38 protein-coding genes and 2 rRNA genes are annotated in these 41,891 nt (G+C 72.7%); 31 read left to right on the forward strand and 9 right to left on the reverse strand.

The features are described 5' to 3' along the window. From K4G64_RS16115 to K4G64_RS16130, 4 genes are all read left to right on the forward strand, one after another. A 23S ribosomal RNA gene (locus K4G64_RS16115) occupies positions 1–105 on the forward strand; the annotation flags it as partial. 105 nt (positions 106–210) lie between these two features. Beyond that, positions 211–327: ribosomal RNA gene (gene rrf, locus K4G64_RS16120) — 5S ribosomal RNA — on the forward strand. Between the two features lie 17 nt (positions 328–344). Then, positions 345–2,012 carry a hypothetical protein gene (locus tag K4G64_RS16125; protein ID WP_221756764.1) on the forward strand — a complete coding sequence of 556 codons (1,668 nt, stop codon included), beginning with the start codon at positions 345–347 and terminating at the stop codon, positions 2,010–2,012. Further along, positions 1,904–2,707, forward strand: coding sequence for a tetratricopeptide repeat protein (locus K4G64_RS16130; RefSeq protein WP_221756759.1), 804 nt, complete (start codon positions 1,904–1,906; stop codon positions 2,705–2,707). Before K4G64_RS16125 ends, K4G64_RS16130 begins: the two co-directional genes overlap by 109 nt. Positions 2,708–2,791: 84 nt before the next feature. Here the strand turns inward: K4G64_RS16130 and K4G64_RS16135 are convergent, their stop codons facing one another. Next, positions 2,792–4,084, reverse strand: coding sequence for a DUF1015 domain-containing protein (locus tag K4G64_RS16135; RefSeq protein WP_221756730.1), 1,293 nt, complete (start codon positions 4,082–4,084; stop codon positions 2,792–2,794). Between the two features lie 72 nt (positions 4,085–4,156). Here K4G64_RS16135 and K4G64_RS16140 point away from each other — a divergent pair, with 72 nt between their 5' ends. From K4G64_RS16140 to K4G64_RS16155, 4 genes are all read left to right on the forward strand, one after another. Next, complete coding sequence (locus K4G64_RS16140) at positions 4,157–5,188, forward strand: HAD hydrolase-like protein (protein WP_221756731.1); 1,032 nt, start codon at positions 4,157–4,159, stop codon at positions 5,186–5,188. Positions 5,189–5,272: 84 nt separating this feature from the next. Beyond that, the gene (locus tag K4G64_RS16145; RefSeq protein WP_221756732.1) at positions 5,273–6,316 is read left to right on the forward strand and encodes an iron ABC transporter permease; all 1,044 of its coding nucleotides are present in this window, start codon (positions 5,273–5,275) and stop codon (positions 6,314–6,316) included. Then, the gene (locus K4G64_RS16150) at positions 6,313–7,353 is read left to right on the forward strand and encodes an iron chelate uptake ABC transporter family permease subunit (protein WP_221756733.1); all 1,041 of its coding nucleotides are present in this window, start codon (positions 6,313–6,315) and stop codon (positions 7,351–7,353) included. The genes K4G64_RS16145 and K4G64_RS16150 overlap by 4 nt, the downstream gene beginning before the upstream one ends. After that, positions 7,350–8,243, forward strand: coding sequence for an ABC transporter ATP-binding protein (locus K4G64_RS16155; protein ID WP_221756734.1), 894 nt, complete (start codon positions 7,350–7,352; stop codon positions 8,241–8,243). The genes K4G64_RS16150 and K4G64_RS16155 overlap by 4 nt, the downstream gene beginning before the upstream one ends. Here the strand turns inward: K4G64_RS16155 and K4G64_RS16160 are convergent. Further along, entirely contained in the window at positions 8,227–8,574 is a 348-nt protein-coding gene (locus K4G64_RS16160; protein ID WP_221756735.1) for a sterol-binding protein, read from the reverse strand. The two genes, K4G64_RS16155 and K4G64_RS16160, sit on opposite strands and share 17 nt — an antisense overlap. Before the next feature lie 42 nt (positions 8,575–8,616). Here K4G64_RS16160 and K4G64_RS16165 point away from each other — a divergent pair, with 42 nt between their 5' ends. The 5 genes from K4G64_RS16165 to K4G64_RS16185 all read left to right on the forward strand — a co-directional run bounded on the left by K4G64_RS16165 (position 8,617) and on the right by K4G64_RS16185 (position 13,884). Beyond that, positions 8,617–8,892: a hypothetical protein gene (locus tag K4G64_RS16165; RefSeq protein WP_221756736.1), complete on the forward strand. Its 276-nt coding sequence runs from the start codon at positions 8,617–8,619 to the stop codon at positions 8,890–8,892. 6 nt (positions 8,893–8,898) lie between these two features. After that, positions 8,899–9,714: a TlyA family RNA methyltransferase gene (locus K4G64_RS16170; protein ID WP_221756737.1), complete on the forward strand. Its 816-nt coding sequence runs from the start codon at positions 8,899–8,901 to the stop codon at positions 9,712–9,714. After that, positions 9,711–10,616 (forward strand): NAD kinase, encoded by a 906-nt coding sequence (locus K4G64_RS16175; RefSeq protein WP_031112347.1) that lies wholly within the window; start codon positions 9,711–9,713, stop codon positions 10,614–10,616. The genes K4G64_RS16170 and K4G64_RS16175 overlap by 4 nt, the downstream gene beginning before the upstream one ends. A gap of 182 nt (positions 10,617–10,798) precedes the next feature. Continuing rightward, positions 10,799–12,517 (forward strand): DNA repair protein RecN, encoded by a 1,719-nt coding sequence (recN, locus tag K4G64_RS16180; protein WP_221756760.1) that lies wholly within the window; start codon positions 10,799–10,801, stop codon positions 12,515–12,517. 224 nt (positions 12,518–12,741) lie between these two features. Continuing rightward, positions 12,742–13,884, forward strand: coding sequence for a glycosyltransferase family 4 protein (locus K4G64_RS16185; protein ID WP_221756738.1), 1,143 nt, complete (start codon positions 12,742–12,744; stop codon positions 13,882–13,884). 35 nt (positions 13,885–13,919) lie between these two features. Here the strand turns inward: K4G64_RS16185 and K4G64_RS16190 are convergent, their stop codons facing one another. Beyond that, positions 13,920–15,563: a PucR family transcriptional regulator gene (locus K4G64_RS16190; RefSeq protein WP_221756739.1), complete on the reverse strand. Its 1,644-nt coding sequence runs from the start codon at positions 15,561–15,563 to the stop codon at positions 13,920–13,922. A gap of 128 nt (positions 15,564–15,691) precedes the next feature. On the opposite strand from K4G64_RS16190, the gene K4G64_RS16195 reads away from it, so the two are divergent. Continuing rightward, a complete protein-coding gene (locus K4G64_RS16195) occupies positions 15,692–16,648 on the forward strand; it encodes an LLM class F420-dependent oxidoreductase (protein ID WP_221756740.1) in 957 nt (318 codons plus the stop codon). 523 nt (positions 16,649–17,171) lie between these two features. Here the strand turns inward: K4G64_RS16195 and K4G64_RS16200 are convergent. Beyond that, the gene (locus tag K4G64_RS16200) at positions 17,172–18,974 is read right to left on the reverse strand and encodes a glycoside hydrolase family 15 protein (protein ID WP_221756761.1); all 1,803 of its coding nucleotides are present in this window, start codon (positions 18,972–18,974) and stop codon (positions 17,172–17,174) included. A gap of 528 nt (positions 18,975–19,502) precedes the next feature. Between K4G64_RS16200 and K4G64_RS16205 the strand changes: the two genes are divergently transcribed. From K4G64_RS16205 to K4G64_RS16255, 11 genes are all read left to right on the forward strand, one after another. Continuing rightward, the gene (locus tag K4G64_RS16205) at positions 19,503–21,161 is read left to right on the forward strand and encodes a CTP synthase (protein ID WP_221756762.1); all 1,659 of its coding nucleotides are present in this window, start codon (positions 19,503–19,505) and stop codon (positions 21,159–21,161) included. A gap of 94 nt (positions 21,162–21,255) precedes the next feature. Further along, complete coding sequence (locus K4G64_RS16210; protein WP_221756741.1) at positions 21,256–21,882, forward strand: NUDIX hydrolase; 627 nt, start codon at positions 21,256–21,258, stop codon at positions 21,880–21,882. A gap of 276 nt (positions 21,883–22,158) precedes the next feature. After that, a complete protein-coding gene (locus tag K4G64_RS16215; RefSeq protein ID WP_221756742.1) occupies positions 22,159–24,198 on the forward strand; it encodes a tetratricopeptide repeat protein in 2,040 nt (679 codons plus the stop codon). A gap of 140 nt (positions 24,199–24,338) precedes the next feature. Further along, a complete protein-coding gene (gene ald / locus K4G64_RS16220; protein WP_221756743.1) occupies positions 24,339–25,463 on the forward strand; it encodes an alanine dehydrogenase in 1,125 nt (374 codons plus the stop codon). A gap of 413 nt (positions 25,464–25,876) precedes the next feature. Then, complete coding sequence (locus tag K4G64_RS16225; RefSeq protein ID WP_221756744.1) at positions 25,877–27,004, forward strand: ParA family protein; 1,128 nt, start codon at positions 25,877–25,879, stop codon at positions 27,002–27,004. Continuing rightward, positions 26,989–27,573 (forward strand): hypothetical protein, encoded by a 585-nt coding sequence (locus K4G64_RS16230; protein ID WP_221756745.1) that lies wholly within the window; start codon positions 26,989–26,991, stop codon positions 27,571–27,573. Before K4G64_RS16225 ends, K4G64_RS16230 begins: the two co-directional genes overlap by 16 nt. A 579-nt stretch (positions 27,574–28,152) precedes the next feature. Continuing rightward, complete coding sequence (locus tag K4G64_RS16235; RefSeq protein ID WP_260460520.1) at positions 28,153–29,340, forward strand: ScpA family protein; 1,188 nt, start codon at positions 28,153–28,155, stop codon at positions 29,338–29,340. After that, on the forward strand, positions 29,337–30,023 hold the full coding sequence (gene scpB / locus K4G64_RS16240) for an SMC-Scp complex subunit ScpB (protein ID WP_221756746.1): 687 nt from the start codon (positions 29,337–29,339) through the stop codon (positions 30,021–30,023). The genes K4G64_RS16235 and scpB overlap by 4 nt, the downstream gene beginning before the upstream one ends. Further along, complete coding sequence (locus K4G64_RS16245; protein ID WP_221756747.1) at positions 30,023–31,141, forward strand: pseudouridine synthase; 1,119 nt, start codon at positions 30,023–30,025, stop codon at positions 31,139–31,141. Before scpB ends, K4G64_RS16245 begins: the two co-directional genes overlap by 1 nt. A gap of 59 nt (positions 31,142–31,200) precedes the next feature. Next, the gene (locus tag K4G64_RS16250; RefSeq protein ID WP_221756748.1) at positions 31,201–31,929 is read left to right on the forward strand and encodes an NUDIX domain-containing protein; all 729 of its coding nucleotides are present in this window, start codon (positions 31,201–31,203) and stop codon (positions 31,927–31,929) included. Then, the gene (locus tag K4G64_RS16255) at positions 31,926–32,945 is read left to right on the forward strand and encodes an ADP-ribosylglycohydrolase family protein (protein ID WP_221756749.1); all 1,020 of its coding nucleotides are present in this window, start codon (positions 31,926–31,928) and stop codon (positions 32,943–32,945) included. Before K4G64_RS16250 ends, K4G64_RS16255 begins: the two co-directional genes overlap by 4 nt. A 24-nt stretch (positions 32,946–32,969) precedes the next feature. Here the strand turns inward: K4G64_RS16255 and K4G64_RS16260 are convergent, their stop codons facing one another. Further along, positions 32,970–33,413, reverse strand: coding sequence for a Rieske (2Fe-2S) protein (locus tag K4G64_RS16260; RefSeq protein ID WP_221756750.1), 444 nt, complete (start codon positions 33,411–33,413; stop codon positions 32,970–32,972). Positions 33,414–33,592: 179 nt separating this feature from the next. Between K4G64_RS16260 and aroH the strand changes: the two genes are divergently transcribed. The 5 genes from aroH (at position 33,593) to der (ending at position 38,051) form a co-directional block, all read left to right on the forward strand. Further along, on the forward strand, positions 33,593–33,955 hold the full coding sequence (gene aroH, locus K4G64_RS16265; RefSeq protein WP_031106761.1) for a chorismate mutase: 363 nt from the start codon (positions 33,593–33,595) through the stop codon (positions 33,953–33,955). After that, the gene (locus K4G64_RS16270) at positions 33,952–35,037 is read left to right on the forward strand and encodes a prephenate dehydrogenase (RefSeq protein ID WP_221756751.1); all 1,086 of its coding nucleotides are present in this window, start codon (positions 33,952–33,954) and stop codon (positions 35,035–35,037) included. The genes aroH and K4G64_RS16270 overlap by 4 nt, the downstream gene beginning before the upstream one ends. Positions 35,038–35,172: 135 nt before the next feature. Next, positions 35,173–35,835, forward strand: a complete 663-nt coding sequence (gene cmk / locus K4G64_RS16275) for a (d)CMP kinase (protein ID WP_374206416.1) — start codon at positions 35,173–35,175, stop codon at positions 35,833–35,835. Next, entirely contained in the window at positions 35,832–36,479 is a 648-nt protein-coding gene (locus K4G64_RS16280; protein ID WP_221756753.1) for a 1-acyl-sn-glycerol-3-phosphate acyltransferase, read from the forward strand. The genes cmk and K4G64_RS16280 overlap by 4 nt, the downstream gene beginning before the upstream one ends. Positions 36,480–36,557: 78 nt before the next feature. Further along, positions 36,558–38,051 carry a ribosome biogenesis GTPase Der gene (gene der, locus K4G64_RS16285; protein WP_221756754.1) on the forward strand — a complete coding sequence of 498 codons (1,494 nt, stop codon included), beginning with the start codon at positions 36,558–36,560 and terminating at the stop codon, positions 38,049–38,051. Positions 38,052–38,112: 61 nt separating this feature from the next. Here der and K4G64_RS16290 read toward each other — a convergent pair whose 3' ends face one another. Together K4G64_RS16290 and K4G64_RS16295 are read right to left on the reverse strand one after the other, a co-directional pair. Further along, positions 38,113–38,502, reverse strand: a complete 390-nt coding sequence (locus K4G64_RS16290; RefSeq protein ID WP_221756755.1) for a hypothetical protein — start codon at positions 38,500–38,502, stop codon at positions 38,113–38,115. 85 nt (positions 38,503–38,587) lie between these two features. After that, positions 38,588–39,370, reverse strand: coding sequence for a hypothetical protein (locus K4G64_RS16295; protein ID WP_221756756.1), 783 nt, complete (start codon positions 39,368–39,370; stop codon positions 38,588–38,590). A gap of 544 nt (positions 39,371–39,914) precedes the next feature. Between K4G64_RS16295 and K4G64_RS16300 the strand changes: the two genes are divergently transcribed. After that, positions 39,915–40,547: a transglycosylase family protein gene (locus K4G64_RS16300; RefSeq protein WP_221756757.1), complete on the forward strand. Its 633-nt coding sequence runs from the start codon at positions 39,915–39,917 to the stop codon at positions 40,545–40,547. A gap of 72 nt (positions 40,548–40,619) precedes the next feature. Here the strand turns inward: K4G64_RS16300 and K4G64_RS16305 are convergent, their stop codons facing one another. Both K4G64_RS16305 and K4G64_RS16310 read right to left on the reverse strand, forming a co-directional pair. Next, positions 40,620–41,261, reverse strand: coding sequence for an ATP-binding cassette domain-containing protein (locus K4G64_RS16305; protein ID WP_221756758.1), 642 nt, complete (start codon positions 41,259–41,261; stop codon positions 40,620–40,622). Beyond that, the coding region (locus tag K4G64_RS16310; RefSeq protein WP_260460522.1) for an ATP-binding cassette domain-containing protein at positions 41,258–41,891 on the reverse strand (634 nt) is incomplete at its 5' end. The genes K4G64_RS16305 and K4G64_RS16310, both read right to left, overlap by 4 nt.

A 41,891-nucleotide genomic window follows, 5' to 3' on the forward strand; every position in this document is an offset into this window, starting at 1 on the left:
TTGAGAGGGTAAGGCTCCCAGTAGACGACTGGGTTGATAGGCCGGATATGGAAGCACGGTAACGTGTGGAGTTGACCGGTACTAATAGGCCGAGGGCTTGTCCTCAGTTGCTCGCGTCCACTGTGTTAGTTCTGAGACAACGAACAGTTGTCGGCTTTGAGTAGAACAAACAATTGAAGAGTGTGCTTGTTCGCTCGAAACCATTAGGGTTTCGGTGGTTATAGCGTAGGGGAAACGCCCGGTTACATTCCGAACCCGGAAGCTAAGCCTTACAGCGCCGATGGTACTGCAGGGGGGACCCTGTGGGAGAGTAGGACGCCGCCGAACAATCTTTGGAAGGACCCTTGGTCCCAGCGTTCAGCTGGGGCCAAGGGTCCTTTTTGTTTTTGCAGTGCGCGCTGGGCACCCGGCTGCGCGAGAATGACTTGCGGTACCGAAGACAGGAGTCACCATGTCCACCAACTCTCCCGAAGACCGACCGGAGCGCGACCAGCGGCGACGGGAGGGGGACCGGAGCGACCGCAACGACCGCGGCGGTCAGCGTGGGGGCCGCGGGGACCGTGGTGGCTTCCGTCGCGACGACCGCGGCGGCAACGACCGTGGTGGCTACGGACGTCGTGAAGGCGACCGGGGGGACCGCGGCGACCGCGGTGACCGTCCCGACCGCGGTGAGCGTGGTGGTTTCCGTCGCGATGACAGCCGTGGCGGTGACAACCGTGGTGGTGGGTACGGCCGGCGTGACGACCGTGACCGCGGACCGCGCAGGGACGACCGCGACCGCGGCGGCTTCCGTGGCCGTGACGATCGCGGCGACCGCCCCGCCTTCCGCCGTGACGACCGCGACGACCGCGGTGAGCGTGGTGGTTTCCGTCGCGATGACAGCCGTGGCGGTGACAACCGTGGTGGTGGGTACGGCCGGCGTGACGACCGTGACCGCGGACCGCGCAGGGACGACCGCGACCGCGGCGGCTTCCGTGGCCGTGACGATCGCGGCGACCGCCCCGCCTTCCGCCGTGACGACCGCGACGACCGCGGTGAGCGTGGTGGTTTCCGTCGCGATGACAGCCGTGGCGGTGACAACCGTGGTGGTGGGTACGGCCGGCGTGACGACCGTGACCGCGGACCGCGCAGGGACGACCGCGACCGCGGCGGCTTCCGTGGCCGTGACGATCGCGGCGACCGCCCCGCCTTCCGCCGTGACGACCGCGACGACCGCCCTGCCTTCCGCCGTGACGATCGAGGCGACCGCCCTGCCTTCCGACGCGACGACCGTCGGGATGACAGGCGGGACGACAGGCGGGACGACCGGCGCGATGACCGTCGTGGCGAGAGGCGTGACGGCGATCGCGGTGGGTTCCCCCGCCGTGACGACCGCCGTGACGACCGTGGCGGCTTCCGTCGCGACGACAACCGGGACCGTGGTTTCCGTGGTGACGACCGGGACCGTCCCAGGGACGGCGACCGCGGCGGCTTCCGGCGTGACGACCGTGGTGGTTTCCGCGGCCGCGACGACCGACGCGACGACCGTCGTGATGACCGACGCGATGAGCGCCGTGGCGACGACCGTGGGGAGCGCGGTGGATTCCGGCGCGACGACGCGGGTCGGGGCGGACGTCCCGGCTTCCGTCGCGACGACGGCCCTCGCAGCGACCGTGGTGACTTCCGGCGGGACGACAACCGTGGCGACCGCGGCGGTGACCGCGGTGGCTTCCGCGGCCGTGACGACCGCCGTGACGACCGCGGCGGACGCGGTCCCCGACGGGACGACCGAGGCGACCGCGGCTTCCGGCGTGACGGCGACCGGCGTGACGGTGACCGGGGTGGCTTCCGGGGTCGGGACGACCGTCGTGGCCCCGGCCGGTTCCGTGAGGAGCGGGAGCGGGACAGGGAGCCCATCAAGCGGCTGCCGATCCCCGAGGACGTCACGGGCGAGGAGATCGACAAGGACGTACGGCAGGAGCTGCAGAGCCTGCCCAAGACGCTCGCGGAGGACGTCGCCAGGAACCTGGTGATGGTCGCGCGGCTCCTCGACGAGGACCCCGAGGGCGCGTACGGCTATTCCAGGGTGGCGCTGCGGCTGGCGTCGCGTGTCGCCGCCGTGCGGGAGGCCGCCGGGTTCGCCGCGTACGCCAACCAGAAGTACGGCGAGGCGCTGGCCGAGTTCCGGGCCGCTAAGCGGATGACCGGGAACATCGACCTGTGGCCGGTCATGGCCGACTGCGAGCGTGGGCTCGAGCGGCCGGAGAAGGCGCTCGACATGGCCGGGGCGCCCGAGGTGCACAAGCTCGACAAGGCCGGGCAGGTCGAGATGCGGCTCGTCGCGGCCGGTGCGCGGCGGGACCTGGGGCAGCTGGACGCGGCCATCGTGACGCTGCAGAGCCCGGAGCTGGCCGCCAACTCCGTGCAGCCGTGGACCGCGCGCCTGCGGTACGCCTACGCCGACGCGCTGCTCGCCGCCGGGCGGGAGAGCGAGGCGCGGGAGTGGTTCGCCAAGGCCGTCGAGGCCGACCGCGACGGCAGCACCGACGCCTCGGACCGGCTCGCCGAGCTGGACGGCGTGGAGTTCGTGGACGCCATGGCCGGCGACGCGGACGAGGGCGAGAACGACCAGGTCCCGGCTTCCGACACGCCTGAGGCTGACGAGGCCGAGGCCGAGGCCGAGTCCGAGGTCGAGGCCCAGGGCGAGGGCGAGAACGACAAGGACTGACGTCCGTAGACGCAGGGGCGGGATCCCGGCCGTGAGGCCTGGGGATCCCGCCCCTGCGTCGTGTCGGCGCCGAGTCTCGTCCTGTCAGAGGTCCAGCGCCCGCAGCACCAGACCCGTCGCCGGTTTCGGGCCGAACGACGTCGACTTGCGGGGCATCGTGACGCCCTGGCGGGCCAGGTCGCGGACGACCTCCTCGCGGACCGGGTGCATCAGGACGGCCGTGCCGCCGTCGCGCTCCGCCTTCTCCACCGTGGCCGCCGTGTCGTGGATGTAGGCGATGTGGGCCGGGGAGTCCTCGGGGACGCGCCAGACGTGCTCGAGGAGCGTTGCGTGCAGGACCGTCGCGTCCAGGGTGCGCCAGGCGGCGGGGCGGTGGGCGGGGATCGTACGGGCCAGCAGACCCGGGTCCGGCCGGTCGACCAGATGGAAGGCGCCGTCGCCGGCCAGCAGGAACGCGTTGCCGGCGCAGGCCGCGTCGGCGAGCGTGTCGAGGGCCTCGGCCAGCGGGACCTCGAGGCGGCGCACGCGGAAGTTGCCTTCCAGGGCGGCCACGGCGTCACCGACCGGCAGACCGTGCAGGAGGCGGTGGATGGCGCGGACCCGCAGGGGGTAGCGGGCCGTGTCGACGAGGAGGACCAGGCCGTGGTCCCACGGGCTGGGCGAGGGGTGCTCGGTGCGGAGACGGCGGTAGGTCGCCCAGCGGTGGTGGCCGTCGGCGATGAGGGCCTGGTGCCGTGCCAGGTCAGACTGGATCGCGGCCAGGTCGTCGGGGTCGGTGACCGACCACAGACGATGGCTGAAACCGTCCTCCGTGGTGGTCGCGAGCAGCGGGGGCCGGTCGGCGGTGCGCTCGATCAGGTCCGCAGTGGTGGTCGTCGAGCTGTCGCCCCGGTAGGTGAGCAGCAGGGGTTCGAGGTTGGCCGAGGTGGCGCGCATGAGGGCGGCGCGGTCGGCGACGATGTGCGGCATGACGTCCTCGTGCGGCAGCACCACCTGCTCGGCGGGCTCCGAGACGCGCAGGGCGCCGATGATGCCGCGTTGCAGCATGCCGTTGCCGTCCTGCTGTTCGTAGACGTAGAGGCCCGGTTCCGGGTCGGTGGTCAGGACGCCCTCGGACAGCCAGCGGCGCAGGGTGTCGGCGGCCCGTTCGTTGCGGGCGCTGGGCGTCGCGGCCTGGGGGAGGATCAGGCGGACGATGTTGTGCGGGTCGGCGGACTCGAGGTGGTGCAGGCCGTCGGGACGCACCACGACGTCGTAGGGCGGGGATGTGACGGCGGCAAGGCTGCCGACCCGGTCGGGGTCGTAACGAAGGCCTCGGAACGGGGTGAGTTCCAGGCCTCGGTGCGCCGTTGCCTCCGAGTGACCTGCTGTCTTCATCAGGGCATCGTACGGCTGTCGGTGGCATGGGGGATGATCGGGGGAAAGCCGTCGAACGAGGAGCGATGCGGGATGAGCCGGAGCGTCAGGACGAGGCCCGAGGCCAGTGGGCAGGCCCTGAGCGAGGCGTACGACACGGCCCTGCTCGATCTGGACGGCGTGGTGTACGCGGGCGGGAACGCGATTGCCCACGCGGTCGAGTCGCTGGCCACGGCCCGTAAGGGCGGTATGCGCCTGGCGTACGTGACGAACAACGCGCTGCGGACCCCGGACACCGTGGCCGGGCATCTGACGGAGCTCGGGATACCGACGGGTGCGGAGGACGTCATCACCTCGGCGCAGGCGGTCGCGCGGCTGATCAGCGAGCAGGTGCCGCAGGGCGCGCGTGTGCTGGTGATCGGCGGTGAGGGGCTGCGGGTCGCGCTGCGCGAGCGCGGGCTGGTGCCCGTGGAGTCCGCGGACGATGATCCGGCGGCGGTGGTGCAGGGATTCGGCGGGCCCGATCTGCCGTGGGGCCGGTTCGCCGAGGCGTCCTACGCGGTGGCGCGCGGTGTGCCGTGGTTCGCCTCCAACACCGACCTGACGATCCCGAGCGGGCGCGGGATCGCCCCGGGCAACGGAGCCGCGGTGGAGGTCGTGCGGATCGCCACGGGCGCGGAGCCGCAGGTCGCGGGCAAGCCGTTGCCTCCCATGCACCGGGAGACCATCCTGCGCACCGGAGCACAGCGGCCGCTGGTGGTCGGGGACCGGCTGGACACGGACATCGAGGGCGCGTTCAACGGGGAGGTCGACTCGCTGCTCGTCCTGACCGGCGTGACCGACGGCGCGCAGTTGCTGGCCGCGCCGCCGCAGCACCGGCCGACGTATGTGGACGCCGATCTGCGCGGGATGCTCGGCGGTCAGCCGGACGTCGTCGAGACCAGCGAGGGCGGGTTCCGGTGCGGTGGCTGGACGGCGACGGCCGGGGCGGACCGGCTGGAGCTCGACGGAGAGGGGGAGGCCCTGGACGGGCTGCGCGCGCTGTGTGCCGCGGCGTGGACGGCAGCCGGTGAGGGTGTGTGCGAGCTGGACGGGGAGAAGGCGCTGGCGCGGCTGGGGCTCTGAGTGCCTGTCAGGGCAGGCCGGACCCGAGGGCAGGGGCGGGCATCCGAATCTTGCTCGAATGCGAGGGTAGGCTAACCTAACTGCGTGTTGGTCGAGAGTCCCCCCGAACAGCGCGCGGAGACCGCCCCCGCGCCCCCGACCCGACGGGTGGTCCGAGCCTTCGGGCTCCTGCTGTCCGTGGTGATCCTGGTGCTCGTCGCGCTGGCGAGCATCGCGATCGGAGCGAAAGAGCTGTCGCTCGGGCAGGTCTGGCACGGCCTGTTCGAGGACTCGGGGACCTACGGCGACGTCGTCGTGGCGGAGCGGGTGTCGCGGACGCTGCTCGGGCTGCTCACCGGCGCCGCCCTCGGCCTGGCCGGGGCGGTGCTGCAGGCCCTCACGCGTAACCCGCTGGCCGATCCCGGGCTGCTCGGCATCAACGCGGGAGCGTCCGCCGCGGTCGTCACGGCCATCACGTACTTCGGGGTCACCTCGCTCAGCGGCTACGTCTGGTTCGCGTTCTTCGGCGCGGCAGCGGTCGGGGCGCTGGTCTGGTTCCTCGGCGGCAGCCGAGGTGCGACGCCGGTGCGGCTCGCGCTCGCCGGCACGGCCATCAGCGCCGCGCTGTACGGCTACCTCCAGGCCGTGATGATCATGGACGAGGCGGCGCTCGGCAGGATGCGCTTCTGGACGGTCGGTTCGCTGTCCTCGGCCACGAACTCGACCATCACGCAGGTCCTGCCGTTCCTGCTGGCCGGCACGCTGCTGGCCCTCGCCCTGGCGCGGCCGCTCAACGCCATGGCCATGGGCGACGACACCGCCAAGGCCCTGGGTGCCGACCTCAACCGCACGCGGGCGCTGTCCATGCTGGCCGCGACCGTGCTGTGCGGGGCCGCGACCGCCGCCTGCGGGCCGATCGTGTTCGTCGGGCTGATGGTGCCGCACGTCGTGCGCTCCTTCACCGGGCCCGACCTGCGCTGGATCCTGCCGTACGCGGCGATCCTGGCGCCCGTGCTGCTGCTCGGCGCGGATGTCCTCGGCCGGATCGTGGCCCGGCCCTCGGAGCTCCAGGTGGGCATCGTCACCGCGATCCTCGGCGGACCGGTGTTCATCCTTCTCGTACGACGGCGGAGGACGGCGCAGCTGTGAAGACCACCAACCGTGCCGTGCGGACCCCGGGCGGGCTCTCGATACGCCTGGACGTACGGGCCGTCACCGTCGTGCTCCTGCTGCTCCTCGCGGCGCTCGCGGCGAGTGTCGTGCTCGTCGGCACAGGCGACTTCCCGATCCCGGCCGCCGACGTGCTGCGGACGCTGGTCGGCGAGGGCAATCCGGGCCAGGAGTTCATCGTCAACGAGCTGCGGCTGCCACGGGTCCTGGTCGGGCTGCTGGTCGGCGCCTCGCTCGGCCTCGGGGGCGCGCTGTTCCAGGCCATCTCCCGCAACCCGCTGGGCAGTCCGGACGTGCTCGGCCTCGGGCAGGGGGCGACGGCCGGCGCCCTCGCGGTGATCGTGCTGACCTCCGGCAGCGCCAACCAGGTCGCGGCCGGGGCACTGGCGGGCGGCCTGGTGACCGGCCTCGCCATCTACGTGCTCGCCTGGAAGCGGGGGGTGCACGGCTACCGGCTCGTCCTGGTCGGCATCGGCGTCTCGGCGATCGTCACGGCCGTCAACGGCTATCTGCTCACCAAGTCGGACATCGTGGACGCCGCCCGCGCGGTGGTGTGGATGACCGGGTCCCTCGACGGCCGGGACTGGGCGCAGGTGTGGCCGCTGCTCGCACTGACCGCCGTGCTGGTGCCGCTCGTCCTCGTCAACGCGCGCGGGCTGCGGATGATGGAGATGGGCGATGACGTGTCGTACGCCCTCGGGGTGCGCGTCGAGCGGGTGCGGCTGCTGTTGATGGTGGCGGCGGTGCTGCTCACCGCGTCCGCCACCGCCGCGGCCGGTCCTGTCAGCTTCGTCGCGCTCACCGCGCCGCAGCTGGCCCGGCGCCTGACCCGCTCGCCCGGACCGAACCTGCTGGCCTCGCTGTGCATGGGCGCCACCCTGCTGATCGTCGCCGACTGGGTCTCGCAGCGGGCGTTCGGCTCCGAGCAGCTGCCCGTGGGCGTGGTCACCGGCGTGCTCGGCGGGGTCTACCTGCTGTGGCTGCTGGTCAGCGAGCGCAGGGCGGGCCGGATATGAGGGCCGGCAAGAGCGCCGAGAGCGGCACCACCAGCGGACTGAACTACCGAAGGAGCCCCGTGAACCGCCTGTCCGCCGAGAAGGTCACCCTCGCCTACGATCAGCGGGTCATCGCCGAGCAACTCTCGGTGGAGATACCCGACCAGTCGTTCACGGTGATCGTCGGGCCCAACGCCTGCGGCAAGTCGACGCTGCTGCGGGCGCTGTCGCGGATGCTCAAGCCGAGCGAGGGCCGGGTGCTGCTGGACGGCAACGTCATCCAGTCGATGCCCGCGAAGAAGGTCGCGCGGACCCTCGGGCTGCTGCCCCAGTCGTCCGTCGCGCCCGACGGCATCACGGTCGCCGACCTCGTCGGCCGCGGCCGCTACCCGCATCAGGGCATCCTGCGCCAGTGGTCGACGCAGGACGAGCGGGTCGTCCAGGAGTCCATGCGGCAGACGGGCGTCGCCGAACTCGCAGACCGGTACGTCGACGAGCTCTCCGGCGGTCAGCGTCAGCGCGTGTGGATCGCCATGGCCCTCGCCCAGCAGACGCCGTTGCTGCTGCTCGACGAGCCGACGACGTACCTGGACATCCAGCACCAGATCGACGTCCTGGACCTGTGCGCCGAGCTGCACGAGGAGCAGGGGCGCACGCTCGTCGCGGTGCTGCACGACCTGAACCACGCCGCCCGCTACGCCACCCACCTCATCGCCCTGCGCGGGGGCCGGGTCATCGCCGAGGGCGCGCCGAAGGACATCGTCACGGCGGAGCTGGTCGAGGAGGTCTTCGGGCTGCGCTGCCAGGTCATCGACGACCCGGAGACGGGCACACCGCTGGTCGTGCCGGCGGCCCGCAAGGCCCGGGCCGGTACCGCGGTCGGGAAGGCCGCGGCTACAGAAGCTTCCTGAGCTGGAGCAGGTCCCGCACGCCCGCGTGCAGCTTCACCCGGCCGGAGCCCCAGGCCTTGGCGAAGTGCAGCTCGCCGCCGACCAGGGCCACCAGGTCGTCGCCCGTCATGGCGAGTCTGATCTCGGCCCTGCCGGGCGGCGGCCCCGGCACGGTGTCGTGCACCTCGATCCGCCCGCCGCGCATCCGGCCGGCGAAGGTGACGTCGAGGTCCGTGATGTGGCAGCTCACCGAGCGGTCCAGGACCGCGGCGTCGCGGACGTCTCCTTCGGCGCGCTGCATGTTGTCCGAAAGCTTGTCGAGTGCGCTGCGGCACTCCTCGATCGTGGCCATCGCGGTCGACGGTACCGCAGCGGTTCGCGGTAGCGTCGGGGCATGGACGACGCAGTTCCCGAGGCCCCTCCGGCGGCGGAGGAGGAGCCGGCGCACGACCCCGCCGCCCCCGCTCCCCTGAACGTGCCCCGCACGCCCACCGGCGACGCCGAGGTGGACGCCGCTCTGGGCCGGCTCGGCGATGCGGACCACCTCGCCACGGACGGGCATGTGGAGGTGTACGAGGATGTACACCGGGGGCTGCGCGACGCGCTCACCGCGCTCGACGCCCGCCCGGGACCTCCGGTGCCCCCGCGGCCGTACGAGAGCAGGAGCTGACCGAACGTGGCAGGAGTCGCACGTCGCCGTCTGGACGCGGAGCTGGTCCGCCGGAAGCTCGCGCGTTCGCGTGAGCACGCCGCGCAGCTGATCGCCGCGGGGCGGGTCTCCGTCGGCAAGACCGTCGCGACCAAACCCGCCACGCAGGTGGAGACCGCGGCCGCGATCCTGGTGGCCCAGGACGACAACGACCCGGACTACGTCTCGCGCGGCGGCCACAAGCTAGCTGGTGCGCTCGCGGTGTTCGGTCCGCAGGGGCTGCCCGTCGAGGGGCGCAGGGCGCTCGACGCGGGCGCCTCCACCGGCGGTTTCACCGACGTCCTGCTGCGGGCGGGCGCCGCCCACGTCGTCGCCGTGGACGTCGGATACGGACAACTCGCGTGGTCCCTCCAGAAGGATGAACGCGTCACCGTCAAGGACCGTACGAACGTACGCGAGTTGACGCTTGAAGCGATCGATGGGGAGCCAGTGGATCTTGTCGTGGGGGATCTGTCCTTCATCCCGCTCGGGCTGGTCCTGCCCGCCTTGGTGCGGTGCGTGAAACCGGACGCCGACCTGGTGATGATGGTCAAGCCGCAGTTCGAGGTGGGGAAGGAGCGCCTCGGCAGCGGGGGAGTGGTACGCAGCACCCAGCTGCGGGCCGAAGCGGTACGGGGGGTGGCCGAGAAGGCCTGGGGGCTGGGGCTCGGGGTGAAGGGCGTGACGGCCAGTCCGCTGCCCGGGCCGTCGGGGAATGTCGAATACTTCTTGTGGCTGCGGTCCGGGGCACCGGCTCTGGACCCGGCCGAGGCAGACCGTGCAGTGGCGGAGGGGCCGCGTTGACCGAGAACCGAGCTCGTACTGTTTTCCTGCTCGCCCACACGGGCCGGCCCGCGGCCGTGCGCAGTGCCGAGCTCGTGGTGAAGGGGCTGCTGCGCTCCGGCCTCGGCGTGCGCGTCCTGGAGGCCGAGGCGCGCGACCTGCCCCTGCCGGCGGAGGTGGAGCTGGTCAAGGAGGCCACTCCGCAGTGCCTCGACGGGTGCGAGCTGCTCATCGTGCTGGGCGGCGACGGCACGCTGCTGCGCGGCGCCGAGTTCGCGCGGGCGTCGGGCGTGCCGATGCTCGGCGTCAACCTCGGGCGCGTCGGGTTCCTCGCGGAGGCCGAGCGCGACGACCTCGACAAGGTCGTCGACCGGGTGGTCACCAAGGCGTACGAGGTCGAGGAGCGGATGACCGTCGACGTCGTCGTGCACCGCAACGGCGACATCGTGCACACGGACTGGGCGCTGAACGAGGCGGCCGTGCAGAAGGTGTCCGCCGAGCGGATGCTGGAGATCGTCCTGGAGATCGACGGGCGGCCGGTGACGGGGTTCGGCTGCGACGGGATCGTCTGCGCCACGCCCACGGGGTCGACGGCGTACGCCTTCTCGGCGGGCGGGCCGGTGGTGTGGCCGGAGGTCGAGGCGCTGCTGATGGTGCCGATCTCCGCGCACGCGCTGTTCGCGAAGCCGCTCGTGACATCGCCGGATTCCGTGTTGGCTGTGGAGGTTCTGCCTCACATTCCGCCGGGTGTGCTGTGGTGCGACGGGCGGCGGACGGTGGAGTTGCCGCCGGGGGCGAGGGTCGAGGTGCGGCGGGGAGCGGTGCCGGTGCGGTTGGCTCGGCTGCACCACGCGTCCTTCACGGACCGGCTGGTGGCGAAGTTCGCGCTGCCTGTTTCCGGGTGGAGGGGCGCACCTCATTAGGGGTGGGTGCTCGTCGTCGGCGGATGCGGGTGCTCTGTGGCTTGTCGCGCCCACGCGGCGGAGCCGCATATCGATACAGCCCCGCGCCCCTGACGGGGCGCCGCCACACTCGTGGGTGACAAGAGTGGGCCGGTCGCAATCCCCCGCCCCGACCTCGTAAGGTCGTGTCCGTGTTGGAGGAGATGCGGATACGGTCGCTGGGCGTGATTGACGACGCCGTGGTCGAGCTGTCGCCCGGGTTCACCGCGGTCACCGGTGAGACGGGTGCGGGCAAGACGATGGTGGTCACCAGCCTGGGGTTGCTGCTGGGAGGGCGGGCCGACCCCGCGCTCGTGCGGATCGGGGCCGGCAAGGCCGTCGTGGAGGGTCGGATCACCGTGCCCCGCGACGCCGCGGCCGCGGTACGCGCCGAGGAGGCCGGTGCCGAGCTCGACGACGGGGCCCTGCTGATCAGCCGTACCGTTTCCGCCGAGGGGCGCTCGCGGGCGCACCTGGGCGGGCGCAGCGTGCCCGTGGGCGTCCTGGCCGAGCTCGCCGACGAGCTGGTGGCCGTGCACGGGCAGACCGACCAGCAGGGGCTGCTCAAGCTGTCCCGGCAGCGGCAGGCGCTCGACCGGTACGCGGGCGACGCGGTCGGCGGGCCGCTGGCCAAGTACGGCGAGGCGTACAAGCGGCTGCGGGCCGTCTCCGCCGAACTCGACGAGATCACCACCCGGGCGCGTGAACGGGCCCAGGAGGCCGACCTGCTGCGCTTCGGGCTCGACGAGATCGCCGCCGTCGAACCCCGCGCCGGTGAGGACGTGGAGCTGGCCGAGGAAGCCGAGCGGCTCGGGCACGCCGAGGCGCTGGCGTCCGCCGCCGCGGCCGCGCACGCCGCCCTCGCGGGCAACCCCGAGGACCCCGAGGGCGTCGACGCCGGGACGCTCGTCGCGGGCGCCCAGCGGGCCCTGGACGCCGTACGGTCGCACGATCCGGCGCTGGCCGCGCTCGCGGACCGCATCGGGGAGATCGGGATCCTGCTGCGTGACGCGGCAGGGGACCTGGCGGGGTACGCCGACGACCTGGACGCCGATCCGCTGCGGCTTTCGGCCGTCGAGGAGCGGCGGGCCGCGCTCACGGGGCTGACGCGCAAGTACGGCGAGGACATCGCCACCGTGCTGGCGTGGGCCGAGCAGAGTGCCGCCCGGCTGACCGAACTCGACGGCGACGACGAGCGGATCGGGGAGCTGACCGCCGAGCGGGACGCCCTGCGCTCGGAACTGGGCGGGCTTGCGCAGGCGTTGACGGACGCCCGGACGGAGGCCGCCGAGCGGTTCGCCGCCGCCGTGACCGCCGAGCTGGCCTCGCTCGCCATGCCGCACGCGCGCGTGTCCTTCGACATCCGGCAGACCGAGGACCCCGAAGGCGTCGAGGTCGGCGGCCGTCCGGTCGCCTACGGCCCCGCCGGCGCCGACGAGGTCGAGCTGCTGCTCGCCCCGCACCCGGGCGCGCCGCCCCGGCCGATCGCCAAGGGCGCGTCCGGCGGCGAACTGTCGCGGGTGATGCTGGCCGTGGAGGTCGTGTTCGCGGGGACGGATCCCGTGCCGACGTACCTCTTCGACGAGGTCGACGCCGGGGTCGGCGGCAAGGCGGCGGTCGAGATCGGCCGGCGGCTCGCACGGCTGGCGAAGAGCGCACAGGTCGTGGTCGTCACGCACCTGCCCCAGGTGGCCGCCTTCGCCGACCGGCAGCTGCTGGTCGAGAAGACCAACGACGGGTCCGTGACCCGCTCGGGCGTCAAGGTCCTCGAGGGTGAGGACCGGGTGCGGGAGCTGTCCCGCATGCTCGCCGGCCAGGAGGACTCCGAGACGGCCCGCGCGCACGCGGAGGAGCTGCTCGCGGCGGCCCGGGCGGACGGATAGCAGTCGGCGGCGCACCGGCGGCGGCGCACCGGCGCTGGTGCGGCAAGGCCGGGCGGGTCGCCCGATTTCACTCGTGTGGGTGACCCGGCCCGGCGCATTCCCCCGCTGCCGCGCCCCGCTGTCGCGCTGCGGGGGTCCGGGCGTTCCCGGAACCCCCGTATGTCCTGGCATCCTTGGCGGAGTACGCGTCGTGACCGCCCGACCCGAACCAGGAGCCCGGCCACGTGACCCCCGTGAGCAGCCCCTCACCGCACGGCCAGTTGCCGCTGCGCACCGTGCAGGTGCTGGGCGGCGGCAATGCCGCCAGCAGTGCGCATGTGCGCTCGCTGGCCGCGGGGCTCGTCGCACGGGGCGTGAAAGTCACGGTGTGCGCCCCCTACGAGGCCGACCGCGCCTATGACTTCAGCGGTGTAGGGGCCGACCACGTGCACGTGCCGCGCAGCAGCGACCCGGTGTCGGTGGCGGCCCTGCGGGCGGCCTGCGCCAACGCCGATCTGGTGCACGCGCACGGACTGCACGCCTCCTTCCGCACCGTGATGGCCCTCAGCGGACGGCGGGTGCGGACCCCGCTGGTCGTGACGTGGCACGACCGGGCGCACGCCGACGGGGCACGTGCCCACATGCTGCGGGTCCTGGAGCGCAGGGTCGTGAAGGCGGCCACCGTCGTGCTGGGCACGACCTCGCCGCTCGTGGACCGGGCCCGGCTCACCGGCGCCCGGGACGCCCGGCTCGCGGCCGTCGCGCTGCCCGGCCCCCGCAGGTCCCTCGAACCCGACGATCCCGACCGGCTGCGGCCCAAGGTGCGCGCCGAACTCGGCGCCATCGGAGGGCCCTTGCTGATCGCCGTCGGCTCCCTGGAACGGCACCGCGGATACGACGTGCTGCTGGACGCCGCGCGCGCCTGGCGCCGGCTCGATCCCGTGCCCCTGGTCGTGATCGCGGGGGAGGGGCCGCTGCGCGGTGAACTCCAGGGGCGTATCGAGGAGGAAGGGCTGCCGGTCCGGCTCATCGGGCGGCGCGACGACGTCACCGACCTGCTCGCCGCCGCCGACCTCGCCCTGCTGCCGAGCCGTTGGGAGGCGCGCTCCGTCCTCGCCCAGGAGGCCCTGCATGCGCGCGTGCCGCTCGTCGCGACGAACGTCGGCGGCATCCCCGAACTCGTCGGCGACGCGGCCGAACTCGTCCCGTACGGGGACGCGAAGGCCCTCGCCGAATCCGTCGTACGGCTCCTGGGCGACCGGGCCCGCCGGGACGCGCTGACCGCCAAGGGCGCCCGGCAGGCGGCCAGCTGGCCGACCGAGGACGAGACGGTCGCCCAAGTGCTCAGCGTGTACGACGAGTTGACCCAGCCCCGGCCCCTCCCGTAACAGCCCCGGCCCCTTCCATAACAACCCCGGCAGCCCTACGGGACGTGCCTGCGGGCCCGCAGGGCCAGACTCAGGGCCAGGACCGTCTGCGGGTCGTCCAGGTCCGTGCCCAGCAACTCCCCGATGCGCGCCAGCCGGTTGTACAGCGTCTGCCGGTTCAGATGCAGCTCCCGGGCCGTCTCCGCCTTGCGTCCGGCGTGGGCGAGGTAGGTCGTCAGCGTGGGCAGCAGCGGCGGCCGGGAACGACGGTCGTGCTCCAGGAGCGGGCCGAGGGCCCGGTCGACGAAGGCCGCCAGGTCCGGATGGTCGCGCAACCGCCACAGCAGCAGGTCGATGTCGAGGCGCCGGGCGTCGTGCCAGGGCCGGTCCGGCAGGCCCTGCGCCGCCGTGGCCGTCTCGGCCGCGTGCCGCAGCCCCGAGGCCGCGCCCGGCCAGCCCCCTGCCGTCCCCACGACCACCACCGGCGGCTGCCCGCCCGGCCGCGGCATCCCCGCCCGGTCCACACCGGCCCGCAGCGCCGCCGCGACCCGATCCGCGACCGCCGTCCGCTCCGACTCCGCGCGCAGCCCGAGCAGCACCAGCACCCGGCCCTCCACCGGCCGCACGCCGAGCAGCACCGGCAGCCCCACCGACGCCAGCTCCTCCGAGAGCGCCCGGGCCAGCACCGCCCAGCCGCCACCGGGCGACAGGGTGTCCCCGAGCCGCATCACCACCGGCAGCAGCGGCCCCTCACCCGGCCGGAAGCCCAGCACACGTGCCTGCGCCGGGGCGTCCTCGGCCGTCACCCGGCCCTCGGCGAGGTCGGTGAGGAAGTCGCCCCGCCCGCGCGCCGCCAGCTCCTCCTCCTGGCGGGCCTGCATCAGTACCACGGCCAGGATGCCCGCCGCCCGCTCGGCCGCCATCCGGTGCACCGGCGCCAGGGGCGCGCGCACGGGCAGCAGGACCAGACGCGCCCGTACGCCCCCGCTGCCGGGCCCACCGCCCGGCACGTCCACCAGCACCGAACCCGCGAGCGGCGGCTCGTCCTTGTGCTGGCCGCGCAGCCCCTCCCACACCTGGAGCGGGTCCGCGCCCTCGGGACCGGCCCCGGCCGCGTACAGCAACTGCCCGTCCGCCGTCTCCAGGAACACCGGGTTTCCGGCGAAGTCGGCCAGAATGCCCAGCACTTGGGGCGCACCGCCGCCGCCCAGCACGGCCTGCGTGCACTGCCGGTGCACCTCCTCGGCCCGCTGGAGCAGGGCGTAGTGGCCGTTGACGATCTCGGTGTGGACCTCCTCCGTGACCGTCACGAACGGCACCTCGCGGTGCAGCTGGACCAGCGGCAGCCCGGCCGCGCGGGCCGTGTCGACGAGGGCCGCGGGCAGCCGGGCGAAGCGCGGACCGAGCTCCACGACCAGGGCCGCGATGCCGCGCTCGGCCAGGGTGCGCACGAAGGCCCGCTGCTCGGCGGGGCGGGTGCCCAGGCCGTAACCGGTGGTCAGCAGGAGCTCGCCGCCCTTGAGGAGGGAGGCGATGTGCGGCACCTCTCCGGCGTGCACCCAGCGCACGGTCCGCCCGAGCCGCTCGGCGCCCGCCAGCACCTCGGGCAGCCCGCTGCGCAGCCCCGGCAGCTCCAGCGCCCGCTGCACGGTGATCCCGGCGCCCTGAGTGTCGTAACCGCTGTCCGTCCCGCTGTCCATGTGCCGGACGCTACCCGCGCGGGTGCCTCCCGGACATCTCCGGAAGAGCACCGGGACGATCACTTCCCGGATCCGGCCGTGGATCCCCCCCCGGATTACGGTGTGTTCGACCGGGTACGGGCGCCCCCATGGACATGAGCGTGGTCGCGGTGGGGCGGGAGGACGACAGTCCGGTCGAGGAGCCGTTGCGGGTCGCGCAGCTCGCCGACCGGCTCGGCTACCGGGAGGTGTGGGCGGGCGAGGGACCCACGTGGGACTCGTTCGTCCTGGCGACGGCCATCGGCGCCGCCACCGAGCAGGTCGCGCTGACCGCCGGACCCGTGCCGGTGTCGGTGCGCGACCCGCTGACCATCGTCCGGGGCGCGGCCTCCACCGCGGCCGTCACCGGCCGGCCCGTCGGCGTGGCCCTGGGCACCTCCAGCAAGCGCGTCGTCGAGGGAGTGCACGGCCGGCCCCGCACCCGGCCCGCCGCTGCCCTCGGGGAGTCTGCGGCGGCCGTACGGGCGCTGATGCACAGCCTGCCCGGTGAGCCGATCGTGCCCGGCAGCGGCTTCCCGCGCCGGCTGCCGCCGCCCGGCGGCACGGTCACCGTCGCGGCCTTCGGGGAGCGGGCGGTCGCCGCGGCCGTCGCGCACGCCGACCGGATGCTGCTCGACATCGTCTCGCCCGAGCAGGTCCGGATGCTGCGGGCCCGGATGCTGGCCGCCGCGGAGAAGGCGGGCCGTACGCCGCCACGGCTCGCCGCCTGGCTGCCGGCCGCCGTGGACCCGGAGCCGGAGTCGCTCACCCAGGTCCTGCGCAGCGTCGTCGGCTATCTCGCCGTGCCGGGCTACAGCGACATGTTCGTCGACGCGGGGTTCGCCGAGGTCGTCGAACTGGCCGCCAAGGGCGCCGACCCGGAGACCCTGCTGCGGGCCCTGCCGCCCGAGGCCGCCGGCACGGTCGCCCTCGTCGGCGACACGGACACCGTCCGCGCCCGCATCGCCGCCTACGCCGAGGCCGGACTCGACGAGATAGGCCTCGTCCCGGCCACGGCAGGCGACCCGGCGGGAGAACGCACACTGACGGCTCTCAGGCCGGAGTGAGGCCGGGCGAAGTGCTCGCCGACCTGGCCCCGCCCGCCGACCACGCCGCCGGGTGCGCAGCGGTGAGGCCCCACGAGGCCCGGAGGGGCGCGTTTGTGAGGGCCGAGGTGAGGCCTCGTTCAGGCCGTGGTGGGCCCCCACGAGGGCAGTGGCGTGGCCCCCGCAAGGGCCGGGGCGAAGGCAGCGGTGAGGCCCCACAAGGGCCGGAGTGGCGCATCCGCGCGGGCCGAGGGTGAGGTCTCGATCAAGGCCGCGGCGGGCCCTCACGAAGGCGGCGGTGAGGCCCCCGCAAGGGCCGGGGCAGGCCCCCCACGATGGGCGGCGGTGAGGCCCCCGCAAGGGCCGGAGCGGCACTCCCGCGAGGGCCAGGGCGGGGCCTCGTTCAAGGCCGCCGTGGGCCCCGGTGAGGGGCGGGGCCCACGGTGAGGGCCGGAGCGAGGCTCCGGAAGCCCGCGGGGGCCCTGCGAGCGTGGGCGTGACCCGCCCGCGACGTCTGGGACGAAGCCCCCTCGGGCCGCCCCGCTCAGCCGCCGTACGCGCCCGAGGCCGTCAGACGCAGCGCCGTGTCGATGAGCGGCACGTGGCTGAACGCCTGCGGGAAGTTGCCCACCTGGCGCTGCAGGCGCGGGTCCCACTCCTCGGCCAGCAGACCGAGGTCGTTGCGCAGGGACAGCAGCTTCTCGAACAGCTTGCGGGCCTCGTCCACGCGGCCGATCATCGCCAGGTCGTCGGCCATCCAGAACGAGCAGGCCAGGAACGCGCCCTCGTCGCCGGGGAGACCGTCGACGTTCTCGTCGCCGCTGGTGGTCGGGTAGCGCAGGATGAACCCGTCCGACGTGGACAGCTCACGCTGGATCGCCTCGATCGTGCCGATGACCCGCTTGTCGTCCGGCGGCAGGAAGCCCATTTGCGGGATCAGCAGCAGGGAGGCGTCCAGCTCCTTCGAGCCGTACGACTGCGTGAAGGTGTTGCGCTCCTTGTCGTAGCCCCGCTCGCACACGTCCCGGTGGATGTCGTCGCGCAGCTCGCGCCAGCGCTCCAGCGGGCCGTCCGCGTCACCGGACTCGATCAGCTTGATCGTGCGGTCGACGGCGACCCAGGCCATCACCTTGGAGTGCACGAAGTGGCGGCGCGGGCCGCGCACCTCCCAGATGCCCTCGTCCGGCTCCTGCCAGTGGTCCTCCAGGTAGCGGATCAGCTTCAGCTGGAGCAGCGAGGCGTAGTCGTTGCGCGCGAGGCCCGTCATGTGGGCCAGGTGCAGGGCCTCGGTGACCTCGCCGTACACGTCCAGCTGGAGCTGGTGGGCCGCGCCGTTGCCGACCCGGACCGGGCCGGAGTTCTCGTAGCCCGGCAGCCAGTCCAGCTCCGCCTCGCCGAGCTCGCGCTCGCCGGCGATGCCGTACATGATCTGCAGGTTCTCCGGGTCGCCCGCGACCGCCCGGAGCAGCCACTCGCGCCAGGCGCGGGCCTCCTCGCGGTAGCCGGTGCGCAGCAGCGAGGACAGCGTGATCGCCGCGTCGCGCAGCCAGGTGTAGCGGTAGTCCCAGTTGCGGACGCCGCCGACGTCCTCCGGCAGGGAGGTGGTCGGCGCGGCGACGATGCCGCCGGTCGGGGCGTACGTCAGGGCCTTCAGTGTGATCAGCGAGCGGACCACGGCCTCCCGGTAGGGGCCGTGGTACGTACAGTGGTCGACCCACTCGCGCCAGAAGTCCTCCGTCGCCTCCAGCGACTGCTCCGGCTCGGGCAGCGGCGGCGGCTCCTTGTGCGAGGGCTGCCAGGAGATCGTGAACGCGATCCGGTCACCCGGCGCGACCGTGAAGTCCGCGTAGGTCGTCAGCGACTTGCCGTAGGTCTCCGCGGATGTGTCGAACCACACGGAGTCGGGGCCCGCCACGGCCACCGTGCGCCCCTCGTGCTTGTGCACCCACGGCACCACCCGCCCGTAGGAGAACCGCATCCTGAGCGCCGAGCGCATCGGCACCCGGCCCGAGACGCCCTCCACGATCCGGATCAGCTGCGGGGCGCCGTCACGCGGCGGCATGAAGTCCGTGACCCGGACCGTGCCCCGCTGGGTGTCCCACTCGGACTCCAGGATCAGCGAGTCGCCCCGGTAGCTGCGCCGCGCGGCGGTGGGGGGCTCCTGGTCGGAGGCGTACGCGGGCCCCAGCCGCCAGAAGCCGTGCTCCTCGGTGCCCAGCAGGCCGGCGAAGATGGCGTGCGAGTCGAAGCGGGGCAGGCACAGCCAGTCGACTGTGCCGTCCCGGCAGACCAGGGCAGCGGTCTGCATGTCTCCGATGAGTGCGTAGTCTTCGATGCGCCCGGCCACGTGCAACTCCAGTCGAACGGCCACGTCACCCCACGAGGGGGCTGTCGCTAGTGCGGTCAAGGGGGGGTTTCAGCAGGTCTTGCAATGCGTCATTGAGCGATGAAGCAAAACAGGTCGCCCAGCCGTGATGCAAAGCGCCAATTGTTGCTCAACGAACTGACGAGCTCACGTTGTTCCGGTGCTTACGGGCGGGGGGTGGTGCCGTTGGGCCGGACGGGCTCGGCAGCGAGTGTCCGAGCAGGATACGACGCACGCAGATGATCCGGGTGCTCGTCCCGGCAACGCGGGTACGCCGAACGAGTGAGCAGCGGGTGAGGGACCGGTGACCGTGACCGCCTCCGTGTCGGGATGTGTGCGGAGCGTGGCCGGAAGCCGCCGCCCCGCGGCGCTGATACGCTGGTAGCCCGTGGACCGGTGGGCCCCTTCCCGACAGGAAACCCCCGAACCGCAGCGACGGCGCCCCGGAGCTTTCCGGAGGGCAGCCGCACCGCACCCCCAGACCGCGACCACGGGAGCCCCGTCTTGGCCATGCCGCCCGCCGCTTTTCGTAATTCGACGACCAAGCACATCTTCGTCACCGGGGGTGTCGCCTCCTCGCTCGGCAAGGGCCTGACGGCCTCCAGCCTCGGCATGCTGCTCAAGGCCCGCGGTCTGCGTGTCGTGATGCAGAAGCTCGACCCGTATCTGAACGTCGACCCCGGCACGATGAACCCCTTCCAGCACGGTGAGGTGTTCGTCACGAACGACGGCGCCGAGACCGACCTGGACATCGGCCACTACGAGCGCTTCCTCGACCGCGACCTCGACGGCTCCGCCAACGTCACCACCGGTCAGGTGTACAACACCGTGATCGCCAAGGAGCGGCGCGGCGAGTACCTGGGTGACACCGTGCAGGTCATCCCGCACATCACCAACGAGATCAAGCACCGCATCCGCCGCATGGCGACGGACGAGGTCGACGTCGTGATCACCGAGGTCGGCGGCACGGTCGGCGACATCGAGTCGCTGCCGTTCCTGGAGACCGTCCGTCAGGTCCGTCACGAGGTCGGTCGTGACAACGTCTTCGTCGTCCATATCTCGCTCCTGCCGTACATCGGCCCCTCGGGTGAGCTGAAGACGAAGCCCACCCAGCACTCGGTTGCGGCCCTGCGCAACATCGGTATCCAGCCGGACGCGATCGTGCTGCGCTGCGACCGCGAGGTGCCCACCGCGATCAAGCGGAAGATCTCGCTGATGTGCGACGTCGACGAGGCCGCCGTCGTGGCCTGCCCCGACGCCCGCTCGATCTACGACATCCCGAAGACCGTGCACGGCGAGGGCCTGGACGCCTACGTCGTCCGCAAGCTGGACCTGCCGTTCCGCGACGTGGACTGGACGACCTGGGACGACCTGCTCGACCGCGTCCACAACCCCGACCACGAGATCACCCTCGCGCTGGTCGGCAAGTACATCGACCTGCCCGACGCCTATCTGTCGGTCACCGAGGCGCTGCGCGCCGGCGGTTTCGCCAACCGGGCCCGCGTCAAGATCAAGTGGGTCACCTCCGACGACTGCAAGACCCCGGCGGGCGCGGCCCAGCAGCTCGGCGACGTCGACGGCATCTGTATCCCCGGCGGCTTCGGCGACCGCGGTGTGCTCGGCAAGGTCGGCGCGATCAAGTACGCCCGCGAGAACAAGATCCCGCTGCTCGGCCTCTGCCTCGGCCTGCAGTGCATCGTGATCGAGGCCGCGCGCAACCTGGCCGACATCACCGACGCCAACTCCACCGAGTTCGACCCGGCCACCGGCCACCCCGTCATCTCCACCATGGCCGAGCAGCTCGACATCGTCGCCGGTGAGGGTGACATGGGCGGCACCATGCGGCTCGGCATGTACCCGGCGAAGCTGGCCGAGGGCTCGATCGTGCGCGAGGTGTACGACGGCAAGGAGTACGTCGAGGAGCGCCACCGGCACCGCTACGAGGTGAACAACGCCTACCGGGCCGAGCTGGAGAAGAAGGCGGGCATCCAGTTCTCCGGCACCTCTCCGGACGGCAAGCTCGTCGAGTACGTCGAGTACCCGCGCGACGTCCACCCGTACCTGGTCGCCACGCAGGCCCACCCGGAGCTGCGCTCCCGGCCGACGCGTCCGCACCCGCTGTTCGCCGGTCTCGTCAAGGCCTCGGTCGAGCGGAAGACTTCTAAGTAACACACCAGTTGTACGGTGGCCGGGGTGCATCCCTTCAAAGGGTGTGCACCCCGGTTTCGTTTCGGCAGGTCGCACGGCACGTGGAAGGACAGGCATGACGATCAAGGACACCCCGGAGGAGTGGGAGATCCGGGCGACGGCGACCCCCTTCACGGGCAACAAGACCTCCGTCCGCACCGACGACGTGGTCATGCCCGACGGCACCGTGGTCGGGCGTGACTACCAGGTCCACCCCGGCTCCGTGGCCGTCCTCGCCCTCGACGAGGCCGACCGTGTGCTGGTGCTGCGCCAGTACCGCCACCCCGTGCGTCACAAGCTGTGGGAGATCCCGGCCGGACTGCTCGACGTCCCCGGCGAGAACCCGCTGCATGCCGCGCAGCGCGAGCTGTACGAGGAGGCGCACGTCAAGGCCGAGGACTGGCGGGTGCTGACCGACGTCTACACCACGCCCGGCGGGTGCGACGAGGCCGTCCGGATCTTCCTCGCGCGCGAACTGTCCGAGGCCGAGGGCGAGCGCTTCGCGGTCGAGGAGGAAGAGGCCGACATGGAACTCGACCGGGTTCCGGTCGAGGACCTGGTGAGGGGCGTGCTGGCGGGCGAGCTCCACAACAACTGCCTCGTCGTGGGCGTGCTCTCCCTGGTCGCTGCGCGCGACGGCGACGGTCTGGACGCGCTGCGTCCCGCCCAGGCGCCGTGGCCGGCGCGTCCTTTCGAGGCGTAGCGCTCCGCGAGGGGGCGCGCGTGTTGTCGGTGGGGTGCGGCACCGTCGTGGCTGGTCGCGCCCGCGCGGCGGAGCCGCATGTCAGGCACAGCCCCGCGCCCCTTCCGGCGCGCCCGCACCCGTCGGTCCTACGATCTGCTGATCCGATCGGGGGAAGTGGTCGTCCCGCCCGTCGTGCTCCACCCGGGACGTTGCAGAGCGTGAACTAGGCTCTGTGGCACGCCCGAACCGGAGTCCCGGCGGGCTCGCGTGTGCGGTGGGACGGGAGTGTGGCCCGTGACGGATCAGGTCGTGGAGACAGGCGACGTGCGGCCGGCCGGGCGCGCTGCCGGGGACATCGAGTTCCTGGGCCGCACAAGGGAGTTGAAGGAACTGCGCGCCGACATCGAGCGCGCCGGACTGGACACCCTGGCCGGCCGCAAAGCACCCCGCGCACGCGTGCTGCTCATCGCCGGCCGACCCGGATCGGGCCGCACCGCACTCGCCGAGGAACTCGTCCGGCAGGTAGCGGACCGTTACCCCGACGGGGTACTGCGCGCAAGCCTCTCCGAACCCGACGGCACCCCCGTCCCCGTCGGACGCGCCGCCCGGGATCTCCTCACCGCCCTGGACGAGCAGGCGCCGGCCGGGGCCTGCGAGGACGACCTCACCGACACCCTGCGCACCGCCCTGGCCGACCGCCGGGTCCTGCTCCTGCTGGACGACGCGGCCGACGCCGAACAGGTCGACGCCCTGCTGCCCGACACTCCGGACTGCCTCGTCGTCGCGGTCTCCGAAGGCCCGCTGACCGGCATCCTGGACGTCCGCCCCTGCACCCTGGGCGGCCTGGACGCCAAGTCCGGGGTGGAGCTGCTGGCCCGCCACACCGGCTCGGTCCGCATCACCGTCGACCCCCGGGCCGCCGAGGGCCTCGCCGAGGAGTGCCAGGGGCAGCCCGCCGCGCTGATGCTGGCGGGCGGCTGGCTCGCGGCCCGCCCCAAGGCCGCCGTCTCCGACCTCGCCAAGCAGCTGCGGGCCGAGGACACCGAGGGCAGCGCCCTGACCCGGGTCTTCCGGCTCGCCCACGCCGCCCTGCCCGCGACCGCGGCCCGGATGCTGCGCCTGCTCGCCCTCGCCCCGGCCGGGCTGGTGGACCCGCAGACCGCCTCCGCGCTCGTCGGCTCCTCGGTCGGCAGCGCCCGCACCCTCCTCGACGACTTCGTCGACCTGGGCTTCCTGCACCGGGTGGACTCCCCGCTTCCGCAGTACCGGGTGCCCGGCTGCCTGCACCCGCACCTGCGGATCCTCGCCGAGCACCACGAGCGCCCCGCCGAGCTCCAGCTGGCCCGCGCCCGCATGCTGGAGCGCACCGTACGGCTGCTCCAGGCCTGCCGGGCCATCACCGAGACCGACAGCCCCCAGGCCCGCCAGAAGCTCCTCGACATGCCGCGCGCCCTGCGCTTCCCCACCCCGCGGGCCGCCGCGGACTGGCTGCGCCTGACCCGGCCCGCCCTGCTCGCCTCGGCCCGGCTGGCGGTCGCCGACGGCGAGCTCGACACCCTGGCACGACGGCTCATGTCCCAGCTCGTCCGGGCGATGGCGGCCCACATCGGCACCCAGGCCGCCGCGCCCGACCTCTACGACATCCACCGCATGGTCCTCGGCGTCGCCGAGCGCCGGAACCTCCCCCGCGAGCGCGCCGCCGCCCTGCTGAACCTCGGCGACCTCGACGCCCGCACCGGCCGTACGGCCGACGCGCTGACGCGCTACCGGGCCGCGCTGGACGCCGGGCGTGAGGTGAACGACCCGTACGCGACCGGCCGCGCGATGGAATCCGTAGGCGGCGCGTACCAGGACCTCGACGACTTCGACCGGGCCGCCGACTGGTTCGGCCGCGCCCTGGTCGAGCGGCTCGCCCGGGACGAGCGCGCGGAGGCCGCGCGGCTCTACGGGCGGATCGCCGCGGCCCACACCTTCGCCGGCCGCTACGGCGAGGCCGTGCGGAACTGGCGCGCGGCGATCGCCGGACACCGCAAGAACGGCGACGTGGCCGCCCAGGCGCGGGCCCTGAGCGAGCTGGGGCGGGTCCAGGAGTACGCGGGCCGCCCGGAGGAGTCGCTGCGCACCTGCCGGGAGGCCGTGGAATGGGCCCGGCGCGCGGAGGATCCACGGTTGCAGGCCGCCCTGCATCTGCGGGTCGCCGACACCCTCGAACACCTCGGTGACCCGGCCTCGGCGGCGCTGCACCGGGGCGCCGCCGAGCGGATTCTCGGCGAGTCAAACCTTCAAAATGACCCTGACGCCTGCGAAATCCGTACCGCATCAGTCGAAGATTGATGCAATGAAAGGCTAGACAGCGAGAACACCTTCATTAGACTGGCTCTGCCGCACGTTCTCCTGCGGTCTCTCCCGGTGTGCCCGTGCGTGCCCGGGTATGTCTTAGTAAGACCCCCCTCATACCCTCTGAGCCAAGGACCGTGATCGACGTGAAGGTCGGCATCCCCCGCGAGGTCAAGAACAACGAGTTCCGGGTGGCCATCACCCCCGCCGGCGTGCACGAGCTGGTGCGCCACGGCCACCAGGTCGTCATCGAGCGTGGCGCCGGCGTCGGCTCCTCGATCCCCGACACCGAGTACGTCGCCGCCGGTGCGCAGATCCTGGACACCGCCGACGAGGTGTGGGCCGCCGCCGACCTGCTGCTGAAGGTCAAGGAGCCCGTCGCCGAGGAGTACCACCGCCTCCGCAAGGACCAGACGCTCTTCACCTACCTGCACCTGGCCGCCTCCAAGGAGTGCACGGACGCCCTCCTGGAGTCCGGCACCACCGCCATCGCCTACGAGACCGTCGAGCTGCCCAGCCGCGCGCTGCCGCTGCTCGCCCCGATGTCCGAGGTCGCGGGCCGGCTCGCCCCGCAGGTCGGCGCCTACCACCTGATGCGCGCCAACGGTGGCCGCGGTGTGCTGCCCGGCGGTGTCCCCGGCGTGCTGGCCGGCCGCGCCGTCGTGATCGGCGGCGGTGTCTCCGGCTGGAACGCCGCGCAGATCGCCATCGGCATGGGCTTCCACGTGACCCTGCTCGACAAGGACATCAACAAGCTCCGCGAGGCGGACAAGATCTTCGGCACGAAGATCCAGACCGTCGTCTCCAACGCCTTCGAGCTGGAGAAGGCCTGTCTGGAGGCCGACCTCGTCATCGGCGCCGTGCTGATCCCGGGCGCCAAGGCCCCGAAGCTGGTCACCAACGAGCTCGTCTCGCGGATGAAGCCCGGAAGTGTCCTTGTCGACATCGCGATCGACCAGGGCGGCTGCTTCGAGGACTCCCGTCCGACCACCCACGCCGAGCCGACCTTCCCGGTGCACAACTCGGTCTTCTACTGCGTCGCCAACATGCCCGGCGCGGTGCCGAACACCTCCACCTACGCGCTGACCAACGCGACGCTGCCGTACATCGTCGAGCTGGCCAATCACGGCTGGGCGGACGCGCTGCGCCGTGACCCGGCGCTGGCCAAGGGTCTCAACACGCATGACGGCAAGGTCGTTTACCGCGAGGTCGCCGAGGCGCACGGCGTGGAGCACGTGGAGCTGACCTCGCTGCTCGGCTGAGCCCCTCCAGCCGGAAAGTCGGCTAAGTGACCAACAGGCAAAGGCGATACGTCAACCCAGCTCGTCAACGCCGCGCATCCGGCCGGACCTTGCCCGACAAGGTCCGGCCGGATGTGTGTATGGTCACTTCGCGATTCTCGCGCAACTCGCCTCGAACGTAACCCTTCAACCGATTCGCACACCGGTGAAACCTGCCGTGCGACGGCCGTACGCCCTTGACAGCGGGATGTTTCATTGCCGACACATCGGGCCGGGTCCGGCGGATTGTGTTGCTGCGGACGCCCGACACGCCATAGAGTCGCCAGCTGTCGGCATGGTGCCACGCTGACCTGTCTAGAAGTTTCCTGGTCACCAAGGAGGTAAGACGACTTGTGAATGAGTCGACATTTACTCCCGGGGGTGGCCAACCAGGAATGCCTGCACGGGACCAGGAGCCCGCGGGGTACGCGGCCGTCGGCTCCGTCGCTGTGCGCACCTTCGCAGCCCACCAGAGTCAGCAGGCGACTCACACAGCACACCAGAAGATGGATGGCCATCACGTGAACGCCATGGCCGGCGACGGAAGTGGCGCGCCCCACAACCACTTCGCCGACTACGACGAACTGCCCGAGGGGCACTTCTACGACCCCGACGCGGAGTACGAGCCCGATCCCGAGTACGCGGCCACCCTCGCGCCCGACGCGGCCAGACAGCGCCGCGAGCGCGTCGGCCCGACCGGGCGCCCGCTGCCGTACTTCCCGATCCCGGGCCCGCTGCCCGAGCACGGACCCGCGAAGATCATCGCTATGTGCAACCAGAAGGGCGGCGTCGGCAAGACCACGTCGACCATCAACCTGGGTGCCGCGCTCGCGGAGTACGGACGCCGGGTCCTGCTCGTGGACTTCGACCCGCAGGGCGCGCTGTCGGTCGGACTCGGCGTCAACCCGATGGAGCTCGACCTCACCGTCTACAACCTGCTCATGGAGCGGGGGATGGCGGCCGACGAGGTGCTGCTGAAGACGGCGGTCCCCAACATGGACCTGCTGCCCAGCAACATCGACCTGTCGGCGGCCGAGGTCCAGCTCGTCTCCGAGGTCGCCCGCGAGTCGACGCTGCAGCGCGCCCTGAAGCCGCTGCTGCCCGACTACGACTTCATCGTCATCGACTGTCAGCCCTCGCTCGGCCTGCTCACGGTGAACGCCCTGACGGCCGCGCACAAGGTGATAGTGCCTCTGGAGTGCGAGTTCTTCGCGCTGCGTGGTGTGGCCCTGCTGACGGAGACCATCGAGAAGGTCCAGGAACGGCTCAACCCGGAGCTGGAGCTCGACGGCATCCTCGCCACGATGTACGACTCGCGCACGGTGCACAGCCGTGAGGTGCTCGCGCGGGTGGTCGAGGCGTTCGACGACCACGTCTACCACACGGTCATCGGGCGCACGGTCCGCTTCCCGGAGACCACGGTCGCCGGTGAGCCGATCACCACGTACGCCTCCAACTCCGTCGGTGCCGCCGCCTATCGCCAGCTCGCCAGGGAGGTGCTCGCCCGGTGTCACGCCGAGTGAGTCTGCCGGGGGCCGACGAACTCTTCCGTACGACAGGGGGGATGGCGCTTCAGTCGTCCCAGCCCAGGCGTCAGGCCAACGGTGACGCCCGGGTGCCCGCTCCGGCGGGGGAGGGCGACGCGGCGGCCGCGGCGGAGGACGCGCCGCAGTCGGTGCCCGCGCAGGGCGGCGACGGTGACGGTCCGGAGCATGTCGCGGCGGACGCGGAGCAGGGCGAGGCCGGGGAGGCGCACAGCCGTTCCGCGGCCGCCGAGCGCTCCGGCTCCGCCCGTCAGCAGACGGCGCAGGAAGGTTCTGCCACCGGCGCCGCGGGGGCCGCGCCCCGCAAGCGCGGCCGGAGTCCCTCGCGCCGTCCCAGCGGCCGTGAGCGGCACGACGAGAAGATCACGGTGTACGTGTCGGCCGAGGAGCTCATGGACCTCGAGCACGCCCGTCTGGTGCTCCGGGGTGAGCACGGCCTGGCCGTGGACCGCGGACGCATCGTCCGCGAGGCGGTCGCGGTGGTCCTCGCCGACCTGGAGACCCGCGGAGACGCCAGCATCCTCGTACGACGACTGCGCGGGCGGTAGCGGTAGCCTGCGGGGGCCATGACCTCGAACGCTTCCCCACCTCCCCCCGGCGGCCCGGCCGGCCGCCGGCGCGCGCTGGGGAGGGGGCCGGGGGCTCCGCGGACGGCTCCGCCGGCTGAGCGGCCAGAGGCCGAGACGCACGAGACCGCGCCTCAGGAGGTCGGACCGCCCCCTTCACAGGAGGAGGCCGGCCCCACGGCTCCACCGGTCGAGCTGCGGGCGGAGACCGTCCCGACCGGACCGTCACCCGAGAGCGAGGGCGTCGCGCGAGAGGGGCTCGCCGCCCCGGCGGCCGAGCCGAGTTCCTCGCCGCGCAGCGCCGGGCAGGCGGTTTCACCGACGCGATCCCCGGCCGAGTCGCCCGGGCTCTCGGCGGACGGCGACGGGATGGCCGCGCCGGCTGAGCTGCGGGCGGAGACGGTCCCGAACGGACCGGCGTCCGCGGGCGGGGGTGCCGCGCCTGCGGGGCTCGCTGCCCCGGTGGCTGAGCCGAGTTCTTCGCCGCGCAGCGCCGGGCAGGCGGTTTCGCCGACGCGATCCCCGGCCGAGTCGCCCGGGCTCTCGGCGGACGGCGACGGGATGGCTGCGCCGGCTGAGCTGCGGGCGGAGACGGTCCCGAACGGACCGGCGTCCGAGAGCGAGGGCGTCCCGCGTGAGGCGACCGCCGCCACGGTGGCCGAGCCGGGTTCCTCGTCCCGCGACGCCGGGGCCGGGACTGGGCGGGCCGGATCCCTGAAAAAAGTCACGGACCCCGCGGCCGGGCCCGCGCTGCTGCCTGTGGACCTGGCCGTGCCCGTCGCGCGGCCCGCAGGGGCGGCCCGGACAGTGGTCGTGGGTGAGGCGAGCGGGACCGGTGCCGAGGCGCGGGTCGCCGATGCGGTGTGCGTGCCCGAGGAGGCTTCCGTGTTCGCCCCGGGCTCCCCGGCCCCTGCCGGGGACGTCGACGCGGCGGCCGATGACGGGGTCTTCAAGGTCCGGCTCGCCAACTTCGAGGGGCCCTTCGATCTGCTGTTGCAGTTGATCTCGCGGCACAAGATGGACGTCACCGAGGTCGCGCTGTCGAAGGTGACCGACGAGTTCATGGCCCACATCCGGGCGATGGGGCCGGACTGGGACCTGGACGAGACGACCGAGTTCCTGGTCGTCGCCGCCACCCTGCTCGATCTGAAGGCCGCGCGGCTGCTGCCCGCCGCCGAGGTGGAGGACGAGGGCGATCTCGCCCTGCTCGAGGCGCGGGACCTGCTGTTCGCCCGGTTGCTGCAGTACCGCGCGTACAAGCAGATCGCCGACATCTTCAGCGGGCGGCTCGAGGACGAGGCCCGGCGCTACCCCCGTACCGTCGGCCTCGAAGCGCACCATGCCGAGCTGCTGCCCGACGTCGTCATCAGCATCGGGGCGGAAGGATTCGCCAAGCTCGCCGTGAAGGCGATGCAGCCGCGGCCCAAGCCGCAGGTCTACGTGGACCACATCCACGCCCCGCTGGTCAGCGTGCAGGAGCAGGCGCAGCTCGTCGTGGCCCGGCTCAGGGAGCTCGGTGAGGCCAGTTTCCAGGCCCTCGTGGCGGACACGGACGACACCCTGACCGTCGTCGCGAGGTTCCTCGCCCTGCTGGAGCTGTACCGGGAGAAGGCCGTCGCGCTGGAGCAGGAGACCGCGCTCGGGGACCTGCTCGTGCGATGGACCGGCGGGGACGGGGACGAGACCCCGACGGTCACCGACGAGTTCGACCGGCCGCCCGAGCCGCCGAAGGAGGAGAAGAAGGCGTGAGTGAGCGAGCGACCGACCTGCCGGCCGGAGCGCCCGGTGTCGCCGGTCTCGATCTGAAACCGGCCCTGGAAGCCGTCCTCATGGTCGTGGACGAGCCCGCGACCGAGGAGCACCTGGCGAAGATACTGGAGCGGCCGAGGCGGCAGATCGCCGACGCCCTGCGCGAGCTGGCCGACGAGTACACCGTCCAGGGCCGCGGTTTCGAGCTGCGATACGTCGCGAACGGCTGGCGCTTCTACACGCGGGCCGCCTACGCACCGGCCGTCGAGCGGTTCGTCCTGGACGGCCAGCAGGCCCGCCTCACCCAGGCCGCCCTCGAGACCCTGGCCGTCGTCGCCTACCGGCAGCCGGTCAGCCGCAGCCGGGTCTCGGCCGTGCGCGGAGTCAACTGCGACGGTGTCATGCGCACCCTCCTCCAGCGCGGTCTGATAGAGGAGGCGGGCACGGAACCCGAAACAGGTGCGATCCTGTACAGGACGACGAACTACTTCCTGGAGCGGATGGGCCTGCGCGGTCTGGACGAGCTCCCGGAGCTCGCGCCCTTCCTCCCGGAGGCGGAGGCGATCGAGGCCGAGACCCAGGAAGGCGTACCGTCGTTCGACCCGGACGCGCCTGACGACGACGTGCCGGGCAGCCCGGGGAGCCCGGGGACCCACGACGAAGACGACCAGACGGAACTTTGATGCGAAGCAGCAGCGGCAGGAACAGCAGCGGAAACAACGGCGGGAGCCGTGGTGGCAACAGCGGCGGCCGCGGCGGGAGTGGTGGTGGTCGCGGCAACTTCCGCGGCGCCGGCAACAACCGCGACGACAAGCAGGGCAGCGGCCGTCCGAAGAAGCCGCGCCCGGAGGAGCGGCGCTACGACGTGGGCCCCGGGGCGACGAAGGACGGCCCCAAGGCCGGACGTGGCGGTGCCGCGCGCGGCGGCGCCAAGGGCGGGCCCAAGCAGCCCCAGAGGCAGGGACGTACGACCCCGGCCCGCCCGCGTGAGTACGAGGCGCAGGTCGAGGAGCGCAACCGCGACCGCTACGCCGGGAAGAAGGAGGTCAAGCTTCCCAAGACCTTCCCCGGCGCCGAGCAGGAGGGCGAGCGCCTGCAGAAGGTCCTCGCCCGCGCGGGCTTCGGCTCCCGGCGCTCCTGCGAGGAGCTGATCGAGCAGGCCCGGGTCGAGATCAACGGCGAGATCGTCCTGGAGCAGGGGCGGCGCGTCGACCCGGAGAAGGACGAGATCAAGGTCGACGGCCTGACCGTCGCCACGCAGAGCTACCAGTTCTTCTCGCTCAACAAGCCCGCCGGTGTCGTGTCCACCATGGAGGACCCGGAGGGCCGGCAGTGCCTCGGTGACTACGTCACCAACCGCGAGACCCGGCTCTTCCACGTCGGCCGGCTCGACACCGAGACCGAGGGCGTCATCCTGCTCACCAACCACGGCGAGCTGGCCCACCGGCTGACCCACCCGAAGTACGGCGTGAAGAAGACCTACCTCGCGCACATCGTCGGGCCCATCCCGCGTGACCTGGGCAAGCAGCTCAAGGACGGCATCCAGCTGGAGGACGGCTACGCCCGCGCGGACCACTTCCGGGTCGTCCAGCAGACCGGCAAGAACTACCTCGTCGAGGTCACCCTCCACGAGGGCCGCAAGCACATCGTGCGCCGGATGCTCGCGGAGGCCGGCTTCCCGGTCGACAAGCTGGTCCGGGTCTCCTTCGGGCCGATCACCCTGGGCGACCAGAAGTCGGGCTGGCTGCGGCGGCTGTCCAACACGGAGGTCGGCATGCTGATGCAGGAGGTCGACCTCTAGACCTTGTGAGCGACCGGCACCCCCTTTTATAGTCGTGCTGACTATTAAAGGGGGTGTTCATGTTCGCTATGAACGGCTACGACAAGTACGCCCACGAGCCCTTCGCCGTCACCGTCGACCTGGCGGTGTTCACCCTCCGGGACGCCGCGCTGCACGTGCTGCTCGTCGAGCGCGGGCAGGAGCCGTACGCCGGGCATTGGGCGCTGCCCGGCGGATTCCTGCAGCCGGACGAGTCGGCGGAGACGGCCGCCCGGCGTGAACTCGCCGAGGAGACCGGCCTGTCCGACGTCTCGGGGCTGCATCTGGAGCAGCTGCGGACCTACAGCGAGCCCGGCCGCGACCCCCGGATGCGGGTCGTCTCGGTCGCCTTCGCGGCGCTGCTGCCCGACGCCCCCGAGGCGCACGGCGGCAGCGACGCGGCGCAGGCCCGCTGGGTGCCGTACGGCACGGCGGGGCCGCTCGCCTTCGACCACGACCGCATCCTGGCCGACGCCCACGACCGCGTGGGCGCCAGGCTCGAGTACACCTGCCTCGCCACCGCCTTCTGCCCGCCCGAGTTCACCCTCGGCGAGCTCCAGCAGGTCTACGAGACCGTGTGGGGCACTGCGCTCGACCGGCCCAACTTCCGGCGCAAGGTGCTCGCCACGCCGGGCTTCGTCGCACCCGTCCCGGGCGCCGCGCGACTGACCGGCGGCCGCGGCAAACCCGCCGCGCTGTACCGCGCGGGCACCGCCACCGCCCTCCACCCGCCTCTCCTCCGGCCCGCCCGGGAAGGACGCCCCGCATGACCACCCTCGTCCACAAGCAAGCCGCCACCGGAGCGCTCACGGGCCTGGCCCTCGGGGATGCGCTGGGGTATCCGACCGAGTTCGACGACGTCCCCTCGATCCTCGCGAAGTGCGGGCCCTGGCGGCAGATGGAACTGCCGAAGCGCGCCGTCGTCTCGGACGACACCCAGATGACGCTGGCGCTGGGCCACGCGGTGCGGACGGCCATGGACCGCGGGGTGCTCGCCCCGTTGCGGCTGGTGCGGCCCCTGCGTGAGGAGTTCGTGAACTGGTACCAGTCCCCTGAGAACAACCGGGCTCCGGGCCGCACCTGCATGAAGGCCTGCTACCTGCTGAAGGACGAAGCCCGCCCCTGGCAGGACGCCAGTCAGATCGACTCCAAGGGCTGCGGCGCCAACATGCGCGTCGCGCCGCTGGGCCTGGTCTCCGGTCTGAGCGACGAACAGCGCGCCGGCGCCGCCCAGTTGCAGTCCGCCCTCACCCACGGGCACCCCACCGCGCTCGCCGCCTCCGACCTCACCGCGCACGCCGTACGCCTGCTCGCGCAGGGCGCGGAACCGACCGGGCTGATCGGCCTGCTCCGCTCGTACGCCCTGGAGAACCGCGGCCGCTACCACGAGCGCTGGCTCGGCGACCTGTGGCGGCGGGCCGGCGACCCCGGCCCCGGGCAGTTCATCGCGCGCGGCTGGGACGAGTGCCTGGAGGTCCTCGAACGGCTCCAGCGCGCCGTGCGCACCGTCTCGCCGGAGACCGACCCCTGTCTGGCCACCGGTGAGGGCTGGATCGCCGAGGAGGCCCTGGCGACCGGGCTGCTGTGTTTCCTGCTCTTCGTCGACGAGCCGGTGACGGCCCTGCGCCGCGCCGCCTGCACCAGCGGCGACTCGGACTCGATCGCCTGCCTGACGGGCGCCTTCGCCGGCGCCTACCTGGGCGCGGAGGCCTGGCCCACAGAGTGGGCCGACCGCGTCGAGTACCGGACCGACCTGCTCACCCTCGGGGCGCTGTGGGACGCGTGACGGCCCGCGGGCGGGCGCGGGCCCTCAGGTCATGCGGATCGAGTTCCCCTCCACGGTGATCTGCTCGGCGGGCAGCGGCTGGGTCGCCGGACCGTGGGCCACCGCGCCGTCGGCGATCTTGAACTTGCTGCCGTGGCAGGGGCAGTTGATCGTGCCGTCGGAGACGGTGGACAGCAGGCAGTGCTGGTGGGTGCAGATCGCCGAGAAGGCTTTGAGCTGACCCTGTTCCGGCTGGGTCACCACGATCTTCTCGTCCTTGAAGATCTTGCCGCCGCCCACCGGGATCTCGTCGATGTCGGCCAGGACCTGGCCGGCGGGGCCGCTCGTCGCGCCCTCGCCGGTGGGGGACTGTGTCGACGTGGAGCCGCTGTCGTCGCCGCCGCCCCCGCCGCAGGCCGCGGCGAGCGCCGTCGCGCCGGTCGCCCCCGTCGCGAGGAGAACCGTGCGGCGCGTGGTCTCGTAGGTCATGTCGTCACTCCGAAAGTGCCGAAGAGGGGTAAATCGGAATGTGCATCATCTTGGCACTGAACTTACCCAAAGGTGATGATCCCGGCGTCTCACCGGGCGGGCGCCGCGCACCCGGGCGGCCCGGGCTGACTAGGCTGGTCGGACGTAGAGCGACACGCACGTCAGCAAGGAGCATCGCTGTGGCGGTACGAGCGGTCCGGGGCGCCGTCCAACTCGAACGGGACGAGGCCGGGCACATGGACGAGCAGGTCGGAGCCCTGCTCACGGAGATCCTGGAGCGCAACGATCTCGCCGCCGACGACCTGATCAGCATCTGGTTCACGGCCACGCCCGACCTGCACAGCGACTTCCCGGCCGCCGCCGCCCGCAAGCTGGGCATCGTCGACGTGCCGCTGATCTGCGCCCAGGAGCTGGACATCGAAGGCGCCATGCCGCGCGTCGTCCGGGTCCTCGCACACATCGAGTCCGACCGGCCCCGCGCCGACATCGCCCACGTCTACCTCGGCGCCGCCGCCGCCCTGCGCAAGGACATCGCCCAGTGAGGACCGCACTCGTCATCGGCACCGGCCTGATCGGGACGTCCGCCGCCCTGGCCCTGTCCCAGCGGGGCGTCACCGTGCACCTCGCCGACCCGGACCCGGAGCAAGCTCGTACGGCGGCCGCCCTCGGCGCCGGCACGGACGAGGTGCCGGACGGGCCCGTCGACCTCGTGATCGTCGCCGCCCCGCCCGCGCACGTGGCGGACGTGCTCGCCGACGCCATCAGCCGCGGTGCGGGACGCGGCTACCTCGACGTCGCCAGCGTGAAGGGCGGGCCACGCCGCGAGCTGGAGGCACGCGGCCTCGACCTGTCCGCGTACATCGGCTCGCACCCCATGTCCGGCCGGGAGAAGTCCGGCCCGCTGGCCGCGACCGGCGACCTCTTCGAGGGCCGCCCCTGGGTGCTGACCCCGACCCGGGACACCGACACCGAGGTGCTGAACCTCGCCCTGGAGCTGGTCTCACACTGCCGGGCCGTGCCGGTGGTCATGGACGCCGACGCCCACGACCGTGCCGTCGCCCTCGTCTCCCACATGCCCCACCTGGTCTCCAGCCTGGTCGCTGCGCGGCTGGAGAACGCCGAGGAGTCCGCCGTACGGCTGTGCGGCCAGGGCATCCGGGACGTGACGCGGATCGCGGCCTCCGACCCGCGGATGTGGATCGACATCCTCTCCGCGAACCCCGGGCCGGTCGCCGACCTGCTCACGGACGTCGCCGCCGACCTGGAGGAGACCGTGCGGGCCCTGCGCGCCCTGCAGTCCTCCGACGACCACAAGCGCCGCGAGGGCGCCGGCGGGATCGAGGACGTGCTGCGGCGCGGCAACGCCGGGCAGGTCCGCGTCCCCGGCAAGCACGGGTCCGCGCCCCGGGCCTACGAGGTCGTGGCCGTGCTCATCGACGACCAGCCCGGACAGCTGGCCCGGATCTTCGCCGACGCGGGCCTGGCCGGCGTCAACATCGAGGACGTACGGATCGAGCACGCGACGGGCCAGCAGGCCGGTCTGGTGCAGCTGATGGTGGAGCCGAAGGCGGCCCCGGTCCTGAGCGCCGCGCTGCGGGAGAGGGGCTGGGCGCTCCGGCAGTAGGGCGGGCCACAGGGGGCCGGCCGACGCGCGGCCGGACGAGTGACGCGAACCCAGTAACCTTGTGCGGGGCACTCGCGCCCTCACCCCCGCCGAGCCCGGTCCAGGAAGGTCCCCACTGTGGAAAGCGCCACGCCAGTGATTGTCGCCATCGACGGCCCCGCCGGCACCGGCAAGTCGAGCACCTCGAAGGCCGTGGCGGCCCAGCTGGGGCTGAGCTACCTGGACACCGGCGCCCAGTACCGGGCGATCACCTGGTGGATGGTGAGCAACGGCATCGACATAGACGACCCGTCCGCCATCGCCGCCGCCGCGGGCAAGCCCGAGATCGTCTCGGGCACCGACCCGCAGGGCCCGACCATCACGGTCGACGGCGTGGACGTCGCCGGTCCGATCCGCACCCAGGAGGTCTCCTCCAAGGTCAGCGCGGTCAGCGCGGTGCCCGAGGTGCGCACCCGGATCACCGAGCTGCAGCGCTCGATCGCCTCCTCCGCGAAGCTGGGCATCGTCGTCGAGGGCCGGGACATCGGTACGACCGTGCTGCCGGACGCCGACCTCAAGATCTTCCTCACCGCCTCCCCGGAGGCGCGTGCCGCCCGCCGCAGCGGCGAGCTGAAGGGCTCCGACGTCCACTCCACCCGTGAGGCCCTGATCAAGCGGGACGCCGCCGACTCCAGCCGCAAGGCCTCCCCGCTCGCCAAGGCGGACGACGCCGTCGAGGTGGACACCACCGAGCTCACGCTGGCCCAGGTCATCGAGTGCGTCGTCACCCTCGTCGAGGAGAAGCGGGCCGGAAAGTGACCGAGCTGCCTTCGGCGCGGGGTGCCGAGGTCGGGCGGCGCATCGGCGTCGGCCTGATGTACGGGCTGTGGAAGCCGCGCGTGCTCGGCGCCTGGCGGGTGCCCGCGAGCGGCCCGGTGATCTTCGCGGTCAACCACTCCCACAACATCGACGGTCCGATGGTCATGGGTGTGGCGCCCCGGCCGACCCACTTCCTGATCAAGAAGGAAGCGTTCATCGGACCGCTGGACCCCTTCCTGCTCGGCATCGGGCAGGTCAAGGTCGACCGCGACACCACCGACCGCACGGCGATCACCCAGGCGCTCGGCGTCCTGGCCGACGGCGGCGTGCTCGGCATCTTCCCGGAGGGCACCCGGGGCGAGGGTGACTTCGCTTCGCTGCGCGCCGGGCTCGCGTACTTCGCGGTGCGCAGCGGCGCTCCGATCGTCCCGGTGGCCGTGCTGGGAAGTTCCGACAAGCCCGGACGGTTGATAAAGGCGCTGCCTCCGCTGCGCTCCCGCGTCGACGTCGTCTTCGGAGAGCCCTTCGAGGCGGGCGACGGCAGCGGCCGCCGGACGCGCAAGGCGCTGGACGAGGCGACCGGGCGCATCCAGAAGCAGCTCGCGGCCCACCTGGAAAACGCCAGGCGCCTCACCGGGCGCTAGACGACACTGAGTAGTGGACCGGCCCGGAACAGCGGGTACTCCACCGACCACCACGATGAACGACGAGGTACGGACTTCATGAACGACCACATCCAGCCCGACGGCTCGGACGCGTCCGAGGGCGCGCACGAGCATGACCACGGGGCGCTCGGCGACGCCGAGTTCGCGGAGTTCATGGAGCTCGCCGCGGAGGAGGGCTTCGACCTCGAGGACGTCGAGGGCGCCATCGAGGCGGCGGGCCACGGCCCGCTGCCCGTGCTCGCCGTCGTCGGCCGCCCCAATGTCGGCAAGTCGACTCTGGTGAACCGCATCATCGGACGCCGCGAAGCCGTCGTCGAGGACAAGCCCGGCGTCACCCGCGACCGCGTCACCTACGAGGCCGAGTGGGCGGGGCGCCGCTTCAAGGTCGTCGACACCGGCGGCTGGGAGCAGGACGTCCTCGGCATCGATGCCTCCGTCGCCGCCCAGGCCGAGTACGCCATCGAGGCCGCCGACGCGGTCGTCTTCGTCGTCGACGCCAAGGTCGGCGCCACCGACACCGACGAGGCCGTCGTCCGGCTGCTGCGCAAGGCCGGCAAGCCGGTCGTGCTGTGCGCCAACAAGGTGGACGGCCCGAGCGGCGAGGCCGACGCCTCCTACCTGTGGTCGCTGGGCCTGGGGGAGCCGCACCCGGTCTCCGCGCTGCACGGCCGAGGCACCGGCGACATGCTCGACCAGGTCCTCGAAGTGCTCCCCGAGGCGCCGCGCGAGACGTTCGGCGGGGGCGGCATCGGCGGCCCGCGCCGCATCGCCCTGATCGGCCGACCCAACGTCGGCAAGTCCTCGCTGCTGAACAAGGTGGCGGGCGAGGAGCGCGTCGTCGTCAACGAGCTGGCGGGCACCACCCGTGACCCGGTCGACGAGCTGATCGAACTCGGCGGCGTCACCTGGAAGTTCGTCGACACCGCCGGCATCCGCAAGCGCGTCCACCTCCAGCAGGGCGCCGACTACTACGCCTCGCTGCGCACGGCGGCCGCCGTCGAGAAGGCGGAGGTCGCGGTCATCCTGATCGACGGCTCCGAGTCCATCTCGGTGCAGGACCAGCGGATCGTCACCATGGCCGTCGAGGCGGGCCGCGCGATCGTCCTGGCCTACAACAAGTGGGACACCCTCGACGAGGAGCGCCGCTACTACCTGGAGCGCGAGATCGAGACCGAGCTCGGCCAGGTGACGTGGGCGCCGCGGGTCAACGTCTCGGCGCGCACCGGGCGGCACATGGAGAAGCTGGTCCCGGCGATCGAGACGGCCCTGGCGGGCTGGGAGACCCGGGTCCCGACGGGCCGGCTGAACGCCTTCCTCGGCGAGCTCGTCGCCGCCCACCCGCACCCGGTCCGGGGCGGCAAGCAGCCGCGCATCCTGTTCGGCACGCAGGCGGGCACCAAGCCGCCGCGGTTCGTGCTGTTCGCCTCCGGCTTCATCGAGGCGGGCTACCGGCGCTTCATCGAGCGCCGCCTGCGCGAGGAGTTCGGCTTCGAGGGGACGCCGATCCACATCTCCGTGCGGGTGCGCGAGAAGCGCGGCAAGAAGAAGTAACGCGAGAGCACCGGAAAGGGCGGCCCCGTCGGGGCCGCCCTTTCCCGTGTCCGGTGCTCGCTCAGACGCCGCCGCGCCGCCCCGGCGGCAGCCCGGCGGGTACGTGGTGCATCCCCGTGCCGTGCGAGCCGATGGTGCCGACGCGCTGCCACTGCGGCTGCTGCCCGGCGGCATGGCGGGCGCTCTGGGCGCCCGCGCTGTAGGCACTGTACGAGCTGCCGTAGGCGCCCCCGTACGAGCCCGAGCCGAGTGGGGTGTTCCCGAAGGCGGTGAAGCCCAGCTTCTCCTCGCCGGTGCGATCGCCGGGCAGTGCGCGGAAGGACTTGACGTACTCGGCGTAGAGCGCGTCGTAGATCGGCGTGGCCGATGGGCCGCCCTGGGAGTCCTGAGCCGATCGCGCGGACGGGATCGGAGAGAAGGAGTGGCGGCGGGGAACGTCGTATGCGTGCACGTATGTCCAAACGACCCCGCGGGTCAAGGGATGCGGCCCGGGTACGGCTTTCGCAGGTGTACGGGCTGCGAGGGTGACGCGGGGCTCAGGTGCCGGCCAGCGGCAGCGCCGAGGCGACCAGCTTGCCGTTGGCCGCCGCCTTGTCCAGCGCGTCCCGCAGCAGGTCCTCGCGCGGCTGGCGGCCGATCGAGCCGACGGGTGCGGCGAACATCAGCACCTGCTGGTGCTTGTTGGCGGCCGCGCGCCAGGGGTCGGTCACCTGGAGCGGCTGGTGCGCCTGCCACCAGGCCACCGGCTGGCCGCCGTTGCTGCTCGGCTGGAGCACCGCGTGCAGCTGGCCCACGGCGAGCAGCACCGACCAGCCGTGCAGCACCGGCGGTACGGCGGACAGGTCGGTCAGGGGCATGAAGCCCTGCTCGATGAGCAGCGGCAGGAAGTCGTCGCCGGACCCGGTCGTGCCGGGCCGGGCGATGGGCCCCGTCGGCTCCACCACCAGGGCCGGGTGCAGCTCCCCGCCGATCAGGACGAGCCCGCTGGTCACGCCGAGCACCGCCTGCTCGGGCACCATCTTGTCGGGCTCCAGGTCGACGGTGTCGCCGGTGATGGACTTCACGGCGCCCCGCAGCTGCTCCTCGGTGACCTGCACGACCTGCGAGGGCAGACAGCCGGCGTGGGCGAAGGCGAGGACGGCGGTCTCGTCCCCGATGAACAGGACGGTGCTGGTGCGCTCCTGCTCGGAGTCGCCCGGAGTGCGGCACGACGTGCAGTCGTAGCTGCCCGGGGCGGTCTCTCCGGCGAGCAGGCGGTCGGCTTCTTCGTCGCCGATCTCGGCGCGTACCTCGTCGCTGACGTCGAGCATGCGCGGCACGGGTGGCTCCCTCGGGGATGCGGTGCGTGGCAAAGCCGGGTGGCTCCCGGCCCGTGGTCCGGGTACGTCCCGGCTCATGAAGAAGACAACGGGTGATCTGTGGCGGGAGTCACGCCCCAGGGCGAACGGAATCGAACCAACCAGCGCGCAGGGTCACGCTCGGCGCGGAATCCCGCACTCACCGTCAACTCGCCGTTGTGGCAAGGGTATTGAGGGGGTGAAGTGGGTCACAGATCATCGAGGGGGTTGGTCGACAAATCCTGAAATCCGCGAATGAAGTGGGTGTCCGGAAATCGCCGTTACCCGAGGTATCGGTCAACTGGCCTGCCCGGACGGGCGACTGGTTGATGGAAGCCGCCGGCCTCCTTAGATTCCTCCGCCGTGTGCAACGAGCACCGCTCGGACACGTCCGCCGACCGCCGGGTTCCCAGGAACCGGGCGCAGCACCGCTCCGGTGGACGGGGCGAGCGCGACCACCGCGCCCCATGGCGCGGGAGTGGCGTTCCGCCTTGGGGGAAGTCCGGGTGTTCCGAAAGGGACCTACATGTCCGACTGTGCCGATACCACTCGCTCCACCGTTCGGAAGAGCCAGGTTCGTACGACCGCGGTCCTCGCCGGGGCGGCACTGCTCGCGCCCCTCGGACTGCTGGCCGCGACCGGAAACGCCGCGGCGGCCGACAGCGGAGTGTGGGACCGCATCGCCCAGTGCGAGAGCGGCGGCGACTGGCACATCAACACCGGCAACGGCTACTACGGCGGACTCCAGTTCGCCCCCTCCACCTGGAACGCCTACGGCGGCACGGCCTACGCGCCCACCGCCGACCGGGCGAGCAAGTCCCAGCAGATCGCCGTCGCCACCAAGGTCCAGCGCGCTCAGGGATGGGGCGCCTGGCCGACCTGCTCGGCACGCGCCGGGGCGAGCGGCGGCGCACCCGCCACCGACCCGGTCACCTCCGCCAAGCCTGCCCCGGCGAAACCGTCGAAGGCGCCGGCGCGTTCCACGGAACACGCCGACCGCGGCTCCTCCCGCGGTGACTACACCGTCCGCCGGGGCGACACGCTGAGCGGCGTCGCCGCCCGGCACGGGACCACCTGGCAGCGCCTCTACGCCGCCAACAAGGCCGCCATCGGAGCGGATCCCGACATGATCGTGCCCGGCCTGCGCCTCGAGTTCTGAGCCGCTGCTCCCCCTCGCCGGGACACGGGCCCCGTCCGGTCGACCGACCGGACGGGGTTCCGGCGTCCCGGCTCAACCGTCGAGCTCACCCGCCTCCCCGGCGAACACGACGGCCCCGCGGCGCAGTTCGTAGACGATCGCGGGCCGCCCCCGCAGGGCGGGCGGCAACCGCTGCTCGGCGACCACCACGCACGCGTCGAGCGCACCCAGCAGTTCGTACGTGCGGGCCGCCACCGCGGGCGACATGCCCTGGGCGGGCTCGTCGACGAGCACCACGCGGGCGCGGGCGAGCAGGGCCCGGGAGAGGGCGAGCATCCGTTGCTCCCCGCCGGAGAGGGTGCCGGCACGCCGCTGCAGCAGGGGCCGCAACTGCGGGTAGGCGTCGAGGGCCACGGTGGCGTCGCGCGCGGCGAGTTCGAGGTTCTCGCGCACGGTGAGCGAGCCGAACACGGCCCGCCGCTCCGGTACCAGGCACATGCCGCGCCGGGCGCGTTCGTAGGCGGGTACGCGGGTCACGTCGACGCCGTCCCACAGCACCGCGCCGCCCGACAGGGTCACCGTGCCGGCCAGGGCACGCAGGGCGGTGGTGCGGCCGGAGCCGTTGCGGCCCAGCAGCACGGTGAGGCCCGGGCCGGGGGCGGTGAGGCCGATGCCGTGCAGGGCCTCCAGGGGGCCGTAGCGCACGCGCGCGTGGCGCAAAGCGACGGTCGTCATCGGCCGGCCTCCCGTTCCAGGGCGTCCAGGACGCGCCCGGGCGGGCCCGAGGCGACGATCCTGCCGGCCGTCATCACATGCACGACGTCGGCGAGACCGGCCACCAGGTCCAGGTCGTGCTCCACGACCAGGAGGGCCGCGCCCTCGGCGGCCAGCGCCTTCAGGACCCGGGCCAGGGCGGACACCTCGGCGGTGTCCAGACCCGCGGCGGGTTCGTCGAGGAGGAGGACGCGGGGGCTGCCCGCGAGGACCCGGGCCAGTTCGACGCGGCGCAGCGTCCCGGTGGGCAGCCCGGCGGCCGGCAGGGCGCGCAGGGGGCCGTCGAGGCCGAGCAGCCTCAGGGTGCGCTCCACGGCGCCCGGGTCGGTCACCCGCCCCTGCTCGGCGCCCACCCGGACGTTCTCGGCCACGGTCAGCGAGGGGAAGACGGCCAGTTGCTGGAAGGTGCGTGCGACACCGAGCCGGGTGCGGGCGTGGGCGGGCAGCGCGGTGATGTCCCGCCCGCCGAGCCGCACCGTCCCCCGCGCGGGCCGCAGCGTCCCCGCCAGACAGTGGAACAGGGTGCTCTTCCCCGCCCCGTTGGGCCCCACGACCGCGGTGATCCGCCCGGGGGAGAGCACCCTGTTCCAC

It is taken from the genome of Streptomyces sp. WAC04114 (genome assembly GCF_019733245.1).
GTDB lineage: Bacteria > Actinomycetota > Actinomycetes > Streptomycetales > Streptomycetaceae > Streptomyces > Streptomyces massasporeus_A.

Bases quoted from the DNA above. Each gene is read 5' to 3' on its own strand.
- K4G64_RS16135 (WP_221756730.1), bottom strand. From the start codon at position 4,084: ATGAAGACAGCAGGTCACTCGGAGGCAACGGCGCACCGAGGCCTGGAA.
- K4G64_RS16140 (WP_221756731.1), top strand. From the start codon at position 4,157: ATGAGCCGGAGCGTCAGGACGAGGCCCGAGGCCAGTGGGCAGGCCCTG.
- K4G64_RS16155 (WP_221756734.1), top strand. From the start codon at position 7,350: ATGAGGGCCGGCAAGAGCGCCGAGAGCGGCACCACCAGCGGACTGAAC.
- K4G64_RS16160 (WP_221756735.1), bottom strand. From the start codon at position 8,574: ATGGCCACGATCGAGGAGTGCCGCAGCGCACTCGACAAGCTTTCGGAC.
- K4G64_RS16165 (WP_221756736.1), top strand. From the start codon at position 8,617: ATGGACGACGCAGTTCCCGAGGCCCCTCCGGCGGCGGAGGAGGAGCCG.
- recN (WP_221756760.1), top strand. From the start codon at position 10,799: ATGCGGATACGGTCGCTGGGCGTGATTGACGACGCCGTGGTCGAGCTG.
- K4G64_RS16190 (WP_221756739.1), bottom strand. From the start codon at position 15,563: ATGGACAGCGGGACGGACAGCGGTTACGACACTCAGGGCGCCGGGATC.
- K4G64_RS16195 (WP_221756740.1), top strand. From the start codon at position 15,692: ATGGACATGAGCGTGGTCGCGGTGGGGCGGGAGGACGACAGTCCGGTC.
- K4G64_RS16205 (WP_221756762.1), top strand. From the start codon at position 19,503: ATGCCGCCCGCCGCTTTTCGTAATTCGACGACCAAGCACATCTTCGTC.
- K4G64_RS16210 (WP_221756741.1), top strand. From the start codon at position 21,256: ATGACGATCAAGGACACCCCGGAGGAGTGGGAGATCCGGGCGACGGCG.
- K4G64_RS16225 (WP_221756744.1), top strand. From the start codon at position 25,877: ATGCCTGCACGGGACCAGGAGCCCGCGGGGTACGCGGCCGTCGGCTCC.
- K4G64_RS16235 (WP_260460520.1), top strand. From the start codon at position 28,153: ATGGCTGCGCCGGCTGAGCTGCGGGCGGAGACGGTCCCGAACGGACCG.
- K4G64_RS16245 (WP_221756747.1), top strand. From the start codon at position 30,023: ATGCGAAGCAGCAGCGGCAGGAACAGCAGCGGAAACAACGGCGGGAGC.
- K4G64_RS16250 (WP_221756748.1), top strand. From the start codon at position 31,201: ATGTTCGCTATGAACGGCTACGACAAGTACGCCCACGAGCCCTTCGCC.
- K4G64_RS16255 (WP_221756749.1), top strand. From the start codon at position 31,926: ATGACCACCCTCGTCCACAAGCAAGCCGCCACCGGAGCGCTCACGGGC.
- K4G64_RS16260 (WP_221756750.1), bottom strand. From the start codon at position 33,413: ATGACCTACGAGACCACGCGCCGCACGGTTCTCCTCGCGACGGGGGCG.
- der (WP_221756754.1), top strand. From the start codon at position 36,558: ATGAACGACCACATCCAGCCCGACGGCTCGGACGCGTCCGAGGGCGCG.
- K4G64_RS16300 (WP_221756757.1), top strand. From the start codon at position 39,915: ATGTCCGACTGTGCCGATACCACTCGCTCCACCGTTCGGAAGAGCCAG.
- K4G64_RS16305 (WP_221756758.1), bottom strand. From the start codon at position 41,261: ATGACGACCGTCGCTTTGCGCCACGCGCGCGTGCGCTACGGCCCCCTG.